At 41.1% G+C, this 48,633-nt stretch carries 49 protein-coding genes, 1 pseudogene and 2 riboswitches; of the genes and pseudogenes, 8 read left to right on the forward strand and 42 right to left on the reverse strand.

The genetic code is table 11. The features are described from left to right. The 21 genes and pseudogenes from ACFX4L_RS17130 to ACFX4L_RS17230 form a co-directional block, all read right to left on the reverse strand. Positions 1 to 225, reverse strand: a 225-nt coding sequence (locus ACFX4L_RS17130) for a hypothetical protein (RefSeq protein WP_377405717.1), incomplete at its 3' end; no start/stop codon positions are given. A 52-nt stretch (positions 226 to 277) separates the two neighbouring features. Continuing rightward, on the reverse strand, positions 278 to 1,318 hold the full coding sequence (locus ACFX4L_RS17135; protein ID WP_377384583.1) for an NADH:flavin oxidoreductase: 1,041 nt from the start codon (positions 1,316 to 1,318) through the stop codon (positions 278 to 280). Between the two features lie 157 nt (positions 1,319 to 1,475). Further along, positions 1,476 to 2,261, reverse strand: coding sequence for an SDR family NAD(P)-dependent oxidoreductase (locus ACFX4L_RS17140; RefSeq protein WP_284470920.1), 786 nt, complete (start codon positions 2,259 to 2,261; stop codon positions 1,476 to 1,478). Between the two features lie 237 nt (positions 2,262 to 2,498). Continuing rightward, positions 2,499 to 3,740: an NADH:flavin oxidoreductase/NADH oxidase family protein gene (locus ACFX4L_RS17145; protein ID WP_284470921.1), complete on the reverse strand. Its 1,242-nt coding sequence runs from the start codon at positions 3,738 to 3,740 to the stop codon at positions 2,499 to 2,501. A gap of 241 nt (positions 3,741 to 3,981) precedes the next feature. Beyond that, on the reverse strand, positions 3,982 to 4,818 hold the full coding sequence (locus tag ACFX4L_RS17150) for an alpha/beta fold hydrolase (protein WP_284470922.1): 837 nt from the start codon (positions 4,816 to 4,818) through the stop codon (positions 3,982 to 3,984). A 283-nt stretch (positions 4,819 to 5,101) separates the two neighbouring features. Continuing rightward, a complete protein-coding gene (locus ACFX4L_RS17155) occupies positions 5,102 to 5,677 on the reverse strand; it encodes a TetR/AcrR family transcriptional regulator (RefSeq protein ID WP_284470923.1) in 576 nt (191 codons plus the stop codon). A 465-nt stretch (positions 5,678 to 6,142) separates the two neighbouring features. After that, the gene (gene lpdA / locus ACFX4L_RS17160; protein WP_284470924.1) at positions 6,143 to 7,555 is read right to left on the reverse strand and encodes a dihydrolipoyl dehydrogenase; all 1,413 of its coding nucleotides are present in this window, start codon (positions 7,553 to 7,555) and stop codon (positions 6,143 to 6,145) included. 42 nt (positions 7,556 to 7,597) lie between these two features. Further along, positions 7,598 to 7,830, reverse strand: a pseudogene (locus ACFX4L_RS17165) (2-oxo acid dehydrogenase subunit E2); the annotation flags it as partial. Between the two features lie 310 nt (positions 7,831 to 8,140). Beyond that, complete coding sequence (locus ACFX4L_RS17170) at positions 8,141 to 8,494, reverse strand: TetR family transcriptional regulator C-terminal domain-containing protein (RefSeq protein ID WP_377405719.1); 354 nt, start codon at positions 8,492 to 8,494, stop codon at positions 8,141 to 8,143. A gap of 771 nt (positions 8,495 to 9,265) precedes the next feature. Further along, positions 9,266 to 10,621, reverse strand: coding sequence for an MFS transporter (locus ACFX4L_RS17175; RefSeq protein WP_377405721.1), 1,356 nt, complete (start codon positions 10,619 to 10,621; stop codon positions 9,266 to 9,268). A 26-nt stretch (positions 10,622 to 10,647) separates the two neighbouring features. Next, positions 10,648 to 11,421 (reverse strand): 2-keto-4-pentenoate hydratase, encoded by a 774-nt coding sequence (locus ACFX4L_RS17180; RefSeq protein ID WP_377384596.1) that lies wholly within the window; start codon positions 11,419 to 11,421, stop codon positions 10,648 to 10,650. Then, positions 11,418 to 12,437, reverse strand: a complete 1,020-nt coding sequence (gene dmpG, locus ACFX4L_RS17185; RefSeq protein ID WP_377384598.1) for a 4-hydroxy-2-oxovalerate aldolase — start codon at positions 12,435 to 12,437, stop codon at positions 11,418 to 11,420. Before dmpG ends, ACFX4L_RS17180 begins: the two co-directional genes overlap by 4 nt. Before the next feature lie 34 nt (positions 12,438 to 12,471). Further along, positions 12,472 to 13,353: an acetaldehyde dehydrogenase (acetylating) gene (locus tag ACFX4L_RS17190; RefSeq protein WP_081108992.1), complete on the reverse strand. Its 882-nt coding sequence runs from the start codon at positions 13,351 to 13,353 to the stop codon at positions 12,472 to 12,474. A 16-nt stretch (positions 13,354 to 13,369) separates the two neighbouring features. Beyond that, on the reverse strand, positions 13,370 to 14,152 hold the full coding sequence (locus tag ACFX4L_RS17195; RefSeq protein WP_377405723.1) for a 2-keto-4-pentenoate hydratase: 783 nt from the start codon (positions 14,150 to 14,152) through the stop codon (positions 13,370 to 13,372). A 17-nt stretch (positions 14,153 to 14,169) separates the two neighbouring features. Further along, positions 14,170 to 15,645: an aldehyde dehydrogenase gene (locus tag ACFX4L_RS17200; protein WP_377384602.1), complete on the reverse strand. Its 1,476-nt coding sequence runs from the start codon at positions 15,643 to 15,645 to the stop codon at positions 14,170 to 14,172. 41 nt (positions 15,646 to 15,686) lie between these two features. Then, positions 15,687 to 16,148: a RidA family protein gene (locus tag ACFX4L_RS17205; protein WP_089363075.1), complete on the reverse strand. Its 462-nt coding sequence runs from the start codon at positions 16,146 to 16,148 to the stop codon at positions 15,687 to 15,689. Between the two features lie 10 nt (positions 16,149 to 16,158). Continuing rightward, positions 16,159 to 17,157: an amidohydrolase family protein gene (locus ACFX4L_RS17210; protein ID WP_176431932.1), complete on the reverse strand. Its 999-nt coding sequence runs from the start codon at positions 17,155 to 17,157 to the stop codon at positions 16,159 to 16,161. Further along, positions 17,142 to 17,702, reverse strand: coding sequence for a 3-hydroxyanthranilate 3,4-dioxygenase (locus ACFX4L_RS17215; protein WP_061462956.1), 561 nt, complete (start codon positions 17,700 to 17,702; stop codon positions 17,142 to 17,144). Before ACFX4L_RS17215 ends, ACFX4L_RS17210 begins: the two co-directional genes overlap by 16 nt. Positions 17,703 to 17,747: 45 nt before the next feature. Further along, positions 17,748 to 18,497 carry an IclR family transcriptional regulator gene (locus ACFX4L_RS17220; RefSeq protein WP_089363078.1) on the reverse strand — a complete coding sequence of 250 codons (750 nt, stop codon included), beginning with the start codon at positions 18,495 to 18,497 and terminating at the stop codon, positions 17,748 to 17,750. Between the two features lie 31 nt (positions 18,498 to 18,528). Beyond that, positions 18,529 to 20,010 carry a 4-hydroxyphenylacetate 3-hydroxylase family protein gene (locus ACFX4L_RS17225; protein WP_377405725.1) on the reverse strand — a complete coding sequence of 494 codons (1,482 nt, stop codon included), beginning with the start codon at positions 20,008 to 20,010 and terminating at the stop codon, positions 18,529 to 18,531. An 11-nt stretch (positions 20,011 to 20,021) separates the two neighbouring features. Next, positions 20,022 to 20,489 carry a flavin reductase family protein gene (locus ACFX4L_RS17230; protein ID WP_317777635.1) on the reverse strand — a complete coding sequence of 156 codons (468 nt, stop codon included), beginning with the start codon at positions 20,487 to 20,489 and terminating at the stop codon, positions 20,022 to 20,024. Between the two features lie 342 nt (positions 20,490 to 20,831). On the opposite strand from ACFX4L_RS17230, the gene ACFX4L_RS17235 reads away from it, so the two are divergent. Further along, on the forward strand, positions 20,832 to 21,620 hold the full coding sequence (locus tag ACFX4L_RS17235) for a protein kinase domain-containing protein (protein ID WP_377384611.1): 789 nt from the start codon (positions 20,832 to 20,834) through the stop codon (positions 21,618 to 21,620). Positions 21,621 to 22,159: 539 nt separating this feature from the next. On the opposite strand, the gene ACFX4L_RS17240 is transcribed toward ACFX4L_RS17235, so the two are convergent. The 16 genes from ACFX4L_RS17240 to ACFX4L_RS17315 all read right to left on the reverse strand — a co-directional run bounded on the left by ACFX4L_RS17240 (position 22,160) and on the right by ACFX4L_RS17315 (position 36,826). After that, complete coding sequence (locus tag ACFX4L_RS17240; protein ID WP_061462953.1) at positions 22,160 to 22,432, reverse strand: HU family DNA-binding protein; 273 nt, start codon at positions 22,430 to 22,432, stop codon at positions 22,160 to 22,162. A 190-nt stretch (positions 22,433 to 22,622) separates the two neighbouring features. After that, complete coding sequence (locus ACFX4L_RS17245) at positions 22,623 to 24,140, reverse strand: cobyric acid synthase (RefSeq protein WP_377384613.1); 1,518 nt, start codon at positions 24,138 to 24,140, stop codon at positions 22,623 to 22,625. 12 nt (positions 24,141 to 24,152) lie between these two features. After that, complete coding sequence (locus ACFX4L_RS17250; protein ID WP_125162129.1) at positions 24,153 to 24,689, reverse strand: cob(I)yrinic acid a,c-diamide adenosyltransferase; 537 nt, start codon at positions 24,687 to 24,689, stop codon at positions 24,153 to 24,155. Positions 24,690 to 24,703: 14 nt separating this feature from the next. After that, complete coding sequence (locus ACFX4L_RS17255; RefSeq protein ID WP_061462950.1) at positions 24,704 to 25,267, reverse strand: nitroreductase family protein; 564 nt, start codon at positions 25,265 to 25,267, stop codon at positions 24,704 to 24,706. After that, entirely contained in the window at positions 25,246 to 26,055 is an 810-nt protein-coding gene (gene cobA / locus ACFX4L_RS17260) for a uroporphyrinogen-III C-methyltransferase (protein WP_284470938.1), read from the reverse strand. The genes ACFX4L_RS17255 and cobA overlap by 22 nt, the downstream gene beginning before the upstream one ends. 35 nt (positions 26,056 to 26,090) lie before the next feature. Beyond that, positions 26,091 to 27,485: a cobyrinic acid a,c-diamide synthase CobB gene (locus ACFX4L_RS17265; RefSeq protein WP_377384616.1), complete on the reverse strand. Its 1,395-nt coding sequence runs from the start codon at positions 27,483 to 27,485 to the stop codon at positions 26,091 to 26,093. A gap of 13 nt (positions 27,486 to 27,498) precedes the next feature. Beyond that, the gene (locus ACFX4L_RS17270; RefSeq protein WP_125162126.1) at positions 27,499 to 28,623 is read right to left on the reverse strand and encodes a cobalt-precorrin 5A hydrolase; all 1,125 of its coding nucleotides are present in this window, start codon (positions 28,621 to 28,623) and stop codon (positions 27,499 to 27,501) included. Further along, entirely contained in the window at positions 28,620 to 29,396 is a 777-nt protein-coding gene (cobM, locus tag ACFX4L_RS17275) for a precorrin-4 C(11)-methyltransferase (RefSeq protein WP_089363086.1), read from the reverse strand. The genes ACFX4L_RS17270 and cobM overlap by 4 nt, the downstream gene beginning before the upstream one ends. Continuing rightward, positions 29,393 to 30,100 carry a precorrin-2 C(20)-methyltransferase gene (cobI, locus tag ACFX4L_RS17280; protein WP_284470942.1) on the reverse strand — a complete coding sequence of 236 codons (708 nt, stop codon included), beginning with the start codon at positions 30,098 to 30,100 and terminating at the stop codon, positions 29,393 to 29,395. The genes cobM and cobI overlap by 4 nt, the downstream gene beginning before the upstream one ends. Then, a complete protein-coding gene (gene cbiE / locus ACFX4L_RS17285; protein WP_377405735.1) occupies positions 30,093 to 31,307 on the reverse strand; it encodes a precorrin-6y C5,15-methyltransferase (decarboxylating) subunit CbiE in 1,215 nt (404 codons plus the stop codon). The genes cobI and cbiE overlap by 8 nt, the downstream gene beginning before the upstream one ends. After that, positions 31,270 to 32,403 carry a cobalt-precorrin-5B (C(1))-methyltransferase gene (locus ACFX4L_RS17290; RefSeq protein ID WP_377384618.1) on the reverse strand — a complete coding sequence of 378 codons (1,134 nt, stop codon included), beginning with the start codon at positions 32,401 to 32,403 and terminating at the stop codon, positions 31,270 to 31,272. The genes cbiE and ACFX4L_RS17290 overlap by 38 nt, the downstream gene beginning before the upstream one ends. A 3-nt stretch (positions 32,404 to 32,406) precedes the next feature. Further along, entirely contained in the window at positions 32,407 to 33,054 is a 648-nt protein-coding gene (locus tag ACFX4L_RS17295) for a precorrin-8X methylmutase (protein ID WP_089363089.1), read from the reverse strand. Positions 33,055 to 33,066: 12 nt separating this feature from the next. Further along, positions 33,067 to 33,837, reverse strand: coding sequence for a precorrin-6A reductase (cobK, locus tag ACFX4L_RS17300; protein ID WP_377384620.1), 771 nt, complete (start codon positions 33,835 to 33,837; stop codon positions 33,067 to 33,069). Then, a complete protein-coding gene (locus ACFX4L_RS17305; RefSeq protein WP_377405727.1) occupies positions 33,834 to 34,769 on the reverse strand; it encodes a sirohydrochlorin chelatase in 936 nt (311 codons plus the stop codon). The genes cobK and ACFX4L_RS17305 overlap by 4 nt, the downstream gene beginning before the upstream one ends. Positions 34,770 to 34,787: 18 nt before the next feature. Then, positions 34,788 to 36,443: a precorrin-3B C(17)-methyltransferase gene (gene cobJ / locus ACFX4L_RS17310; RefSeq protein WP_377384624.1), complete on the reverse strand. Its 1,656-nt coding sequence runs from the start codon at positions 36,441 to 36,443 to the stop codon at positions 34,788 to 34,790. Between the two features lie 14 nt (positions 36,444 to 36,457). Then, positions 36,458 to 36,826 carry a (2Fe-2S) ferredoxin domain-containing protein gene (locus ACFX4L_RS17315; protein ID WP_377405729.1) on the reverse strand — a complete coding sequence of 123 codons (369 nt, stop codon included), beginning with the start codon at positions 36,824 to 36,826 and terminating at the stop codon, positions 36,458 to 36,460. 151 nt (positions 36,827 to 36,977) lie between these two features. Continuing rightward, positions 36,978 to 37,167: riboswitch (cobalamin riboswitch) on the reverse strand. 202 nt (positions 37,168 to 37,369) lie between these two features. Next, a riboswitch (cobalamin riboswitch) is annotated at positions 37,370 to 37,567 on the forward strand. 179 nt (positions 37,568 to 37,746) lie between these two features. On the opposite strand from ACFX4L_RS17315, the gene ACFX4L_RS17320 reads away from it, so the two are divergent. Genes ACFX4L_RS17320 through ACFX4L_RS17335 form a run of 4 tightly spaced genes read left to right on the forward strand, consistent with a single transcriptional unit; the run spans position 37,747 to position 40,430 of the window. After that, positions 37,747 to 38,490: an energy-coupling factor ABC transporter permease gene (locus ACFX4L_RS17320; protein ID WP_061462939.1), complete on the forward strand. Its 744-nt coding sequence runs from the start codon at positions 37,747 to 37,749 to the stop codon at positions 38,488 to 38,490. 1 nt (position 38,491) lies between these two features. Further along, positions 38,492 to 38,803 (forward strand): energy-coupling factor ABC transporter substrate-binding protein, encoded by a 312-nt coding sequence (locus ACFX4L_RS17325; protein WP_089363094.1) that lies wholly within the window; start codon positions 38,492 to 38,494, stop codon positions 38,801 to 38,803. 40 nt (positions 38,804 to 38,843) lie between these two features. Then, a complete protein-coding gene (gene cbiQ, locus ACFX4L_RS17330; RefSeq protein WP_284470949.1) occupies positions 38,844 to 39,566 on the forward strand; it encodes a cobalt ECF transporter T component CbiQ in 723 nt (240 codons plus the stop codon). Between the two features lie 18 nt (positions 39,567 to 39,584). After that, a complete protein-coding gene (locus tag ACFX4L_RS17335) occupies positions 39,585 to 40,430 on the forward strand; it encodes an energy-coupling factor ABC transporter ATP-binding protein (protein ID WP_284470950.1) in 846 nt (281 codons plus the stop codon). Positions 40,431 to 40,525: 95 nt separating this feature from the next. Here ACFX4L_RS17335 and ACFX4L_RS17340 read toward each other — a convergent pair whose 3' ends face one another. The 3 genes from ACFX4L_RS17340 to ACFX4L_RS17350 all read right to left on the reverse strand — a co-directional run bounded on the left by ACFX4L_RS17340 (position 40,526) and on the right by ACFX4L_RS17350 (position 44,342). Next, on the reverse strand, positions 40,526 to 40,747 hold the full coding sequence (locus ACFX4L_RS17340; protein WP_377405731.1) for a YozQ family protein: 222 nt from the start codon (positions 40,745 to 40,747) through the stop codon (positions 40,526 to 40,528). Positions 40,748 to 40,953: 206 nt separating this feature from the next. After that, positions 40,954 to 42,387, reverse strand: a complete 1,434-nt coding sequence (locus tag ACFX4L_RS17345; protein WP_377405733.1) for an alanine/glycine:cation symporter family protein — start codon at positions 42,385 to 42,387, stop codon at positions 40,954 to 40,956. A 1,076-nt stretch (positions 42,388 to 43,463) separates the two neighbouring features. Continuing rightward, entirely contained in the window at positions 43,464 to 44,342 is an 879-nt protein-coding gene (locus tag ACFX4L_RS17350; protein ID WP_377384631.1) for a LysR family transcriptional regulator, read from the reverse strand. 241 nt (positions 44,343 to 44,583) lie between these two features. On the opposite strand from ACFX4L_RS17350, the gene ACFX4L_RS17355 reads away from it, so the two are divergent. The 3 genes from ACFX4L_RS17355 to ACFX4L_RS17365 all read left to right on the forward strand — a co-directional run bounded on the left by ACFX4L_RS17355 (position 44,584) and on the right by ACFX4L_RS17365 (position 46,093). Continuing rightward, positions 44,584 to 45,213, forward strand: a complete 630-nt coding sequence (locus ACFX4L_RS17355; RefSeq protein WP_284470953.1) for a chromate transporter — start codon at positions 44,584 to 44,586, stop codon at positions 45,211 to 45,213. 74 nt (positions 45,214 to 45,287) lie between these two features. Further along, a complete protein-coding gene (locus ACFX4L_RS17360; RefSeq protein ID WP_377405737.1) occupies positions 45,288 to 45,830 on the forward strand; it encodes a chromate transporter in 543 nt (180 codons plus the stop codon). Between the two features lie 62 nt (positions 45,831 to 45,892). Then, positions 45,893 to 46,093 (forward strand): hypothetical protein, encoded by a 201-nt coding sequence (locus ACFX4L_RS17365; RefSeq protein ID WP_284470954.1) that lies wholly within the window; start codon positions 45,893 to 45,895, stop codon positions 46,091 to 46,093. Between the two features lie 1,134 nt (positions 46,094 to 47,227). Here ACFX4L_RS17365 and ACFX4L_RS17370 read toward each other — a convergent pair. Then, positions 47,228 to 47,749 (reverse strand): hypothetical protein, encoded by a 522-nt coding sequence (locus ACFX4L_RS17370; RefSeq protein WP_377384635.1) that lies wholly within the window; start codon positions 47,747 to 47,749, stop codon positions 47,228 to 47,230. A 195-nt stretch (positions 47,750 to 47,944) separates the two neighbouring features. After that, positions 47,945 to 48,439 (reverse strand): TniQ family protein, encoded by a 495-nt coding sequence (locus tag ACFX4L_RS17375; protein ID WP_377384637.1) that lies wholly within the window; start codon positions 48,437 to 48,439, stop codon positions 47,945 to 47,947. Positions 48,440 to 48,633 lie beyond the last annotated feature (194 nt).

Consider the following 48,633-nt stretch of genomic DNA (forward strand, 5'->3'; position numbering starts at 1 on the left):
TCTCGCACTTCCGCTCCAATCAACCTTAAATAGTTTCGTTTTAAAAACAACAATCTTTACGAAAAGAGCCTTTTTTAAAGACAGACATAACAAAATATTATGCATCAAAGTATTGGATAGATTGGATCTACTTAATTTGAATTCATAGTTTTCGTCTACAATCCCTACAACTTTATCGCTGTCATGAATCTCCATATGCTTCGCTGTGCGGCAATCGTACAGCACTTTTATCCATAAACTCCAGAATGTATCTTGTGTTAACTAATCAAACGGAGGCTTAATGAAGTGTTCTCACTGACTCAGATGTAAAGGGAACCAATTCTGCTGTTCGGCCGTCACGAATCTTGTTTACCCAAGCAGGATCAACCATTAATGCCCGACCCACGGCTACCAGATCAAATTCTTCACGTTCAAGCCTTTCGATTAACCCGTCGATCTTGGTATTTTTGGCACTCTTTCCTTCCGTAAAGTGACTCGTAAAATCGTTATCCAGACCGACTGATCCAACCGTAATCGTCGGTTTACCCGTCAGCTTTTTTGTCCATCCGGCGAGATTCAGATTGGAGCCTTCGAACTCAGGCTCCCAGAAACGGCGGGTCGAGCAGTGGAAAATATCGACGCCCGCATCGGAAAGTGGCGTCAGGAACCGTTCCAGCAGCACCGGCGTTGCTGCCAGTTTCGCTGTAAAATCCGTCTGCTTCCATTGCGAGAACCGCAGCACAATCGGGAATTCCGGTCCGACGGCACGGCGGCAAGCTTCGATGACTTCGACCGCGAAGCGGGTGCGGGCAACCATATCGCCGCCATAGCTGTCGGTACGCGGGTTCGTTTTCTCCCAGAAGAATTGGTCGATCAAATATCCATGCGCACCGTGAAGCTCAATGCCGTCGAACCCAAGCCGCTTGGCTTCGAATGCTGCCTGCGCAAAGGCTTGAACGATTGCGGCGATATCCAATTCCGAATAATCGCCAACATGGCCTCGCGCACCCATATGCCAAATCTGCGGAATAATCCGTCCGCCTACTTCGTGTACAGCAGCCACGACGTTTGCCCAACCGTTTAATGCAGCTTCGCCATAGAAATGCGGTACATTGGCTTGATTGGACGAATCCGAATGATTAATCACCGTACCTTCTGTCACGATAAGGCCAACGCCATTTTCAGCCCTGCGGCGATAATAGGCGGCCACATCAGGACCAGGCACTCCTTCAGGAGAAAATTGTCTCGTCATCGGTGCCATCACTATACGATTTGCCAGCGTCGTATTTCCGAATGCGAATGGTTTAAACAAGTTTTGAATAGATTGAGAATAATTCATAATTGACCTCCAAATAATTGAAATAGTGTTGTAGAATATATCCGCAACAGATTAGTAATTGCGTTCTTTGCTGAGAGCATCGTTCGGATAAGTTGGGAGCCCTTGGCTGGGTTGTCAGGCCGTAATCAACAGCCAATCCTGGCCGCCCTCCATAAGGTCAATCCCCCGTTCTGTCCTGCATGGATCTGACCATACGGGTCACCATCTTGCGCGGCATTAATCGCGGAATGAACGCCACGAACCGGTTGCGAGCCCCTGGCATTATGAGTGTCTTCCCGCGAAAGAAGCCTCGGTACCCTTCCTCAGCCACCTGCCCGGCCTCCATGATGGCCCCACTCTGGAACAGCTTCGAGGCGCCCATACCCGAACGATCGACGAATCCGGTTGACGTCAGCCCCGGACATAGTGCCGTCACAGTAACACCCGTGCCGCTCACCTCGTTCTCGAGAGCCTCGGTGAACGACAGCACGTACGCCTTCGTCGCGTAGTAAACCGACATCATAGGTCCCGGGAAAAAACCCACCAACGAAGCAACATTCATAATGCCCCCTTGGCCCCGTTTGACCATATCTGGCAAGAACAACTTCGTCATAACAGTCAGAGCCTTGATATTGACATCAATCATATTCGTCTCTTGGTCCAACTTCGTTTCCAAGAATGTCCCGTACAAACCGAAGCCGGCATTATTGACAAGATAGTCGACGACAACCCCCTTCTCCTTAAGCTCCGCGACAATCTCCTCCGGTACGCCGGGTGATGCGACATCCTTGGCGATGACTGTCGTTTGGATGCCATATTTATTCCGATATTCCTTCGCTAGTTCCAAAAGTTTACCCTCGCTCCGCGCCACCAGCACTATATCATGTCCATCTTTGGCGAAACGATCCGCCAACTCTTGGCCAATCCCACCCGACACTCCAGTGATAAGTACAGTTTTTCTCATTTTGCAATCCACCTCTGTTTTTAGTGTAAAACTTTAAACCGTTTTGCAGCGTTTTCTAACCCCTGATTGTGACTATGGATGGTGTTTAGCCATACAGCAGAATCCGCTGGTCGGACCGTACTCAAGAAAAGTTGCCAGCCTCGCCCAACATTAAAGAACGAACATTCTAGTAAAGTGAAAAAAATAGTAACGCAAACAGTTTTCTCAAAAGATTTCATTGACATGAAGTAGATACTCTTATGCTCTTCTTTTTTTAAACACTGAAAGTCCATTCTTAGAAATATTGTGAAGTAGGGACAACCAAACACTATAATTAGGTTTAGGAAGTTTTGATTTGCCTATTCGTGCTAATTGCTGCTCATACCAACCTAGCTCTAACATAGATGACGCTTTTTTATCTAAACTTGTAATTCCTGTCTTAATTGGTTTAATCTTTACCGTTTCATATTTCCCCTCAAAGATTTGGTTTGGTAGATCGGGTACAAGTGCAAATGGTTTTGCTAAGCCAACCATATCTATCGTCCCACTGGCTATAGCTTCAGTCATACCTTCTTGAGAACGAAACCCTCCTGTAACAACTAATGGTGTAGAGACTAATTTTCTCGCCTTATTAGCATATTCCAAGAAATAAGCTTCCCGTTTCTTTGTGCTTTCTTTCACTTCGCCCCCCATCATCTTGGGATTTTCGTAATTCCCCCCGGAAATTTCAATTAAATCAATACCGACTTCAGATATTCTCTGAAGAACCTCCATTGATTCCTCTTCCGTGAAACCACCTCGTTGAAAATCAGTGGAATTTAGCTTGATACCAATGGGGAAGTTGTCGCCTACTTGATTACGTATTTCCTGATAAATTTCCATTAAAAATCTCATTCGATTCGTTAAACTTCCACCCCATTCATCTGTACGTTGGTTATGATATGGCGATAAAAATTGATTAACTAGGTATCCATGGGCTGCATGAATTTGAACACCTGTAAATCCAGCATTTTTTGAAATTTTAGCTGCATTTCCGAAGCGTATAATCAGGTCTTTGATTTCCGGTGTAGTAAGGGCGCGCGGTTTATTAAAAAAGTCCTTAACATCCCCAGAAAGTGGGACAGCACTTGGCGCGACAGGTTCCTTTGATATGGTCTTAGGTGACTGTTTTCCAGGATGATTTAATTGCGTCCAAAGGTGGGTTCCATTTTGCGTGCCAGCTTTTGCCCATTTCTTGAGTTTGTCTAAGTCACGCTCATCTTCAATAACAACGTTTCCAGGTTCCCCTAAGGCTTGTCTATCAATCATAACGTTTCCTGTCACCAGAAGCCCCGCACCGCCATTTGCCCATGTTTCGTATAAAGTAATTAAGGGCTGTGTAGGATTATTATCAGCTGTCGCTAGTGTTTCACTCATGGCTGATTTAAAAAATCGATTTTTGATGTTTACTCCATTTGGGAGTTGAAGAGAATTTGCTAAGATAGTATTGTTATTTTTCATTTTTTTCTCTCACCTCAATTAATTTCTTTTATATAAAAGAGCACCTATACTCTTCCTTTGTTAACAAATATTATACCGACTTGACCATCTTTTAATTTAGGGTAAATGTATTTTAATCCATTCTAATCCTTCATTTTAAAATCACATTCTTTAATGTAAATATCACCAACTGTAAGAATCAGGATATAATAAGTTGGTGCCTCGCTGTACAGAGAGGCAAAACTGACGATCTCACCTGAGACTATGCATCAAGAAACAGCTTCACATGTGCGGCAAACAGTTCAGGGTATTGGAACAGGTGTCCATGCCCGGAGTCCTGGTAAATGATGAGCTGTGCGTTAGGTAGTTGCTGAGCAAGAATGTAACTGTTTTCGGTAGGAACCATGATATCCTCAACACCGTTAGTTACAAGCACTGGTTGCTTAATCTTATGCAACCATTCATACGATTGGTTAGGTAACCGATCAGCCCACTGTTCTATCGCCTTCAATTGTGCGTCGCGTACCTGCAGCGAACTTTCAAATTTTTTCTGGGCAATAATACGCTTCAGTGAAGCACTTCCAGCCGCGCGACTAGTTTCGGTAGGATTATAAAAAAGGAACATGAATCTTTCGAAGGCGCCATTAGCATCTTCGCTAGCCATAGCCTCATTAACATCCTGCCGAAATTTATTAACGCCTGATTGTGGAGCGGTACCCGCCAATACTATACGGCGAATTAAATTCGGATGTTGCAATACTAACTCCTGAGCTACGAACCCACCAATTGAGAAGCCAAGCACATCGACCTGTTGTAAACCAAGGGCTCTAATGAAGGACGCTGCATCTTTGGCCATTTCAGCTATAGTAGAAGGAGTTTCGCCACTGGTTTCACCTACACCGCTATTATCGAAAAGAATAATGGGTCTATCTTCAGCTAGAGCCCCAATAAGCTCTGGATCCCAGTTTTCCATTGTTCCTCGGAAGTGGATAAAGAACACCAGTGGAATACCAGTTTCTTTGCCAAACTTCCTATAGGCAAACCGAATTCCCTCCGCTTCGACATATCTTGTTGTACTTGGAATAGTAAATGTTGACATAATTTTTTCTCCTTTCGAACTAATCGTTCGGGTAGTTGTTGAAGCGAGACATCGCCTTACGCAATGATTAACTTGTTGATTACGCGAATAGTTCCCAGTCATGTTCATTACTAATGCGGCGAAATTATCTGCTTCTAGTTATTATTTCATCACAATGTTTCACTTTGGATAAGCAAGCGTTAACGCACACGCTTGGCTTGTTGGCTTTTTGACAAGTGTGGGTGCCGTTGAAACACTTATAATTTGAGAATGACCGTTCTTAAATTATCAAAAAAAAGAAAACTTAATCCAAGACAGACAGTGTTATGTCGATAATGTTTTCCAGTTTTTGTTTGTCATCGGTGGTTTTCGCCAAGACGCGTAATCCCACTAATGAATTATGGATAAACTGGGAGAGCCTTTCCACAGTATGATGTTCGGATACTTCCCCCGATTTTTGACCACGCAACAATAGCTCATACAGCAGACTTTCTGTCTTGGTAAAACTCTCCACAACCTTTTCTGCTGCTTCTTCGTCATGCAAAGACAATTCAACTGCTGTATTCACTGTCAAGCATCCGATCTGTTGTTTTTCGTTTGTGTGGATCACCATCTCAAATAAACGCCTGATAGCCTTCTTGACCGAACCGAGCTGCTTTACTTGGGTGTCAATTTGGGTTTCTACTACCTCGTCATAGCGTTCCAATGCTTTCATGAACAACGTATGCTTGTCACCAAATGTATCATAGATACTTCTACGGTGAACGCCCATATGGTTCACCAAATCTTGCATGGATGTTTTTTCATAACCCTGCTGCCAGAAAAGCTCCATTGCTCTCCTTAATGCTTCTTTTTCATCAAATTCTTTACTTCTAGCCATGTAGTCCCACCTTAGAACGTATTATCTCTTACTTCTGAAAAGGTCTGAGAATCATTTGTCGTACTTAGATTGCAACAATTTTATATCACCCCTCCCTCAATCAATTCTTCAGAATTAAAGAATGATCATTCTCATTTGGAAAGGGAAACAAAATTGTAGCTTGCTTTAAGCATATCAATTTAAGAACGATCAGTAAAGAATTATTAATGATGGTGAAAAACATTAATTTCAAACTTGTTAGAACTTATTCATGCCGATGAAAGCAAAAAGCATCTTATTCCTCAAAATACGTATAACGCATTAAAAGTAATGGTTGGGAGTTCTTTATTGAACTCCCCTTCAATTCAAAAGTGATTTTACGACTGAGACCATATTTTAGTTATTCAAGAAAATGGCGCTTTTCTGGAGTACAGATTGCAAGTTTACTTTTGCTTATATTGATTAGTTCGGCACATAATCCATAAATTATTTAATGATATGAATTGGGGTTCCAAGTGCAACTTCGGCAGCTTCCATTGTCATTTCTCCAAGTGTGGGATGGGCATGGATTGTCAAAGCGATGTCTTCAGCTGTCAATCCTGTTTCAACAGCCAAAGCTAACTCCGAAATGAGATCTGATGCATTTGCTCCGGCAACTTGCGCTCCGATAATAAGTCCATCTTCTTTACGAGTTACAAGCTTAACGAACCCTTCTGTGCTGTCAAGTGACAACGCACGTCCATTTCCCGCATATGGGAATTTTGCAGCTACTACTTCAATACCTTCATTTGTTGCTTGTTGTTCAGTATAACCTACAGTTGCAAGCTCAGGGTCTGAAAATACGACTGCTGGAATGCCTATATAATCAATTTCAGATGGATGTCCGGCAATCGCTTCAGCAGCAATTTTTGCTTCATAGAATGCCTTATGTGCTAATTGCGGACCTGGAACAACATCCCCGATTGCATAAATATTAGGAACATTCGTGCGGCATTGCTTATCGATTTCAATAAGTCCACGGCCAATCACTTTTACGCCTGTTTGTTCAAGACCTATTCCATCCGTATTCGGGCGGCGTCCAACCATTACAAACACATAATCAGCGTCTATTTTCTGTTCTTCGCCTTTTACCTCAAAGGTTACAGTGACGCCATTTTCTGTTTCTTCTACACCTTTTGCCATTGCTTTGGTATAAAATTCTACACCTTTTTTCTTCATACTCTTCGTAACAACGGCTGACATTTGTTTTTCAAAACCTACGCCTAAAATTTCATCTGCACCCTCTAAAATCGTTACTTGGGTACCAAAGTTTGCATAGGCACCGCCAAGTTCAATTCCGATAACACCGCCGCCAATAACAACGATTTTTTCAGGAATTTCATTTAAGCTGAGGGCACCAGTCGAATTTAGAACGCGTTTTGAATATTTAAATGTAGGCAACTCGATTGAACGCGATCCTGTTGCAATAATTGCATTTTTAAAGGTGTATGTTTGAGCATTTTTTTCGCCCATTACGCGTAATGAATTACTGCCTACAAAGAATGCTTCACCACGTACAATCTCAACTTTATTTCCTTTTAATAGTCCTTCGACACCACCAGTTAACTTTTTCACTACACTAGCTTTCCACTCTTGTACTTTTGAAAAATCAACCTTTACATTCTCTGCTGTAATCCCAAATGCATCCGAATGCTTAGCTGTTTCATAGCGGTGACCAGCGGCAATTAATGCCTTTGAAGGAATACAGCCGACATTACAACATACACCGCCCAAATATTCCTTTTCAACAATTGTTACTTTTTGTCCCAGCTGGGCAGCACGAATTGCTGCTACATAACCCCCAGGACCTGCACCGATGACTATAGTATCTGTTTCAATTGGGAAATTTCCGACAACCATTACTTACGCCTCCATTAACAATAGTTTTGGGTCGTTTAATAATCACTTAATATGATTCATTGCATTCAGCGCTGTAGCTCCGTCGATCCTTCTGTGGTCAAACCTTAATGAAAGAGTAAGTACAGGCGCTATTAGAATTTAACCATCTGGAACAATTGGTTGCTAAGCAATACGACCAACCCACGAATAGCCTATTTCAGGATGGTGTTAATAACAGTTGTAAACCATTGTCAGTCAGCTGAACCAATGTCTGAAATCTTACTGGTGCACCCCTCATTTCATTCGGTGCAAGTTTGTAAAAGCATATTCCATCGCAGCAGCTTTATCACAGTAACCCACAAGTAGCATGCCCCTCAGATTTCGATTCTTCCAGAAAACCCCACCCCAATAACAACTCTGCCTTCTTCACACATCTACAATCTTAAAACCAAGCACTTTTGCAACTGGAGATTCAGGTATTTCACCCGTCCTCATTTTCTTATAGAATATAACTCACTAAAAAAACCAAACGGTCTTTTTTTATCCAAAAAAAGAATCAATAACTGAATTAGAAAAGAATCGCTTTTATCTGCATGATAACCATGTCTAAAAATCGCTAATCCTTACCAATCTACTGAGGATCAATGCACCTATAGAAGAAAGGATGAACACTGCCATCTGTTCAGAATCAATCTGTTTATCAATTTCATTTTGACTCTTTCCAAGCTCAATAATGGCTTTGATGGTATTTATTAAGCCAGTAAAACCCTCCTTAATTGAATCTTCAATCAAAATATTTGAGTCATCTGCTTCAATGGCCGTATTCATTAAAGGACAGCCACCCACTAATATATCATTTTGGAACAAAGTCATAAAAATAGAAGTAAAAGCCTGAAATTGTTCGTTTGCAGTTTCCTTGGATTTAATAGCTTGTAAATAATTTTTTTTTCGTTCGTTCACCTTTATTCATCTTTTCTAAACTCCTTTTCTAAAAAAGAACAATCGGTCTTTTTTATTATTTAACATCATTAATACCGTTTATGTCAAGTATTGAACATGATAATAATTTAATGCACTTTTTGTTCTACGCTTAAATCAATTCGCGAGCCGCGTTCACCTTTTTTCATAATCTGGATAATCCGTCATTCCTTAAGGGATTCTATGTACCGAATCAAGTTGTTCTCGGCCAGAACGAATATAAGAAGTTAATCCAATTAGAGTGCTTTAATGAGAACTTCTGACTCCCACCAACCCTTTACATTCTTATCTCTTTAGTGGTCTTTACGTCTAGAAAAGATAATCCTAAGGTTAAGCCAAAAGTTGTACCAAAATCATAAACGTCAATTTCAGATGTTCGAAAAATATAATTTAAAATATATGTCGCAGCACTAAAGAAAATAAGCAAAGTAATTATTTAAACGTCAAGTAGCTCCAAATACACGATAAAAACTGTGTTTTCGGGACTACTTTTTGTTGCTTCCCTTTTATCACATAAAATAACCTCCACATATTTGTAAGGAGATTACCACATTTATTGCCCAGCAAATACTATAACAAAAGGGGTATTCATTTCGGAAAGTTTACTCATGAATTCAGTCGGTTTACTCGTGAATTTGACGATTTCACTCGTGAATTCTTTTTCTAAAAAATGGCCTATATGTCAGGGAACAGTCTGCATGTCTGTCACCTGACATATAGGCAATCTACTACCCGAAGAAAGCATAATATTATTTATACATTCGATGTTGCTTTTAGTTTTATATTTTCCTCCATCTGTGGTTTATCATAGCTACCATACCTCTCTTTTACAACCAGTAACGCCAAGGCCGCCATTATGCTCGGAACTGTGAAGGCCATAAATGCATTTTGTGACGAATAGTTTGCAGCCAGCAATAAACCTATTAATGTAGGGGCAACAATCGCTCCAATTCTGCCAAACGCCAAGGCCCAACCTATCCCGGTGGTCCTTATCTCCCGTGGATAATACTCGGAAATATACGTATTGGCCAAATTCATCGTACCCACTGTACAGGCACCTCCAAAAGCGATTAAAATATATAATGCTACTACATTTGAGGTTAATCCTAATATTACAAAGCAGACCGTACCAATGGCACAGAGGGAAACAAGCACTCTTCTATGGCCCATTTTCCCAACTAAGTACCCTCCAATTATCGATCCGCCAATTTGCCCAATCCCCGATATAAGATTGAAAGATAAACTGGATGTAAGGCCGTATCCGGACTGCTGCATGATTTTTGGTAACCATGTATTGAGTCCGTATACCATAAGTAAACAATTAAAGGCAGCTACCCAAAACGCAAATGTACTAAGAGTACGCTTATCTTCAAAGAGTTTCTTGACTGGAAAGCCCTTTGCCTTTTCTTGGACTTTGGCAAACTCATAATCGTCCAAATCTTTATAGTCGCCCTCTGGATCAATGCGGTTCAGAATTCCGGCAAGCTTTACCCCTTGTTTTCGAATAGCATAATAGGAAAGGGATTCAGGAAATTGCTTCATGAAAAAAGGAAGTGCCAATAAGGGAAGCGCCCCAATCCAATACAAAACCCTCCAGCCCATTTGCTCCATCACATACATTCCAATTAAAGAAGCCAGTATGCTTCCTATGGAATATCCACAGTACATAGAGGTTACAATGAGCACCTTGTTCTTTTTGGGTGAGTATTCCGCCATTAAGGAGATAACGTTTGGCATTAATCCTCCCATTCCCAAGGCTGCTATAAATCGCATAATCGAGAAAAAGGCAGGATTTGGGGCAAAACTTGAAAGTAATGTAAAAACACTGAATATACAGATGCAAATGGCAAGCACTCTTTTTCTCCCCATTTTATCCGCCAGGGGTGCAAAAATAAGGGCTCCTACCATCATTCCGAACAATGAATAACTTGCTATTCCGCCAGCTTCCACTGGCGTCAAGTTCCATTCCTCCATCATCAAAGGCAAACCTACTCCATACATGGCTATATCAAAGAAGGTAATTGCGAACAAACACCACATAAAGACCATTAAATGAAAACGGCCAAATTTACTATTACCCACCACTTCTGAAGCATTTACTTCACGCAATTAATTCCCTCCTCTTAGCCCTTAGTTCACGTTATAACATGTAAAGTCAGTTTCCCTAATTCACCATAATCAGCTATAACTTCATCGTTTGCCTGTATGGGAATGGCATCTGTAATCCCGCCCACTAAAACAATCATTCCAGCCTGGATGGAGAGTCCTTCACGGCTAATCATTTTTACAAGTTCCACAATCGAATGAATCGGATGATCCAGTACAGCTTCTCCAAGACCTTTCTTTTGTATTTCACCATTTTGATAAAGCCTAACTTCTGCTTGAGCCCAGTCCGTGTGATACGGTGAAAAAGCTTGATTGCTAAGCAAAATCTTAGCTGAGGATGCATTATCCGCTACTACATCTGTAAGTGTAAAGGAAAAATTTTTATAACGGCTGTCAATAATCTCTAAAGCTAGAAATACGCATTCTACAGCCGGCCAGACATCTTTCGCCGTTATATTTGCACCTTTCAGTTCTTCTTTGAATAAAAAAGCAAATTCGGGTTCCACTCTTGGATGAATGAATTCCCCAACTTTTAATACTGGTTTGGTTAGTTCCATGGCAGATGTCAACCTGCCATAGATCGCTTCTTCTACCCCTACTTGCTGTTGTTTGGCTTTGCTGGTCAAGCCCATCTTCCACCCGATGAATCTGTTATCACCAGTGATCGTCTCATTTATGCTCAACTTCTGAATTTCATATGCTTGATTTACTGTTAGTTCAGGATTGGATAATGTAAGCTTATCCATTTCACGGCCATTTTTTTGAGATTCGGCTACCCTTTTTGCTAGTTGAACTAGTTTCATCTTAAAGTCCCTTCCTTCTGCAGCGCCATTTGCTCAGCTACTTCAATTATGGTATCTTCCTGACCACCAACCACTTTTTGTCGACCCAGCTCCATCAAAATATCCCGGGCGTCCACTCCATACTTTTTCGCCGCTATGTTTGCATGCAATAAAAAACTGGAGTAAACGCCACTATAACCCATGATTAAACTCGAGTCTGTTATTTCCTGGGGCTTTGGCATGATCGTATTTCCAACTTCCTCCGAAAGATCAAGCATTTTATATAAGTCAATATCAGTACGGATACCCAGCCTATCCAGCACGGCAACAAGCACTTCGGTCTGGGTATTACCAGCACCTGCACCGAGACAGCGAATGCTGCCATCGATCCTATTTGCCCCCTCTTCAATTGCCACAAGGGAATTTGCCACAGCAAGAGATAAATTATTGTGAGCATGAAAACCGATATCGATATTCAGTTTTGATTTTAATAACCTGATCCGCGTCTTGACTTCATTTGGCAAAAAAGATCCAGCGGAATCAACAACATACACAGCATCTGCTCCATAAGATTCCATTAAACTGGCTTGCTCAAGAAGTTTTTCCGGTGATGCCATGTGAGACATCATTAAAAACCCGATTGCTTCCATACCGAGATGTTTCGCAGCTTCCAAATGTTGCTTTGAGACATCCGCTTCCGTTACGTGGGTTGCAATCCGCGCCATTTTCGCCCCAACGTGAGCAGCTTCCCTTAATTGATCAATTGTCCCGATACCAGGAATTAAAAGCACTGAAATAATCGATTTTCCGGCAGCTTCAACAGCGGCTTCCACCAATTCAATATCATTCACTTTTGAAAATCCATATTGCAAGGATGATCCGCCTAGGCCATCTCCATGCGACACTTCAATATAAGGGACACCTGCAGCACTAAGTTTCCCAGTCATGTTCTTTACTTGATCGATTGTATATTGATGTGCCACTACATGGCTCCCATCCCGCAATGCAACTTCAGTCACCAATACATCTTTACGCAAATGAACCCCACCTTTACAGTTCCGATTACTTTTTTCAAACATAATGTTCGAATTGGCTTTTAGCGATCTCTTCCCCTACTTTTACAGCTGAGGCCGTCATTATATCCAAATTACCTGCATATACGGGAAGAAAATCTCCTAACCCTTTCACTTCCAGAAGGACTGTTATTTGTTTCCCATCAAATATCGGCTCTGTCTTAAGACGGTAACCTGGAACATATTCAGATACCTTTTCCGCCATCTTATTGACAGACGTTGTTATCTCTTCCACATCAAAGGAATCTGATTGAAGCAGACAATGAATGGTATCCCTCATAATGAGGGGCGGTTCGGCCGGATTTAGCAGAATGATAGCTTTTCCTTTTTTTGCTCCACCCACCTGTTCCAGGGCCCTTGCCGTCGTTTGGGTAAACTCATCAATATTAGCCCGAGTTCCGGGACCGGCACTCTTGCTGGAAATTGTCGCAATTATTTCGGCATATTCGACTTGGGCCACTTGACTGATTGCATGAACGATAGGGATTGTCGCTTGACCGCCGCATGTAATCATGTTAACAACCGCTTCATTCAAATTTTCTTTTAAATTCACGGAAGGAACGATAAACGGTCCGATCGCGGCAGGTGTCAAGTCTATCAGCTTCTTGTTCATCTTTTTCAAGGCTTCGCAGTGAAAAACATGCGCCTTCGCAGATGTGGCATCGAATAAAATGTCTGCAAGTTCAGACTTTTCCAAAAATCCATCCATGCCATTTTCAATGACATGATGTCCGTGCATCCTAGCCTTCTTCAAACCCTCTGATTCCTTGTCGATACCAATCATTACCGACATTTCGAGAACATCCGACCGATGAATTTTCATCATTAAGTCCGTGCCGATATTCCCTGATCCAATAATGCCTACTTTTAGTTTTTTCAAGGCCGCTGGGCTCCTTTCACTCAAAATTAACCGAGACCTTTCCAAGTTTATCTCCAAAGTCAGCAGAAAAACGGTCACCTGGTTTCGCTTCGATTGCTGCGGATAATGCACCGGATAAAATTACTTCGCCCGCATTCAATGAACCTTTAAACCCATTTAGTTTATTTGCGAGCCAGGCTACGCACGTTGCTGGATTTCCAAGTACTGCATCACCTGTCCCTTGGCTCATGAATTCGCCATTTTTATATAGGCTCATTTGAATGGAAGGGAGGTCGATTTCACTCAAGTGAATTTTGCGATCTCCCAGAATATATAAGCCCGATGATGCATTATCCGCCACAGTGTCCTGGAGTTTAATCTTCCAGTCCATCACACGGCTATCAACGACTTCGATCGAAGCAACCACATAATCAGTGGCTTCGATTACATCATCAACCGTAATATTTGGACCGTGCAGATCCTTCTTTAAAATAAAAGCCACTTCTGCCTCCACTTTCGGTTGAATTAACCGGCATCTGGGAATATATCCGTTATTTTGCACTTTCATCCCATTAAGTAAATGTCCGTAATCTGGTTCATTTACTCCAAGAACCTGTTGCATAGCCTTTGAAGTCAAGCCTATTTTCTTACCTGATACTTCCAGACCGGACTGGATTTTGCTTCGAATGGTTTCAAGCTGAATTTGGTAGGCATCCTCCACATCCAAATCCGGAATTTCACTGGTGGGGGCCGAAATTCCTATTCCTGTTTTTTCCGCTTTCAAAAACCTGGCAGACCATTCTGTTAAACTAACGATCATGATGCTTCCCTCCTTCTTTATAATTTAATCGTGACGTTAGACAATTCACTGTAAAATTCGAAACTATGGGACCCACCTTCACGGCCGATGCCACTGTGTTTCATGCCCCCAAAAGGTGTGCGCAAATCACGTAAATACCAGGTATTCACCCAAATAATGCCCGCTTCTATTTTAGAAGCGACACGATGCGCCCTCCTTAAATCATTGGTCCAGATCGTTGCCCCCAGTCCGTAATGAGTATCATTAGCGTGCACTAGTACCTCTTCTTCCGTTTCGAAAGGCATGACCGTTACCACAGGACCAAAAATTTCTTCCCGTACGCAACGGGATTCACGCGTAACTCCGGCAATAATTGTCGGTTCAATGAAAAAACCTTTTTCAAACGGACCGGCTCTTCTTCCTCCAGTTAATATTTTCGCTCCTTCTTCTTTCGCCAGATCAATGTAACTCATCACTTTTTTATAATGTTCTTTTCCTATTACAGCTCCTACTTCCGTTTCGGAATCAAACGGATCCCCGACTTTCAATTTTTCTGTACGCACAACCATCTTTTTAAGGAATTCTTCATATAAACCTTGCTGAACGTAGATACGTGATCCACATAAACAAACTTCACCTTGGTTCATGAAGCTTGATTTCAATGTCGTTTCGATCACTTCATCGAGATTCGAGTCTGCAAACACAATATTCGGATTTTTCCCGCCCAGTTCAAAAGAGATTTTTTTCAACGTGGGCGCGGCAGCTTTCATAATCGCTGTTCCCGTTTTTGTTTCCCCAGTGAATGTTATCGCATCAACGTCAGGATGTTCGCTTAGAGCAGCTCCAGCTGAATTTACACCATATCCATGCACAAGGTTGACTACCCCGTCCGGAACTCCGGCTTCCTTACAAATTTCCATCAATTTTGTCGCTGTCATCGGGGTCAGTTCAGCTGGTTTCATAACCGCAGTATTGCCGGCTGCCAGACATGGTGCCAACTTCCATGTCAACAATAACAATGGTAAGTTCCAAGGATTAATCATCCCTACCACCCCTACGGGTCGTCTAATCGAATAATGAAGGGCAATGTTGTTCTGATTGTAGGATTCATTACCAAGTGTAGTGATATAATCAGCAAAAAAGTGGAAATTGTGAGCTGCACGCTTGATGTCCATTTCTAGTGCAAGGCTATACGGTTTCCCTGTATCGAGGGTTTCCAACATGGTCAGTTCTTCTTTCTTTTCTAAAATGAGATCGCCGATTCGCCTTAGAACCGCAGAGCGTTCATTATCGGTAAAAGATTTCCAAGGACCTTTAAGCGCATGCCTTGCTGCAGAAACAGCTTGATTCACCTCCTCTTTTCCTCCTTCAGCAACCCATCCAAGTTTTTCTTCCGTTGCGGGATTGATATTGTCAAAAGTTTTAGATTGATTTGGATTCAGGAATTCCCCGTTAATAAAGTGCCGGCAATCTATTGATTTAACAGTATTTATACTATCTTTTGCTGCTTGCATGAAACATCCCTCTCTCTTTATTGAGATAATTGCAAAAGGTCTCAATCTTGTATTTCCACAATCATTTCAATTTCAATTGCAGTATTATTTGGAAGCTGGGCCATTCCCACCGCTGACCGAGCATGTCTTCCCCTCTCTCCAAACACGTTAACAAGCAGGTCTGATGCGCCATTCAAAACTTTAGGCTGTCCTGTGAAATTTTCGGCTGAATTAACCATGCCGAGAATTTTGACTATCTTCTTCACTCTGGATAGTTCGCCAAGCTCAGCCTTCAGCACCCGCAGAAGATTAATCATTGACTGCCTCGCTGCCTGATACCCTTCCTCTTCCGTCAGCTCTTTGCCAAGCTTGCCGTGAAAATCATCAACACCTTGTCCGGATGTGAAAATCAAATTTCCCACCCGTACGTGGCTGACGTAGTTGCCGACCGCTTCCCTTGGCATATCAAGCATGATTCCAAGTTCCTCAAGAACTTGTTCCGGTGCTTTAATCTGTTTTTCCATGCTTCTCCCCTCACGATTCCAAATTTAAAAACCTCAATGCATTTTTCCCAAGAAGATTCGCTTTCACTTCATCTGAAAGATTTAGAGCGTCATCAATTACTTTACCTGGAGGCTTTTCTCTTAATAAAAATGGATAGTCGGAACCCATCAGCACTTTCTTATAACCAAAACGTTCAACCAGATACTGAATATTCCGGATATCATAGTTCAGGGAATCGAAATAAAACTTTTGTGCATAATGGCTTGGCGGCATTGAGGTTTTTCTTAAATCAGGCCATACTTCCCATCCCTGATCAATCCGCGGTAAAATATATGGGAATGAGCCCCCGCCATGAGCAAAACATAGTTTCAGATCCGGGAACTTTTCCATGACGCCACTCCATAAAATGCTTGCTGCCGCCAGTGCGGTTTCACTCGGCATCGCGATTGTATACATAAGGTTATGCCGTTCCGTTCGGTCTTTTGCCATTGTCTCCCAAGGGTGTATAAACAGTGGGACATTCCATTTTTCAGCCATCTGGAAGAATTCTAATAAAACAGGTGAATCTAGATTCTCTCCGTTTACGTTTGTACCAATCTCAATCCCCGCCAAACCAAGTTCAAATTTACAGCGTTCCATTTCGCCAATTGCCACTTTCAAATCCTGAAGCGGAACAGTCCCGAGACCGATGAACCTGTCAGGATGCCTGTTCACAGTCTCAGCAATAAAATCATTCTGGAATTGGGACATGTATAGCGCCTGGTCTATTGGCGCCCAGTATGAAAATGTCACTGGCACCGGTGACAGCACCTGCATATCGACTCCTTCGGCATCCATATCCTGAATGCGTTTTTCCGGGTCCCATACCTGGTCAGTCACTTTCCTGAACAGCTTCCCGCTTACCATAATATCCGCCCCGCATGAACATTTCTGCTCTAACACCGGCCAGCGTCCCTGACCAAATTTTCCGGTTAAGTCCGGCAGATCCAATGGCAGAATATGAGTATGAAAGTCTATTCGCATTTCCAAGCCTCAACGTTTTCTGACATAACATGACCACATTCATGACAAGTGCGAAGTTCCTTACTTCCGTTGAAAGCCTCAATGGCTTCTTTCACCTGAACCTCAATATTCGTCAATTGGATCGTAACTTTGTGCATCTCATGATTACATTTCCCACAGAACCAAACGAAATCTTCAAGCTCATCTATTGCACGCTTGCGCTCTATAACAATGCCGTATGTATCCGATACCCTGTGAGGGGAATGGGGTACATCAGCTGGCAGCATGAACATTTCCCCCTCTTTCACCTCCACTACTTCACGCTCGCCGTTTTGGGTAATGCATTCTACATAGCAGGAGCCTTTTATCTGATAAAATAACTCGTCTGAAGGGTCAACATGAAAATCACGCCTGTAATTCGGGCCACCCAGAAGCATGACAATGAATTCGGAATCTTCCCAAAGTACTTTGTTATTAACCGGCGGCTTCAATAAATTTTTATTGTCTTCAATAACTTTCATTACATTTAATGATCTAGCCTGTAATTTTAAAGATTGAGCATATCCCTTCATAAATAAACTACCTCCCGTTTTCATTTTCGTAATATTTGCGAAAATTCACACTAACGACATATAACCAACCTGTTTTGAAATCATTTGTGCCGATCGAATTACAGATTGAATAATATTCGTCTTCTCTCTCCCAATCATATAATTTCGATCTCCGACAAGGTTAAGTGCTGCAATAACTTGACCATTGTAGGATTTAATGGGGGCAGCAACCCCGTATAACCCAAAATCATTTTCATCATCACTGATCGCAAATCCCTGTTTGCGGATGGCCTTTAATTCTTCATTCAATTGGTTAATGCAAGTAATCGTATTTGTTGAGTGCTTCAAAAGCCCTTTTGCAAGCGTAGGCTGAATAAAGGATGGGTTAAAAGCAAGTAATATTTTCCCGCTGCTCGTACAATACGCTGGTTTTCTTGCTCCTATATATGTGGTCATATGCTCAGCATGAGGGGACGACATTTTCATCACAAACCTGACTTCGCCTTCGTGAAACATTCCAATATGAGAATTCCCTCTAAATTGCAGGACAAGATTACTTAAAATAGGTCCTGCTTCATAATGAATATCCTGCTGATACATGACTTTACTGCTCCACTCAAGTAACTTCCACCCAAGCCGGTATTTTCGATCTTTGCCCTGGATCAGCATCCCTTCCTTACACATCGTTTTCACGAGATGATGTGATGAGCTTGGACTCATATTCAATTTTTCAGCAATTTCCTTATTTCCAAGTGAGGGTTCTTCATTAGTGAATAAATCAAGTATCTTTATTACCTTCTCAACGGACGAAATCATGACGCCCCCCCTCCCTATTCAACTATTAAAATTACTGGTTGATCGCATCGATGGCTACTTGTATCGGTTTGTTAAGCACTTCATCTACCATGGTGAAGTTTTTGTTTTTCTTATATTTATTATAAAAAATGGCTCTTTTCCGAACTGGATCACCCGTGTAATAGCGCTCGTATTGAAGGAGGCGCTGCCCGAATGCTTCCCCGCATAAATCCCAGGCAAGTTTAAACACCCGTACGCGTTCTTCCGCTGAAACTCCGCTTCGTCCTCCATAATATTTATCGATATCACAGCGCAATTCCGGATTATCAAAGTCCGCCCCTGTCGGTGACATCAACAGCCCGCCAGCCCCAATTGTCTGGATAACCTCTATGGCACGGGGATACATCTCTGGAAGGAAACCGCGAATCGATTCCAAGGCATCTGGATTTGGCCGGGCCTCACCGTAGTCATTAATCGTGTACTCATATTCCGCTACCCGAAGCAGTGAACGGATGACTTCGACGGATTGAACAAGTTCACCCAAATCACGTTGGACATGCAGGAATCCATCAACTCCGATAGAGTCTGCCACTTTACAAGCAACTTCAACGGCAAATGCCAGTTTAATATATCCACGGACACCTGATTGGTGTGCAGGCTGTTCAGCGATTCCTGTCATTGGATACAAGCGGTTTGCCGCCTCTACATTGTTGTATAAGAAGACGCGATTCCAAGGAACCAATACATCATTAAATACAAGCAGGGCATCCATTTCCTCATAGCGTGAGGCCAGTGGATGGTCAAACATCGAGCGTGTTCCGTCCTGCATTGGTTCCCGGCAGATTATGCGCAGTCCCGGCGTATCGATCGGCAGCGCAAATGCTACCGCATGACGCTCATCTCCTGGTGTGAATCCCGGGAAAGAATAGATAATTACTTCATCAGTAATGGGAGCCAGGGTTGCTAACATTTTTGCACCTCGGACAAGTATTCCTTCTTCTTTTTCCTCAACGGTCCCCAAGTGTGTATATGTTTCTTTTTGCTCATGAGATTCCTTACTTCGATCATTTTGAGGATTAATGATTGCATGCGTAAGGAATAAATCATTGTCACGAATATAGGTATAATAATCCTTGATGTTCTTAGACCAGTCTTTGTTGTATTTATCAAGAAACCAGGAATTATGCGCCATGGAAGTGACTACAACATTTAAAAAGTCAGGCGTTCTCCCCATAAGTCCATATGTCATCCTGGCATACACTTCAAATAACTTACTTCTTTTTTGCAGGTCATCCGAAGTCTTCGGGAATAAAAAAGCATTATTAACACGTTCTCCGGTTTCTTTACAAATGTGGGTGATTTCACCTTGATATTCCGGGTCATGTTGAATGTCATACAACTTCGCAATTTCTTGTATCGGCTGTTTAAAAATTGGTTCATTATAAATATCCTCAACCACTCTTCCACCAAGCCAGACTTCTGGCTTTCTGGATTTAATTCTATTAATATATTCTTCGCCGGTTTTAATGCCCATAAAAATCCCCCTTATTTTACGAGTTGTTTAGCAGACCCCATTTTCCCTTGATAAAAAGTAAGCGCTTCCAAATCTTCGAAATGTAATTCCTGGATTTCACCTATGAACAAAACATGATCACCCGCATCATATTCTTTCCATGGTTTGCATTCCATCCAGGCGACACTTCCTTTTATTTTTGGTGAAATCCCCTTGTTATCCCAGTCAATTTCAAGTGCTTCCCGTTTATTGCCCGCAAATTGCCATGCAATGGATTCTTGTTCATCCGACAAAATGTTAATGGTAAATGCTCTATCTTTCATGCTATTGCAGGCTTTTGCTTCTTTATGAATTGACACTAAAGCAAGCGGGGGATCCAAGGAAACCGAAGTGAATGAATTCACAGTAATGCCATTTTGAACTTTCCCATCAAACCAGCTCACTATCGTAACTCCGGTTGGGAATTTACCAAAGCAATTTCTTAACTCGCGCCCATCCATCTTTTCACCTCCTACTCTTTGATTATGAATTCATTATATTAAACTTAAAAATTTAAAAAATCCAATAATTTCATAATATGAAATTACGAAAATTTTTTATTTTCAATAGTCATCTTTAATTTGTTCTTTTTTCATTGATAGGGAATTTATTTCCATAGATATATTGATCAACATTTTATTGAATATCGTGTAAAAGGACACTACCGAAGAAAAGACTTTCATTACCGCAATATCAAAAATCAATGGTACACTATCCATGATCATTCATATTTCCAGTTTAGTTATCATAATGGTCTTTTGAGTTTTCCACTCAAATATATGAAAGTGGTGAGGGAAGTTTCAATGTTGCGTTCCATTCGAAAGATCTATCAATTTTTTGTGGATATACCTTTAAAAAAAGGCGTGGTTTTGAAAAACCGCTACGAAGTAACGGCTGTAATAGGAACAGGTAGCTACGGTATTATCTATCTTTGCATTGATTTAAAAACGAATGTGAATACCGTAATCAAACAGCTCCGGACAAGTAAACGCCGCAGCAAAAAAGAGCTTGAACAGTTTGAGAATGAAATCTCCATATTACGAATGTTAAACCATAAAGAAATGCCTAAATTTCACGAGAAATTTTCACATGACGGAAATTATTATTTTGTGATGGATTTCATTGAAGGGGATAATTTGGAAGACCATATTTTTTTGAATCATATAACGTTCAATGAGAAAGAGTCTCTACTATTTCTTGGTGAGTTGGTCGAATTAGTATCTTATCTGCACAGCCATTATATTTTCCATCAAGATTTACGTATACCAAATATCTTACTTAAAGACAATCAGCCCATTTTGATAGACTTTGGTTTGTCTAAACGTGCCGTTTCGGCCGATCTCGCAAAAGAAGCCATTTTGCAGCTGAAAAGGCAGGATTTTTACGACTTGGGAGAAATACTCTTATATGTACTTTATACGACATACACTTCCAAAAATAAAATGGCTCTCCCTTGGACAGAAGAGCTTTCGTTGGAAAAAGATACCGAGCACATACTCAAAAGGTTATTAAGCATCCAAGAACCTTATTCTGATATCCAAGAAATCTCAATGGACCTGCATGCAGCATTAGAGACAAAGGAATTGAATTAGCTGCTACTGCCCCGCCCTTTTCTCTTGTAGCGGTCACTTCCACTCATGGGAGATCGTTTATACCCTCTGCTGCTGCTACTGCTGCCTCGGCGATAATGACCATGCCTTCGCTCACTGCTGCCTTGGGAAAGTTGTTTGATTTTTTTCATTATCTTTTTCAACATATTTATCACCTCTTTTATTTTGGTTTTAAAGCTTGTTATTCATTTAGCCTAACATAGCCTCAGTTTTAACCTTATTAATAAGTACTATAAATTCTTTTCATTTGTGTTACATTCCATGACTGTCTCCCTTTTTTTCATGGAGTGAGCTTATTTTCTTTCTTTGGTCAAATGATAAAGAAAGATTAAATAGCCATCATCATCCAAAATCACCACATTTTCAACACGATGGATTTATGCCAACTAATACGTTAAATCAAGCGCTTTTATACATCCTATAATCCATATCTTGTCACCAACCCTATTTGGAATGAAAATCAGGCAGTAAACAAAAAACCTGGCGAATATTGATCGCCAGGTTTTTCTTTGTTCATTTTTTTATTTTACAGCTTCTTTTAATTCCTTACCTGCTTTAAAAGCGGGTACTTTGCTAGCTGCAATTTGTATTTCTTCACCTGTTTGTGGGTTTCTTCCTGTACGAGCTGCACGGTCGCGCACTTCAAATGTACCAAAACCAACTAGTTGGATCTTTTCTTCTTTAGCAAGTGTAGTCGTGATTGTTTCAAACAATGCATCCACTACTTTTTTTGCGTCGTCTTTTGTTAGTTCAGCTTGTGCTGCCACACTACTCACTAATTCTGTTTTATTCATATGAACACCTCATCCTTTTATATTCTTAAAGTATGTAGAGAAGACAACATAACATATCTTATATACGTCTGTCACTTAATATGGCTAATTAAAAGGAAGTTTACCCTTATACCAATGTGTTTCCAGTCCATTTCATATAGGTTAAAAGGCTTTGATCAACAGGATAAAATGATTTTGCCGAGACCATTTTTCAGCTTTCCGTGGTTTCAAGCTGCAGCCATTGATAGATGGTATCCATATCAATGTTTTCCTCCAAATGGGATGCCAAGAGATTGTACGCTTCCTCCCTACGCTCCGAGTCGCTTTGGACGTTTTCCTTCACTTCTTCCAACCCCTTGTTCCGTCGAATTTGGTTAACTAGTAATCTAGTGAACAGGCGATTATGGAATATCCCATGAAGATATGTTCCCATTACTTTGTTGTCATTGGAAATGGCTCCATCTTCTCTTCCATCCTTCAATAAAAGAAAGGGCCTTACTTGCGACTTCAATGTCGTTCTGCCTAAATGTATTTCGAAACCGATAAGATTCATTCGACCTTCCATTATCCCGGCAGAAAGGACACCTTCCATTTGTACCGTTTTCTTTTCTGCTTGAAATACGGTTTCCACCGGAAGAAGCGAAAGCCCATCTGCGTTCTCACCGTCACCTTCGACCGCGTCAGGATCGAAAAGTTTAGTCCCTAGCATTTGAAAACCGCCGCATATGCCAAATATCATCGTTCCTTGTTTCCGCAGTTCATTGATGGCCCGATCCAACCCCCTACGATTCAACCACTCTAAATCTTCCATCGTGTTTTTTGTACCAGGCAAAATAAGCAGATCGGGATTACCTAACTCATGGACACTGCTTACTAGGCGGACACCTACTCCGGGTTCATCAAAAAAAGGATCCACATCTGTAAAGTTGGAGATCCGCGGAAATCTCAAGACGGCTACATCGATCGGAAACTCAGCCTTTTTAGGTTTTTTAAAACGTAAGGAAGAGAGGGCAAGTGAATCTTCCGCTTCAATATTCACGTCAAGATAGGGCAGCACCCCGAGAACCGGAATCCCGGTTTCCTTTTCCACCCATTCAATGCCATCGTCCAACAGTTCACGCATGCCACGAAATTTATTGATGATGATCCCCTTTACACAATCGCGTTCATCTTTGTCCAATAAGGCAAGTGTCCCGATGATGGAAGCAAATACGCCACCACGGTCAATATCTGCCACTAAAATGACAGCCGCATCCGCGAGTTTGGCCATTCGCATATTCGCAATATCCCGGTCCTTAAGGTTAATTTCAGCTGGACTTCCTGCGCCTTCCAGTACGATGATGTCATATTCATCTTGAAGTTTTTCCACCGATTTACGGATGATGGGCATGGCTTCTTGGACAAAATGATTCCGATAGCTTTTTGCATTCATATCAAGAAAATGCTTTCCGTGCACGATGACTTCCGAAACCATATCCTTCTTCGGCTTCAGTAATATTGGATTCATATCAGTTGTTGCCGTGATTCGTGCTGCCTCCGCCTGTACTCCCTGCGCCCGTCCGATTTCACCGCCATCCAAGGTTACATAAGAATTCAATGCCATGTTTTGTGATTTGAATGGGACGACACGTAATCCTTTATTAGAAAAAACCCTGCAAAATGCCGTGCAAATCAAACTTTTTCCTACATCAGATGACGTCCCTTGTATCATGATGGACCGTGCCTTCATTCCGCTCACCCCCTAAAACTCTAATCCTTTGACAGCTCCGATACCCTCGTCATAATAATGCTTGGTCGCCTCAATGGATGAAACCAAATCCGCCATTTCCATAAGCTCTGGCTTGGCATCCCTACCGGTAATGACAATATGCATATGAGCGGGACGATTACGAATCGCCTCGATGATTTCAGCCAATGGCAAGACATCTTCAATAGGGAATTTGGATATGGCTAACGCATTGTTCAACTCATCCAAAACGAGTAAATCAATGTCAGGATCACTAAGGGCCTGTTTCGCCTTTTCCCAAGCTAACGATAATGCGCTTCGATGCTCATCTGGTGTTTTGGTCCAGGTAAAACCAATACCAAGCTGTTCCATTTCAACGCCTAATTTTTTTAAAGCCAACGCTTCTCCATATGTACGCTCTGGAGATTTTATGAACTGAAGGAATTTGACATTCATTCCTCTGCCGATTGCCCGTAAAGTCACCCCTAATGAGGCAGTCGTCTTCCCTTTCCCATTTCCCGTATAAATAAGCATTAATCCTCTGCGTGCCACTCACTCACCTACCTTCATAACCAAACTGTTTTTTCTATGTATGAAGTCCTTTGAGTAGCAGGAATTGGTTGATCCCCTTTCGGATATCCGACAAAAATGGTGCCGATCACTTTTTTGTTTTCCGGTGAACCGATAAACCCGTGAAGTCGTTCATCCCTGACAAGACCCACTCCTCTAGTACGCCAAACGAATCCAAGACCCAGTTCTTTTGCGGCAAGCCACATCGAATGGACGGCACAACAAGAGGCAAATACATTATCTTCGGATGAATCTGGATCATCAGGCAAAATATCAGAAGTCACGACGATGATAAGCGGTGTCGTCTTAACAACTTCCAGTGAACTGTCTATCAATTTTGGTTTGGTCGGGAAGCGTTCATGTAAATACTTTTCTGCCAATCTTTCATAACGGTGCTTCGCTTCACCCTTGATTACATAAAAGCCCCAAGGTTCACGTAATCGGTCGTTAGGGGCATAGGTAGCCGCTTCCAATAACATCCTGATTTTTTCATCTTCCACTTCTTTATCTTCGTAGTTCCTTATTGCCCTGCGTTCCTTCAATTCCTGAATGATGGACATTCCGACTCATTCCCTTCTATAATGGATTCTGATTCAATCACTCTTTCAAACCATTGGATTTTTTCTCTTAATTGGACGACATCGCCTACTAGGAAGATTGACGGATTTTGAATTTTTTCTTTAATAGCAAGCAAAGGAATCGAACTCAACGTACCGGTGATCGTCCTTTGTTTATCTGTCGTGCCCCATTCAATGACAGCCACTGGCGTTTTACCGTCCCTGCCATGCTCCATCAATTTTTCACATATAAACGGCATATTACCTATCCCCATATAAAAAGCGATGGTATCGATGCCTTGAGCCAATGCCTGCCAATTCAGGTTATCCTGTCCCTTGTAATCACGGCCATGTCCTGTCACAATCGCATAACTTGATGCATGTTCACGGTGGGTAACCGGGATGCCCGCATAAGCCGGAGCCGCGATACCCGCTGTGATTCCCGGGACGATATCATATTCAATTCCGTTAGCAGCCAGTATCTCAGCTTCCTCACCGCCCCGACCGAAGACAAATGGATCTCCGCCCTTTAGTCGGGTGACATTTTTCCCCTGTAAGGCTTTTTCCACAAGAAGTTCATGAATTTCATTTTGAATGAGATGATGTTTCCCTGGTGATTTCCCGCAATACACCAGTTCTGCATTTTCTTTTGCATAGGTTAATAGTTCTGGATTGACAAGCCTGTCATATGCGATGACATCCGCCTTTTGGATACATTCCAGTCCATATACCGTAATCAGTTTCGGATCTCCGGGACCCGCACCGACCAGATGTACTTTTCCCGGTTTCATGCTCGTGCCTCCTCTTAATCTTCAAAAAATACCTTTTACTTGATGATAGTTTCCTGGGTAGATCTGTTTTTTTGTTTTAAGCAAGCATCGATCCAGTTCTTTGCAAGTTTTGGATTGGAAGCAAAATGAAAGTGGGTATACCCGGCAACAAGGTTACCTAATACACACCCTTCTTGTTTCAAACCGAATCTGCCTTTGGCTTCATAAGCATGTGTAAGATCACCATCTGCTTCAAATGTCGAATAGTGGAACTCATGACCTTTTGCCTGCTCAATTTCATTGATCAAAAAGTTGCTTTGTGTTCCTGTAATTTCACGATATCCAAGTGCTGCAAGTTTTTTCTGCATCTTAATCCTGCCTGGTATTATCCCTGCCATCTGGTGCGTTTCTCCGGAAGTTGTTTCAATTGATTTGCTCAAAAACATGAAACCACCACATTCCGCTAGAGTCGGCAACCCCTTTTCAATAGAGCTTCGGATGGATTTAATAGTACCCAAATGACCAGAAAGTTCGTCTGCAAATTCCTCTGGAAAGCCGCCTCCAAGGTATAAACCATCAGCATCCAATGGAACTTCTTCCCCTTTTAATGGAGAAAAATACTTGATGTTTGCCCCATTCGCTTCAAGCAACTCAAGGTTTTCCTGATAATAAAAATTAAAGGCCGCATCTTTTGCGACGGCAATGCACACGCCTTTTTTATTTTGGTGCTGAAATATATTTGAATTCCCACTGGAAACGGCGCTAGTCATGGACAAACGGTACAACTGATCGATATCAATCGTTTCCATGACTAAGTGTGCAAGCTTATCGAAAAACGGGTCAAGTTCCCCGCGCTCAATAGCAGGAATTAAGCCCAAATGACGGCTAGGAATATCAATATCCAATTCCCGCTTCATATATCCCAGCACCGGAACATCGCATTCTTGCTCGATGGCCGCTTTGACAATTTGGTAATGCCCTACACTTCCCACTTGATTGGCAATTACCCCAATGATGTTCGGACCGGTTGAAAAGTCCTGAAACCCTTTTACAATGGCTGCGGCACTTCTCGCCATGCTGGCACAGTTGACTACCAACAAGACAGGGCTTTGGGTGATCATGCTGATTTCAGCCGTCGATCCTGTATTGGCTAAAGGACTTTTGCCATCGAAAAAACCCATGACTCCTTCGATGATCGAGATATCAGCTCCGATACTTGCTTTGTTAAGAATTTCTCGGACGGTATCGTGTTCAAACATCCAACTGTCAAGATTGCGTGAAATTCGTCCTGTAACTGCGGTATGATAGGTTGGATCAATATAGTCAGGACCACATTTGAACCCTTGAACGGTATAGCCTTTCTTCTGGAGGGCTGCCATGATTCCGATGGTCAATGTCGTTTTCCCGACACCGCTTCCGGTACCTGCAATCACCAATCTTCTATCGTTCATTTATATTCCCTCCTTAAAAAGGAATGATCCCAACTGATATGGTTACATTCCCCGATTTTTTCTTAACCAGCTCCAATTGTTCAGCTTTAGTATAAATCCTGACAGCCGGTTCACTCACACCGTATGCACCTGTATATTTAAAAACTGTATCGGATGGCGCTTCGATTTGAGCTTGATTAAGCTCTTCCGGTTCATAATATACAAATTCCCAGCCAAATTTCTTAACTACTTCAATCAAGCCAATTTCGTCTTTCTTTAAGGAAATTGTACAGATCGCTTTAACGCTTTTTAAGGAAAACGATAATTCCTCTAGTGTTTCTGTAATCACATGCTCTATTTCAGCAGCCGATGTTCCCCTATTGCACCCGATACCAAGAACAATTACTTGAGGACGATAAACGATCCCATTTTCCAGGATCCTCTTTTCCGACTGGCTAAGCATGCGGTGAGTGACGACCAGAGCTGCTTGTGGCTTTGCTTGAAGCGCTTCTTCAATTGAAGGGTATATGATTATACGTTCAGGTAATGGCGTTTCATACGACCACCAGTTCCGTTCACCTGACTCCTGTACAACGGCAACATGCTCTTCATTTACAACGGACGCACTTACTGGCGTCAATTTTTCTGCTGAATCCCAAATCCAGCCAAAGCGCTGGCCAAATAAGTCGACAGGAATCGTTTTCTGTACATCCGAAGCCGTAGTGATTATAGCTTTTGCGTCAAGGGCAGCAGCAACTTCCTTAGTCAGTTCATTTGCTCCGCCAAGATGCCCTGACAATACACTTATAACATTTTCCCCTTTGTCATCAATGACAACCACACCTGGATCCGTTTTCTTATCCTTCAAAATGGGAGCAATCATCCTGACGACTGCCCCGAGTGAAATAATTAATATGATTCCTTTATATTCCTTGAATAAAGCTGGTAAAAGCATACGGACGCTTCCCGAAAAAAGCTGGATCTGTTTATGCTCTTCGTCCCCTTTTTCAAACTTGCTCATGTAATATAGATCGGAATTCGAAAAAACGGTATGTAATTTTCGTGCCAGCTCGACACCGTGCTTTGTAATTGCCACGATTGCATAAGTATGAGACTGTTTAATGGGAGCAAGTTCCTCTTCCTTCAATTCAATGATCATGGCTTAACACCTTTTCTGAAACCGTGGGTAAAACTCGCATCATATAGTTTTGAACGGTATTCATCTTTATCATGGATAGTAGGGTCTAACGCCCATCCAGCCAAAATCATTGCATGCTTGCGGATACCATTTTTACGCATATCATCATCTAAATTAACTAACGTGGTACGGACTATTTTTTGGTCCGGCCATGTTGCCCGTTGAATGACTGCGACCGGCGTATCATCCTTCCAACCGGCTTCCTTGAGTTCTTTAACGATTTTTTTAGTCAAGGTCGCACTCAAGAAGAGGGCAATCGTGCAGTGATGACTTGCCAAATCACGTAACTTCTCAAATTCAGGAACAGGAGTACGTCCTTCAGCCCTCGTCAAAATGAGTGTCTGGGTTAAATCCGGGATAGTCAGCTCTGCTCCTATTGCCGCTGCCGAGGCGAATACTGAACTTACGCCAGGAATCACCTCATAACCAATATCCTCTTTCTTCAATAGGACAATTTGTTCCATGATCGCCCCATACATAGCAGGATCCCCTGTATGGATTCTGGCAACCATCTTTCCTTCTTTAACACGATCAACCATAATGCCAACAATTTCTTCCAAATGCATTCCAGCCGTTTTTAGCACCTCAGCATCCGGTTTTGCCTTAGCAATTAATTCCTCATTCACTAATGAATCCGTATATAAAATCACATCAGCAGTTTGGAGAATGTTCAATCCTTTTACAGTAATCAAATCCGGATCTCCTGGGCCAGCACCTACAATATATATCTTCATTTTCTCACCACCATCAATGTTAAGTATTCTAGTTCAAGTCCTTCCAATTCACTCACTTTCCAAATCACTTCTTCATCGGATGTGACTTTTGTTACGACCGAGGCCTTTTCAAGCAAGTTTAAATCTTTTAAAACAGTAATCATTAAATCGATGACTTTTGCCACTTTGATGAACACCACAGCATCATGATCTTCAATCGCCTTCCTCATCGCTTCATAATCATCCCTTGCCGGAACAATCGCCACATGATCATCACCATCCGCCAAAGCGATACCTAACCTTGACGCTGATCCATTAAACGAAGAAATGCCCGGGACTGTCTTAATTTCGACTTCAGGATGTAACTCCTGCATCAATTTCATCATATGTATGAACGTACTATATAAAAGGGGATCACCTTCCGTAACGAAAGCAACATCTTTTCCTTCGTATAATTTTTGCCAAACCTTTTCAACCGTTCCGTTCCATTCCCGATCCAAAATTGCTTGATCTTTCGTCATCGGAAAAACTAGGCCCAGCATTTCCTTCTCTTCAGGACGAATGTAAACTTCAACGATGCGATGGGCGTAGCTTTTACTCCCTTTTCTTTTTTTGGGATATGCAATGACAGGAGACTCCTGAATCACGCGAAATGCCTTTACTGTAATAAGCTCTGGATCGCCCGGGCCCACGCCTAGGCCATATAATGTACCAAGATTACTCATTCATGTCTTCCTTTCGTTGTGCAGTAATGATATAAACCGGATTAAGCGGTACGAATCTGTTCATTCCCAATATTGGCTTACTTCGGGAAATTTGCGCATGCATGATGGAAGTGTGAAAACCAGCTTCCCCAAATGCCTCATTAGCCCGGTAAAGATTCTCGATCGTTGCAGCATTTAGAACGATCCTGCCGCCTTCTTTCAGCCGTTTGCAGCAAGTATTGATTAGATCTACCATTTCGCCGCCGGTCCCGCCAATAAAAATCGCATCAGGGTCTGGAAAAGTTTCCAGGCCTTGCGGAGCTTTTCCATGAATAGCTGTTATATCGGTACGGAATTTTCGTTGGTTTTGATAACAGTTTTCTAAATCAGGCTCATTTTTTTCAATTGCGAAGATTTGACCTTCTGATGCAAGCTTAGCCGCTTCAATTGCCATTGATCCCGTACACGTCCCGACATCCCAAACTATGCTATTTTTTTCGAGTTTCAACGCATGCAGGCTCAATACTCGAATTTCCTTTTTGGTTATGAGTCCTTTATCCGGCTTCCGTTGCAAAAATTCTTCATCATCTATCCCTAAAGACCAGCTTGGACCTTCTGATTTTCTTTTTAAAATGACAACATTCAACGGGGAGAATTCCCGCTCCATCATTTCATCAAGTTCATACCAGCCAGAGTCTTCAGTTTCTCCTTGAAGATTTTCAGCAACGAATGCCCGATATTCTGTCATTCCGTATGAAAGGAGATATTTAGCCAGTTGGTTTGGACTATTTTCGATGTCAGTAAGCAAGGCAACTTTTGCTTTCCCATCAATCCTTTGGGCCAGCCCTTTCATACTGCGGCCATGAATACTAACTAGGAAAGCATCTTGCCAGCTTTCACCCATTTTTGCAAAAGCAAGCTGAATGGAACTGAAATATGGGTAAACTTCCATGTTGATCTTGCTGGAAAGATAGCCTCCCATTCCGTAAAACAATGGGTCACCGGAAGCTAAGACAACAGTTGGACGAGTTTCATCCTGCAGTTGTTCCACCACTTTCTTCAAATCGCCCTTTATGACAAACTTCTGGCCAGAATAGTTCGGAAAGAAGGATAAGACCCGCTCGCCTCCGACCAGCACTTCACTTTCTTCAATCCATTGGGCATATTGCGGCAGTAAGCTTTCCTGACCGTTATCCCCTATCCCGATTAATTTCATCAATTGACTCAATTCCAACAGCCCTTCCCAGTAATTGTCCTTTCAACGAATAAATCGCCGTTTCCATTTCAATGCCACCCTTCACTTGCTTTATGGCAGAGTGACAGCAGGATTCACATAGTTTATTAAAAAAATCAAAATTATTGATCGCCGACATCATATCCCCAACTTGTGATGCTGTGTTTGCATTCTTGATTTCAAGAACAAGATCATCTCCTGCTCCAACGCTATGGGCTATCTCCGATAGAAAACCGAAGTCGACCGGGGCACTCTTTGAATGCACCATCATCACACCTTGGGCAACTTTAGAAAATTTCCCCATCATGCCGACCAGTGATACCTTTTTTATTCCCTGCCTCTTACATTGCTTAAGTGAGAAGCCCACAAAGTCACCCATTTCAATAAAGGCTTCCTCCGGTAAATCCTGAAGAAGGCCCATTGCATACTTTTCACTTCGCCCGCCAGTCGTTAAGACAAGATGCTCACAACCACTCGCTTTGGCGACACTTATAGCCTGGACGATACTTGCCATGTAGGCCGAACTGGAAAAAGGGACGACGGTGCCCCTTGTTCCCAAAATGGAAATACCCCCCACAATCCCCAAGCGGCCATTTAATGTTTTTTTTGCTATTTCTTCACCTGCGGGCACGGAGATGACGACTTTCACTCCTCTATTGATCTTAAATTCTTCCAATGTTTGTTGCACAGTGGTTAAAATCATTTTGCGCGGTACAGGATTAATGGCCGCTTCCCCTACAGGAACGGGAAGCCCGGGTTTGGTCACACGACCAACTCCTGTCCCTCCATCCAAGATAATCCCAGGTGCATCGGACCAGCTGACAGTAGAGATAATATGGGCCAGATGTGTGGCATCAGGATCATCTCCGGCATCTTTAACCGTTTCTGCACTAACCGCATTTTCCGATATTTCATATTTCTCAATAGTGAAAGTGGCATCTCGGCCAATTGGCAAGGAAATCGTTGCTTCCTCCAGCGCATCCCCCGTGATCAAGGCGGTCAATGCCGCTTTGGTCACGGCTGTCGAACATGCTCCCGTCGTATATCCATGACGCATTTGTGAGGGGTCTTTTTTCACTTTCTTTTCCATTTTTTAACTATCAGCTAAAAGGGAAATCGCGTTCAATGCGGCAACAGTGACAGTACTTCCACCTTTTCGGCCAATATTCGTAATGAATGGAACTTCTGTGATCTTAGCCAGTTCCTCTTTAGATTCCGCTGCAGAAACAAACCCAACAGGCATTCCAATGATTAAGTCCGGTTTTGCAATCCCTTCTTTAATAAGGCGAATGAGCTCAAGTAATGCTGTAGGTGCATTGCCAATGGCATAAATGCCCCCTTCATTTTCCTTTACGGCTTTTTGCATCGAAATGATCGCTCTAGTCGTATTCAAACGTTTTGCTTCGACCATCACATCTGGATCTGAAATATAGCAATGCACGTCCCCGCCATGTTTTTGAAATCTTTTTTTGCCTGTTCCGCTCTCGATCATTTGCACATCCGCAATGACATGCCTGCCTTTGCGAATGGCTTCCACACCAGCTTGAATAGCATTTGGATGGATGATGACACTTCTTCCCAATTCAAAGTCCGCTGAAGCATGAATGACCCGGCGGACGATCTTCCATTCATCTTCGGAAAAATCATGATTCCCCATTTCTTCAGCTATCATTGCAAAGCTATAATCATATATTTTGTCTGGATCTACCGTCAGTGGTTTAAAATCCGTTTTAAAGTCCATCTTGCATTCCTCCTATTTTTGATTTAGCTGTTTATTCAATTCAGAAATGACATGATCAAAACTTGAATGGACATTTTGATAGTCCACATCCGGTCGCGATATCATAATCGTCTCTATTCCACATTCCAAGGCGGCTTCCAATTTCTCATCAACCGCACCAACTTTGCCACTTTCTTTCGTTATCATCAATGTGACGCCATACTGTTCATATAGAGCTTTATTTAATTCCTTGGAAAATGGACCTTGAATCGCAACGATATTTTTTTGTTCAATGCCTAGCTCCACACATTTTTCCATATTGTCCATGCGTGGCAGCATTCTTGCTATGACTCTGGTATTCTCGAGTCCGACCAATTCTTTTGCGAATACAGCTAGGGTTTTACTTCCGGTCGTAAGCATGATGATTCCCCGTTTTGCCGCTGCAAGCTTGGCAGCTTCCTCATAATCACGGACAACTATCAATTTGTCATTCTTAAACCGTTGACTTTCACGCTCATAACGAATATATGGAACATTTGCTGCCTTTGCTCCGTTAAGGGCGTTTTTGGATGCTTCTTCCGCAAATGGGTGACTTGCATCAACTACAGCCTGAAAACCTTTTTCAGAGATTAAAGATGTCATATCCTCTGCAGTTAATCGGCCAATACGGGTGGATATCCCTTCATCTTGCAAACTCTTCGCCGCCGACCCGGTTACAACAGTTGCCAAAACCTCGAATCCCACCTGCTTCATCTCAATCGCTAATTCCCTTGCATCACTTGTACCCGCCAAGAACAAAATCATTTTGATGTCCCCACTACTTGCTCATCGTGGTCGTGGTCGTGATCATGGTCGTGGTCGTGGTCGTGATCATGGTCGTGGTCGTGATCATGGTCGTGGTCGTAGTCGTGATGATGATGGTGGGCATGTCCATGTTCTTCGACATGTTTACGATAGTTTTCCAAATCTCGGACCCCACTTGATCTGCCTTCGCTAGCTTCAATTACACGTTCTTGCAAAATGTTCTGTAAGGTTGGATGATACCCAAAATACTTCGCCAAAATAAATTCTCGATCACGATATTGCTCTTGATAGCCTTTCAGCATATCTTCCATTCTTTCCATTAGCACACCCGTGAAAAGGAAATATGGCAGCATCACTATTTTTTTTGCCCCTAAGCGGATGCATCGATCAATGCCTTCATCCACGTGCGGTTCCGTTACACCCATGAAGGCACTTTCGACCCATTTCACGTTTAATTTTTCCCATAATAATCGTGAAATTTTATATATATCACTATTTGCATCAGCGTCACTGCCACCTCGGCCGATTAGCAAAATTGCTGTCTCAGGCTGTTTTGAGGATGTATCGAAACCAACTTCCTCAAGACGATCTGTCAGGATCGTCAATACATCATGGTGGACCCCGATCGTTTGACCATATGTGAATTTCACTTCTGGATACTTGGTTTTCCCATCCTCTATTTCAGCCGGGATATGTAATTTCGAATGTCCTGCATGCAACAAAATGATTGGTATGACGATAACTTCCGTAGCCCCTCGTTTTACACAATTATCAATGCCTTTAGATATATTCGGTGCCGCAAACTCCAAGAAGCACGTTTCTACCAAAAAGCCGTCATCCATTGCCGGAATCATATTTTTAATAAAATGAAGGACTTCTTCGTTTCCTGAAGCCAAGCGGCTTCCATGTCCTACGAACAAAACTGCTTTCATTTACTTTCCCCCTCTTGATTAGTCTTCACAAGGCGCAGGCTCTATGTTTATTTTGGGAGCAATGTCCTGATAAGAAAAACTCTGTATCTTTTTTGCACGTTTGAAGTATTTAAAAAGCCGCTCATTTGGATGGGCATTTTGCGTATACTCCCCGACAATGTCCGTAATCAGTTCAACAAGCTGTTCCGGTTCAATGCCTTCTGCAACCAGCTGACCTGGATGGGCTGTTCTTCCAACCGGTTTAGCTCCAAGAAATAAGTCGAACTTCCCTTTTCGGAAGACAATCCCGATATCATCCATCACAGCACTATAACAAGCCATTCCACACCCATTAAAACCGATGTTCAGTTCCTTAGGCATTTTCATTCCGCCGAGCACCCGGTGTATTTCATCCGCAAAAGGAATGGATTCCGCTTTTTCCCCATCACAGAAATCACAGGCTTTTAATGTCAGTACATCTCCAATCGGCGATAACAGAAAGTTTGCTGATTGCAATTTCCCCGTAATGACTTCCGGATCCGTTGTCGGAATCTTTAATACGATCTTATGGTTTGGCGTGTATTCCATCGATCCCTTTTCCCCGACAACTTCCGCAAGTGTCATCATTTGTTTGGGAGTGAATTGTTTATTCGCCACACCTGGACTGACCGCAAGTTCGAATACCGACTCCATTTTTTGCTGAACAAACGGCTTAATGGGTTGCTGAACGGTTTGGCCCTTAACTATAGACAGGGCTTCCATCGCCATTTCAAAAGATGTCGCCTTCTTTTCTGGTGCTTTTGTAAGTAATCCAACCCCTCCATCAGGCTCAGCGTAGGCTTCTTGCATGGAATCGGCTTCTTGATCTAATGCCCACGGTTCTGCTTCTTTTTGCAGACGCTGATGCGGCTTCAATGTTTGCTTTTCCGAATTCAATGTATATTTCCTCTGATAACCTCTTGGTGTGATGATTTTGTCATCATATAAAAAGGTAGATGAATTACCAATAATGACGGTGGTCAACATTCCAATATCGTGATTCAACATATCTTTCAAATTGGTTATGACAATATCCTGCCGATCGCGATAAGCACTTTTCACCAACCCGACAGGTGTATCCGGTGAACGGTAGCGAAGGAGAATTTTTTGTGTTTCTACAATTTGCCTAGTCCGCCTTCCGCTACGCGGGTTATAAAGTGCAATGACAAAGTCAGCCATTGCAGCAGCTTCCACCCTTTTAGCGATAAGTTCCCAAGGCGTTAAATGATCACTGAGGCTGATGGTACACGAATCGTGCATGACAGGTGCCCCAAGTAAAGACGCACAAGAGTTGATTGCAGAAATACCAGGGATGACTTCAATGCCCACTCCAGTATCTTCTTTCCACCCTTTTTCAATCAATACTTCATAAACCAGCCCTGCCATCCCGTAAACTCCGGCATCACCACTGGAAATTACAGCCACTTTCTTTCCCAGCTCCGCTTGTTTCACTGCTTCCTGAGCACGTGATACTTCTTCAGTCATTCCCGTACTAATAATCGTTTGATCTGTAAGCAGTCCCTGAATGAGTTCAACATAAGTTTTATAACCAATGATGTAGTCACTTTCTTGAAGGGCTTCGACAGCACGTTTGGTAATGTGTTCAAAATTCCCTGGCCCAAAGCCCACGACGAATAATTTACCGTTAGTACTCATTAAGACATCTCCTTTTACGATTTGTTCTTTGAAATACCCGTATGAGCAGGAAAATCTGGATTAGGGGTCATTTCCCCATCACTGAATTGGTAGATCATCTGTGGCACAAACTCCCCATCATCGATATTACTTACAATCTTCCGACCGTAATCTGGGGTATCCACCCGATACCATCTCCCTTGGGGATACTCAATTACAACGCAGGCGTCCTTACATCTTCCGTTACAGCGTGTCCTGGTTGTATGAACTTTCATATCCAGTCCCTTTGAAGTAATTTCATCGCGAATCGCTTGGGTTACTTCTTCCCCGCCTTTTTTCATGCAACTGCTTCCATTGCAAATCAACAGATGCGTATTAGTACCCTGCAAGTTCCAAGTAGTCATCTTCTTCCTCCTGAGTTCAGGGAAAAGGCAAAATAAAAAACCTTAACATAAGAGTTAAGGTTTTAAAAAAACTATATGAATGAGGAGCCTTCGGCAAATATGCTGAATCTCCCAAAATCGTCATAGTCCTTCTACCTTTCCCTCCGAAAAGTATCATACAATTTCAAAAGCAGGTTTCCTGGCTTACGCTTCATTTTACTTTGTCCCTTCCCGGCATTAAGCCAGTGGTCATCGACAATTTCATCAGCGTTTACAGTAGCGGGGGCTGCATCGGATTTTCACCGTTTTCCCTATTATCCCTTGATAATTCACACAAGAGCACTTTTAAAATGAAATATTTGGTTTTATTATACATTTCTAGCTAACTTTATCTATCATATAACAACTTTAGCAAAATTCAAAGTTTATTCCGACTGTTTAGAAAAGTTTAATAGGGTAAATCCAGCTCCATGCCTCGCTTCTCTGCGTTATTAGTCTTTTAAAAAAAAAGAGAGTGTAGCTGGAATTATTTCTTTATGATAAACTATACGAGATTTTTCAAAATAATTACATAAGTTTTATGGTGTTGAATTTTCTCGGAAATTCAGCTTAAAAGGGAAGCCGGTGAAAATCCGGAGCGGTCCCGCCACTGTAAAGGGAAGTCCTATTGCCTTAAGGTTAATCCACTGTCAAATGAGATGGGAAGGATGTAATGGGATGATGAACCAAAGCCAGGAGACCTGCCATGAAGCGTGAAACTGTTTCAGCCTACGAGGATGGGTGTGCGGATCAGGCAGAATAGCCCGTGGTTGGTTTATGCTGAGGAATTCCTGTTCATTACGCACTTCTTTCTTTTTTAGAGAAGTGCTTTTTATGTTGGGCGCCGCTTTTCTTCTAAAAGCCTTGATCAGAAAAAATTAAAAGTGTTGAAAGGAGAAAGAATGAAAAAAGACAATTGGAAAATTCTTTATTTTGTCATTTTATTGCTTCTTGTACCAAAACGTGCTATGGCCATGCATATTATGGAGGGATTTTTACCGATTGAATGGGCCATATTCTGGTGGGCCATTATCCTTCCATTTTTAATCTTGGGTTACCGGTCGATTAGGTCCAAAGTAAAGGAAAACCCAGAAACAAAAATGATACTCGGCCTATCGGGAGCATTTGTATTCATATTATCGGCCCTGAAGATTCCTTCCGTTACGGGAAGTTCTTCACACCCTACAGGAGTTGGTTTGGGTTCCATATTATTCGGACCATTGGCCATGAGTGTCGTGGGTTCCATCGTACTGTTATTTCAAGCTGTATTACTGGCTCACGGAGGGTTGACGACATTAGGGGCCAATGCATTTTCCATGGCAGTATGCGGACCGTTCATTTCTTACTTTGTCTTCAAGGGCGCGACTAAATTGGGGTGGTCTTTTTCTCTTGCCGTTTTCTTGGCAGCTGCTTTTGGAGATTTAGGAACCTATGTGGTAACTTCCGTTCAACTTGCTCTTGCTTTTCCATCCGAGGTAGGGGGATTCATGGCCTCATTCACTAAGTTTGCAGGGATTTTTGCCCTGACCCAAATTCCCTTGGCAATCAGCGAGGGATTATTGACAGTCGTTGTGATGAATTTCTTAAAAAAATACAATCTAGGCGAATTGAAATTGCTGCGAGTTTTATCTAAGGAGGCCCGTTAATATGAAAAAAAGTTTACTGCTGCTTTTCCTGGTCGTCATTCTTGCTACCATACCGTTAATCACCCAACAAGGAACGGAATTTGGCGGTGCCGACGGCGAAGCTGAAGAAGCCATCACAAATATCCATCCGGAATATAAGCCATGGTTCAACAGTATTTGGGAGCCACCAGGTGCAGAAACAGAAAGCTTATTATTTGCGCTGCAAGCTGCAATCGGAGCTGGTTTCATTGGATATTTCATTGGCGTAATGAGACAAAGGAATAAGCAAGCCAAACAAGCCATGCCCGAAGAATCCAAGCATGTTACTCATTGATAAATATGCCTATTTCAATGGGCTAAAGGATGAACATCCGTTGGAAAAAATGATTTTTGCACTCTCCCTTTTGCTTTTTTCCTTAACTGTAAGGGATATGGCCGTTTCGCTCATCACTTTTACGGTGATGAGTGCTTTAATCATTTTTGCGGCAAGAATCCCACTTTCTTATTATCTGAAATTACTCTTACTACCGGGGTTCTTTATATTATCAGGTACAATTACCATCCTTTTTTCTTTTACAAGCAAACCCACTTCAATATCCAATATATGGTGGTCCTGGAAAGCCGGAAACTGGCAAATATTCATCAGCGATGACAGCATTGGTACAGTGATCAATTTGATCACTGTCGTATTTGGCAGTATAAGCTGTTTATATTTCTTAACCTTAACAACACCCATTACCGTCATTCTATCCGTGCTGCGGAAACTTAAATTGCCGTCTTTATTGATCGATTTAATAGAATTGACCTATCGCTTCATCTTTATTTTTTTAGATACAGCTTTGGCCATTCACCTATCACAAGCTTCACGACTTGGATATGGCTCGATAAGGCAAGGCATTCGCTCTCTCGGGTTACTAATCTCATCATTATTTTTGGGAGTATTCCAGCGCTCTGCGCAATTGACGATGGCCATGAATGCAAGAGGATATCAGGAAAACCTATCATTTATCGATGATACTTACACCTATTCCTCCCGCAATTGGCTGATCGCCATTATCATACTAGGAAGCTTAATCTTTATTTATGGATATATGTAAATTGGAGGCAATTCAAAAATGGAAGAGCATATTTTTAATATAGAGGGCCTCACCCATCAATTCGCAGATGGAACGTTCGCTATAAAAGATCTTTCACTAACGGTTCAACAAGGTAAAAAGATTGCATTATTAGGCAATAATGGAGCTGGCAAATCGACTCTGTTCCTCCATTTAAACGGTCTTTTACAACCAACATCAGGAACTATCAGATATAAGGGCAAGAAAATTAAATATGACCGTAAAGCATTATTATCATTAAGAAAACAAGTCGGGATCGTTTTTCAAGATCCCGATTCTCAGCTTTTTTCCGCTAATGTGCAACAGGATATTTCGTTTGGACCGATGAATTTAGGATGGGAAAGAAACGTAGTCCACGAGAAAGTACAATGGGCGATGGCTCAAACGGAAGTAACGGAATTGAAGGACAGACCCACCCATTTTTTGAGCTTAGGGCAAAAAAAACGTGTCGCCATTGCAGGGGTACTAGCCATGGAACCCGATGTTTGGCTCTTGGACGAGCCTACCGCTGGATTGGATCCTTATTTCTCCCGACAGATCATGTCTCTGCTGGACAGTATTCACCATCCTGACAAAACGATAATTCTATCAACTCATGATGTTAATTTGGCCTATCAATGGGCTGATGAAGTCGTTGTCATGAACGATGGTAAGGTCATATACCAAGGGGACCCTGTATCCGTTTTTCATGATGAAGCCGTTCTGATGAGGGCACACCTGGAGAAGCCGTGGGTTTTTGAAATGTTTCAAGCCCTTCTTCAATCAAGGATACCCGCAGAAAAGGACCTTGTCCCAAGAACGAAGGAAGAGTTACTTCGAAAAATGGAGAGAGAAAGAATTTATTAATTAGATATCCCCTAGCTTAAAAAGCTAGGGGTTTAAATCGATATTCACTTAAAATATCAGTCGATAATTCTTGTTCCTAAAAAATAAAAATCACTTCATTTCCTTTCTTCCTCAGATCCTTCTTTTTTAATCTCAATATCCTTTCCATTTACATCATCAATGACTGCTTTTATCTCGCCTTCCGCATAAGTATCCGAGACTTGTTCGTGGGTTGTAGCCAATCCCGAAGATACAACATCTTCCCGTTTATAATCACTGACGTCATATATTCTTCCAGCAATTTCTGAAGATTCATTTTTTGATGGCTTGCCATCCATAGTTTTCCACTCCTAGTTTTCAAATTGTCCAACCATCGATTGACAGCAGTACTAAAGACAAAGGTATTTTGTGTAAAAAACAAAACAATATTCAATCATGATAGAAAAAAGAGGAAAAAGCCTTCTTTTCAATCAATTGATCATACAAAAAAAGCTTACAAGTAAAATCCCTTCTCAAGGACTCTACATGTAAGCTTAATTAGAGCTTAGCTCTCCTTATACACATTCACATCCACATCATCGGATGGGTCTCCCCAACATTCCACATTCTTCAAACCTTTAATATTGTTCACATGGAAAACAGGATTTTTCCCACTTTTCTTTTGCTTTTGATAATCCGCCAGTGCAGCAAAAGCGATCTTCCCAAGTAATGCTATGGCGATCAGGTTGATAATGGCCATGAGTGCCATCAGCAAGTCAGCTAGCCCCCAAACAAATTTCAGTGAGGCAAGCGAACCGAATATCACCATCCCTACTACTGCGATACGATAGATGTTTAACCAAACCTTATTTTCATTGATGAAGCCGATGTTCGACTCTCCATAATAATAGTTGCCGACAATGGAACTGAAGGCGAATAACAGTACGATAATGGCAAGGAAAATACCAGCCCAAGACCCCAATGCCGTACCAAGTGCATTTTGGGTAAGGACGATTCCATCCGTTTCTTTCGATGTATAAAGACCCGAGAACAAAATGATGAAGGCAGTCGAACTGCAAATGACGAGCGTATCGACAAAAACACCCAGTGACTGAATGAGTCCTTGTTTGACGGGATGACTTACATCTGCCGTCGCTCCAGCATTAGGTGCACTACCCATCCCGGCTTCATTTGAAAATAGGCCACGCTTGATTCCCTGCATCATGGCAGCTCCCAGTACTCCGCCAGCCACTTCTTTTATTCCATTAAATGCACTTTCAAAAATCAGAACAAAAACACCCGGTAACTCGGTAATATTCATGATGATGATAATCAACGCCACTATCACATAGGCTCCTGCCATAATCGGGACGATGACTTCAGATACCTTTGCAATCATTTTGATACCGCCAAAAATGATGACAGCTGTGACGACAGCCAGAATAAGACCCGTAACCCACTTTTCGATTCCAAACGATTCATTGAATGCACTTGAAATCGTATTGGCTTGAACCGAGTTGAAAGCAAGTCCAAATGTAAGCGAAATCAATACAGCGAACGTGATGCCCATCCATCGGGCGTTCAAAGCTTTTTCCATATAATACGCAGGCCCTCCGCGGAATGCATCCCCATCCTTGACCTTATAGATTTGAGCAAGTGTACTTTCAATGAAAGCTGAAGCAGACCCGATCAATGCTATTAACCACATCCAGAAAACGGCTCCTGGGCCGCCCATCGTGATTGCGATGGCAACACCTGCAAGGTTACCAGTTCCTACCCTGGAAGCCGTGCTTATGCAAAATGCCTGAAAGGATGTCACACCCTTTTTTTCCGCCGTGGCTCCTTCCCCCAAAAGTCTGAACATTTCCCCAACCATCCTGAATTGGACAAACTTCGTGCGTACGGAAAAATAAAGACCCAATCCAATCAACATGATGATCAAAATGGATGACCATAACACATCATTTGTCTCACTAATAAATTTTTCTAACATCCCCATTAAAACAATCCCCTCTACTTCACTTAAATTATTATTGCAAAAACATATACAACTATAATTTATTTCCCGGTTCTTCAGGGAGATAAACTAATGAAGCCCATAAAAAAAAGGAAATTCCCGAATGAATCTCCAATACAATAATTATATTATATCCTAACTCATAATTTTTTTCATTCCTGAATTGGTGGAATCAATATTTCAGTATTCTTCTTTATGATATTAATCTTTCTTCCCCCACTTTATTTTAGTTCATTCCAGACGTCAGCAGAATCCCTTTTTCGTCCAAATCATCCAAAAAATTTTAATATAGCACCAAAAAGCCTCTCACCTTCTGTTTAGGGCTAACGTGCAAGGCTTTTTTGCAAACATCGGCTTCATATCATTTTTCTTAAACCACTCCCAATATAAGAAAAATTCCGTGCTGAAATTTAGTTATCATCTACATCGCAGAAGAGGTTTCAATGTATGAAATTCAAAAAAAAGTGTAATCGTAAACAATCTAGGTATAATTCTCTTTGTAGGGATTATGTCAAGCCAAGGGATTTAACGAATGATTATCAAATTAGGGAATTAGTTTGCAGTATAATTTGAACATCAACTTTGATTTTCATAGGGAAAAATATGTAATGCCCAATTTTGTATTCATTTCTTAAAAGGATGCGGAAGCTGAATATCCAAATACAAATAATGCCCTTCTCGAATGAGAAAAGCTTTTATTTAAAATATAATACCTCTAAAAATTTTATATTGTAGAAGTTTTTTTACTATTGCACTAATAGTCCACCTGAATAAGAGAACCCCTTTAACTGGTTTAACGAAGATTAAGAACACGATTCCTTAAATTAGAAGTAAGCCAGCTGCAAATAGGATCGAATTCACAAAACCAATTTATATGTTTGCTCCTTCTGACTGATATGAACAGCAGTGATAACAGTTCCAATCACTTCCGCTTTATTCATAAACGATATGCTAAGGCTCGTCATTAATCCTGATTGACTAACCAAGAACCTAAAAAACGCTGCACATCATGTGAATAGGAACGCATGCGACCGTAAAATGACTGATGCTTCAGTTATCTATTGAAGAAAATTCACAAAATTAGACACACCTATTTTATTAAAACGCTTGTTTTTTCTGACTAGCCATAGATCTCTTCTTATATTTATACCGGAAATACCGACTTCCCGCAAAAAACCTTGATCCAATTCCCTGGCCAATGACAACCTTGGCAGAATACTGATTCCAAGTCCAGCTTCGACTGCACTTTTTATCGCTTGTGTACTTCCAATCTCCATGTAGTTTTCTATTTTTTCTAAAACCCCATGCTCCCTTAACATGTTTTCTACGATAAGTCGTGTCCCTGAAATGGATTCACGCCAGATCATCCTTTCATTTCCCAATTCCTCTACCTGGATTTCTTTTCTGTCTCTCCATGTGTGGTCGGGTGGACAAACCAATATCAATTCGTCATCTGCGAACTTTTCTACAATAAAATCGGTGTTTTCCACGAGTCCTTCCACCAAGGCCAAATCAATGACATCGTTTGATAAATCCTCCAGAACTCGAGGGGTATTTTTTATCGTTAATGTCACTTTTATTTCAGGCTGCTGCTTTTTAAATCTCCCCAGCAAGCTTGGCAATAAATACTCGCCGATTGTCAGGGATGCACCTACTATGAGGTTTAAATTGTACTCGCCCACTGATTGCTGAATCACTTCTTTTGAATGGTTGAAGTCATTCACCATAGCTTTTGCAAAAGGGTATAACAACTTTCCTGCTTCTGTCACCCTTAGCCTCCCTTCCTCACGGTCAAATAACAAAGTGTTATAAAAATTTTCCAATTGGTGAATCTGTCTTGTTACCGCCGGTTGAGATAAGAAACTTAACCTCGCTGCCTGGCTTATGCTTCCTTCATCCACCACTAAACAAAACACTTTTAGATTTTCTAATTTCAAGACGCCGACCTCCATGTCTATAAATAGTTTAATAAAATGATAGCATCATATAGGTAAATGGTGAAATGGAAAAACAACGCTATTTTCCCTGAACAGGTGATTCTATTCAATTCTATAAAACGGATAAATCTTCTGGGTATAACGTTTTGTTATACCCGATGATTTTGTTGCAATTTACCCATTCCTTTTTCTTTGATATGTTAATAATAAGATTTATATAGAGCAGCATAGGAAGGGACTGATGACAATGAAAGGACAATGGAAAACACTGCTCCAATTATTTTGGACCTTTTTTAAAATAGCACCTGTCACATTCGGAGGCGGGTTTGCGATGATCCCTTTAATCGAAAAAGAAGTAGTGGAGAAGAGAAAATGGCTGAAAAGCGAAGAAGTTACGGATGTTTTTGCATTATCTCAGTCTGTACCGGGAGCTGTCGCCGTTAACTCAGCCACCTTTATCGGCCATCGAATTGCCGGAATGAAGGGCGCAATGGCAGCTATGATCGGTGTTACACTTCCTACCTTTTTAATTGTACTGCTCCTCGGCATTTTGTATTTTTTCATTCAGGATAATCCAAAGATAGAATCCGCATTCATATCGATTAGAGCTTCCATAGTTGCCATCATCGCCTATGCGGCTATCAAGATAGGAAAAACGGCTATTGTTGACAAATCAACATTAGGTATATTAATAGTGGGGATTCCAATCCTTTTTTTCATTCACCCTGTTTTAGCTATATTAGCAGGCGCGATAGCAGGTGTTGTGACCATCTCTATTAAGAGGAAATTAGGTTACAAAATCAACATGGACCGAAAAGAAAAGAAAGAAGAAGAGAATGATTTCGAATATTTCATGGGTGCAGGCATATAGGTCCATGAAAGGTGGGCGATATTTCCCTGTTATCGGTTTAAACTAATTTTCAAGAAAGCGTGGGATAAATGATGATGGAATTGTGGGAGTTGTTTAGCACCTTCTTTATTATCGGATTTGTATCGTTTGGAGGGGGATACGCCATGATTCCCGTAATAGGATCGGAAGTCTCACAGCATGGTTGGATGACGACGCAACAATTTACCGATGTAATCGCCATTTCCGGCATGTCCCCAGGTCCTATCACCACCAATAGTGCCACTCTCGTTGGCTATTCGACTGCTGGATTAGCAGGAGCCATATCATCTGCTCTCGGAATCCTGCTTCCTGCAATTATAGTCATAATCGTTATAGCCACCTTCTTCAGCAAATTGAATCATTATCCAATTATTCAATCGATGTTTTATGGACTAAGACCCATTGTCACTAGTTTAATCCTTTTTGCAGCGATAAGTTTTGCCATTTCCAATCATATGATAGCTATGAACTTTTCATGGCATACGATAAGCTTATTACTTGTTTTTGGATTATCATTATTTGCCTTATTGAAATTACGATGGCATCCAGCTTATGTCCTTATTCTTTCTGGATTAGTTGGTGTTGTCTTCTATTCATAACGACTCATTTTTCCGTTCAACACACTTCCATGTAATCTCTAAATCTTGGACATACTGAAAATATGACTGATCGGTATGGAAACGAAATATTTGTTCAAGTGAAACATTATCAAACAGACATATTTTTTTTAAATGATGCGATGGTACAACCTGAGTTTCGTGATTTTGTGGAAATGAAGGAGGAACGTGGATTTTCCGCCGTTCATCAATATGGACCTGAATTAGGCAGTTATTTTGATGATGGGCAAAAGTTGGTTCCATAAATTAAAGAAATATCAAGCAGGAGAATTCGAATTTATTATGATTATTACCATATTGTTGCCAAACTATGAAAGATAACCTTGCCAAGAGTTCAATGTTTCTCCATTAGTCTTCGAAACCTATATTGAAGTTTGATTTTATTCAATAACGAAGAACTATTGATTTTATATGGTATCATTATTTTTCCCTCAGTCCTCGCATTTATAATATTTAACCTGGCCGCTTAAGCCCTGATTTGACTGGTACATATTTTAGAGCCTTTTCAAAAACTTTAGAACAACTACTTGATAAATTCCATTACACTACTTACGCAACACCACTAATAAATGAAGTTATTCGGTTTTTGACGAATAATTATTTTTTACGGCACAGTTCAATACATTATCCGGAACCTTTAGAAGGCTGTTTTCGTTTTTTGTAAATACTACCACAATTTAGCGAAAATTATATTTGGAAGGAATCATTTTGATATTTGATATTTGAAATGACTGATTATAATAGCAACATTAATTCACTAGTAGATTTTCTGGACTTTTTGAAAAGTTTACATTAAAAGGTGAAAAACTGTTGGATGAGGATATAGAATTAGATAACTTACATAGTACCACCAGGGTTAATAACTATCAGCCAATTATAGAGAAAGGGAGATATAAGTAAGAATCCTTAAGGTTTTGGTTAAAAGAAGAAGACGAATATAAAAATGGTGTAATTCACAAATTTTATGGTAATTTTCAAATTAATGGACTTTTTAAGTCACGAAAATATACTTACATATGGAGACAAAGTTTTAATCAAATGGGTTTCTCGCTATTATTAGCTTTTTCTCCACGTTATCGTAACTACTTAATTATATAGAGGTACATATATACATATATATATAGATTAAATAACTCACGAAATTGCAAGTTATTCAATAAGACTCCTACAAAAAATGGGTTAACCCCTGGAACAACTCTTGTTAATACTTACATCTAAATAACATAAAGTTACAACTACCTCAGAAATTTTAGTGATAATTCATAAATCTTTATTGTTTACCTACACATAGATATCTAAGAATCATTTACTATCTATACATAACAGTTATATATAGAATAATATGTATCTAACTTTCTTGTTTAGACTTTTGAGAAGTTTTACTTTAATCCAAGTTCTCTTAGCATCGATTTATATGTTTTTCGTATAATAGGATCTATAAATGCAATAGGATCTTTCATTTTACTTTTTACTAACCTTTCTGACGGATATTTAGAATTATTGTGTATTTCTTTTATAATCGTTTTTACCTCTTCGACTCTATGCATATGTTTTAATTCTGCCTGTGTTTTTCTATATTCCTGGTACTTATAAGATATTTTTTTACTAAGCTGCGGATATTTTCGGTAGATATTAAAGTATTTTAATCTTCTTTGAATTTCTGATACTGAGATCGGTGGATATTCATTTAAATGAAAATCCTCCAATTGTCTTTCTATTTCATTTAAATCCCTATCATAATTCTTTCTTTTTCTATTAACTTTTGGGATGTTGTTTACCTTTATATTAAATGAATAATCTATACGGTTTAATAATAAATCAACAACTTTAATATTTGCTACTTCACATATATCTATCAATGATTCAAATTCTGGTTCGGTACCTCTTAACCATTTATACACTTGTTCCGTGACTTATTAGCCAGTTTTGAAAATTCTTTTACATTGCCGTTTGTGGTTATTTCTACTATTTTTTTTATTGAGATCAATATCTCCTCTTTAGTAGCAGATTGCATTTCACTATTATTCTGACTAAACACATCTCCAACTGACTTTGAAAGCATTAATTGCCTTTCTAGTTCTCCGCCGGTCACCTCTTTAAAACTTGTTTCTCCTAACCATTGTTCGCAATGCGGACAAAATCCAGGTCTTGCTCTCTTTGTGAAAGAATAGTGGGTCTTTTTTACACATAGGACATATTGAGGAAAGCTCAATTTTATGTTTAGAGCAAATTTTCAAACATTTTATAGACCAAATTAGTGGTTCATAAATTTCCAATTTATTATTTCTGAAATCCGTTAAGCATTTTGGGCTCCATTTTAAGAATTGGTTGACAGTACCTCTTTTATTTTTAAAAGCGTTTTCCCATTTCCTAAGTGTTAGGTACCTCAAATCATTCCGTGAAGTAAGATTCTCTATTATAGAAATGAGATTTTCTGTAAAAGACCCAAATTTGTTGATTTGGGTCTTTTTATTATAAAACTCATAGCTAGTCATTTCTAACTTTTCAATTATTATATATTCTAGTAAATCTCCAACTCGGACGCAATGATGAGAAGCTACTCTCGTTATCACTCCACAGTGATTCAACATATGGAGTTCCAATACCTATTGGTTCTATATTGTAAAGACGAGACCTGGATACAGAAGTACTTTTACTGTTATTTTTACCACTTAACATCTTTTCTATTTAAATCACCCCTCATTAATCGAGGGCACTGAAAAAGTCCCTTCGGGCCAATAGAGGTAGTTTTTCTCAGTTTATTCTGAGGAAATCTACCTTTTTT

The sequence above is a fragment of the Peribacillus sp. YIM B13482 genome (assembly GCF_042787975.1).
Classification (GTDB): Bacteria; Bacillota; Bacilli; order Bacillales; family DSM-1321; genus Peribacillus; species Peribacillus simplex_A.

Coding starts and splice junctions, on each gene's coding strand:
- ACFX4L_RS17135 (WP_377384583.1), bottom strand. CDS start 1,318: ATGAATTATTCTCAATCTATTCAAAACTTGTTTAAACCATTCGCATTC.
- ACFX4L_RS17140 (WP_284470920.1), bottom strand. CDS start 2,261: ATGAGAAAAACTGTACTTATCACTGGAGTGTCGGGTGGGATTGGCCAA.
- ACFX4L_RS17145 (WP_284470921.1), bottom strand. CDS start 3,740: ATGAAAAATAACAATACTATCTTAGCAAATTCTCTTCAACTCCCAAAT.
- ACFX4L_RS17150 (WP_284470922.1), bottom strand. CDS start 4,818: ATGTCAACATTTACTATTCCAAGTACAACAAGATATGTCGAAGCGGAG.
- ACFX4L_RS17155 (WP_284470923.1), bottom strand. CDS start 5,677: ATGGCTAGAAGTAAAGAATTTGATGAAAAAGAAGCATTAAGGAGAGCA.
- lpdA (WP_284470924.1), bottom strand. CDS start 7,555: ATGGTTGTCGGAAATTTCCCAATTGAAACAGATACTATAGTCATCGGT.
- ACFX4L_RS17180 (WP_377384596.1), bottom strand. CDS start 11,421: ATGAAACTAGTTCAACTAGCAAAAAGGGTAGCCGAATCTCAAAAAAAT.
- ACFX4L_RS17195 (WP_377405723.1), bottom strand. CDS start 14,152: ATGATCGTTAGTTTAACAGAATGGTCTGCCAGGTTTTTGAAAGCGGAA.
- ACFX4L_RS17200 (WP_377384602.1), bottom strand. CDS start 15,645: ATGCAAGCAGCAAAAGATAGTATAAATACTGTTAAATCAATAGATTGC.
- ACFX4L_RS17205 (WP_089363075.1), bottom strand. CDS start 16,148: ATGGAAAAACAGATTAAAGCACCGGAACAAGTTCTTGAGGAACTTGGA.
- ACFX4L_RS17215 (WP_061462956.1), bottom strand. CDS start 17,702: ATGAAGGGATATGCTCAATCTTTAAAATTACAGGCTAGATCATTAAAT.
- ACFX4L_RS17220 (WP_089363078.1), bottom strand. CDS start 18,497: ATGATTTCGTCCGTTGAGAAGGTAATAAAGATACTTGATTTATTCACT.
- ACFX4L_RS17225 (WP_377405725.1), bottom strand. CDS start 20,010: ATGGGCATTAAAACCGGCGAAGAATATATTAATAGAATTAAATCCAGA.
- ACFX4L_RS17230 (WP_317777635.1), bottom strand. CDS start 20,489: ATGGATGGGCGCGAGTTAAGAAATTGCTTTGGTAAATTCCCAACCGGA.
- ACFX4L_RS17235 (WP_377384611.1), top strand. CDS start 20,832: ATGTTGCGTTCCATTCGAAAGATCTATCAATTTTTTGTGGATATACCT.
- ACFX4L_RS17240 (WP_061462953.1), bottom strand. CDS start 22,432: ATGAATAAAACAGAATTAGTGAGTAGTGTGGCAGCACAAGCTGAACTA.
- ACFX4L_RS17245 (WP_377384613.1), bottom strand. CDS start 24,140: ATGAAGGCACGGTCCATCATGATACAAGGGACGTCATCTGATGTAGGA.
- ACFX4L_RS17255 (WP_061462950.1), bottom strand. CDS start 25,267: ATGTCCATCATTCAGGAATTGAAGGAACGCAGGGCAATAAGGAACTAC.
- cobA (WP_284470938.1), bottom strand. CDS start 26,055: ATGAAACCGGGAAAAGTACATCTGGTCGGTGCGGGTCCCGGAGATCCG.
- ACFX4L_RS17265 (WP_377384616.1), bottom strand. CDS start 27,485: ATGAACGATAGAAGATTGGTGATTGCAGGTACCGGAAGCGGTGTCGGG.
- ACFX4L_RS17270 (WP_125162126.1), bottom strand. CDS start 28,623: ATGATCATTGAATTGAAGGAAGAGGAACTTGCTCCCATTAAACAGTCT.
- cobM (WP_089363086.1), bottom strand. CDS start 29,396: ATGAAGATATATATTGTAGGTGCTGGCCCAGGAGATCCGGATTTGATT.
- cobI (WP_284470942.1), bottom strand. CDS start 30,100: ATGAGTAATCTTGGTACATTATATGGCCTAGGCGTGGGCCCGGGCGAT.
- ACFX4L_RS17290 (WP_377384618.1), bottom strand. CDS start 32,403: ATGGAAAAGAAAGTGAAAAAAGACCCCTCACAAATGCGTCATGGATAT.
- ACFX4L_RS17295 (WP_089363089.1), bottom strand. CDS start 33,054: ATGGACTTTAAAACGGATTTTAAACCACTGACGGTAGATCCAGACAAA.
- cobK (WP_377384620.1), bottom strand. CDS start 33,837: ATGATTTTGTTCTTGGCGGGTACAAGTGATGCAAGGGAATTAGCGATT.
- ACFX4L_RS17305 (WP_377405727.1), bottom strand. CDS start 34,769: ATGAAAGCAGTTTTGTTCGTAGGACATGGAAGCCGCTTGGCTTCAGGA.
- cobJ (WP_377384624.1), bottom strand. CDS start 36,443: ATGAGTACTAACGGTAAATTATTCGTCGTGGGCTTTGGGCCAGGGAAT.
- ACFX4L_RS17315 (WP_377405729.1), bottom strand. CDS start 36,826: ATGACTACTTGGAACTTGCAGGGTACTAATACGCATCTGTTGATTTGC.
- ACFX4L_RS17320 (WP_061462939.1), top strand. CDS start 37,747: ATGAAAAAAGACAATTGGAAAATTCTTTATTTTGTCATTTTATTGCTT.
- ACFX4L_RS17325 (WP_089363094.1), top strand. CDS start 38,492: ATGAAAAAAAGTTTACTGCTGCTTTTCCTGGTCGTCATTCTTGCTACC.
- ACFX4L_RS17335 (WP_284470950.1), top strand. CDS start 39,585: ATGGAAGAGCATATTTTTAATATAGAGGGCCTCACCCATCAATTCGCA.
- ACFX4L_RS17340 (WP_377405731.1), bottom strand. CDS start 40,747: ATGGATGGCAAGCCATCAAAAAATGAATCTTCAGAAATTGCTGGAAGA.
- ACFX4L_RS17345 (WP_377405733.1), bottom strand. CDS start 42,387: ATGGGGATGTTAGAAAAATTTATTAGTGAGACAAATGATGTGTTATGG.
- ACFX4L_RS17355 (WP_284470953.1), top strand. CDS start 44,584: ATGACAATGAAAGGACAATGGAAAACACTGCTCCAATTATTTTGGACC.
- ACFX4L_RS17360 (WP_377405737.1), top strand. CDS start 45,288: ATGGAATTGTGGGAGTTGTTTAGCACCTTCTTTATTATCGGATTTGTA.
- ACFX4L_RS17365 (WP_284470954.1), top strand. CDS start 45,893: ATGACTGATCGGTATGGAAACGAAATATTTGTTCAAGTGAAACATTAT.
- ACFX4L_RS17375 (WP_377384637.1), bottom strand. CDS start 48,439: ATGTTGAATCACTGTGGAGTGATAACGAGAGTAGCTTCTCATCATTGC.